At 65.9% G+C, this 56,499-nt stretch carries 56 protein-coding genes and 1 pseudogene (1 of these 57 only partly in view); 25 read left to right on the top strand and 32 right to left on the bottom strand.

Annotated elements, in window-relative coordinates:
* Positions 1–239, bottom strand: a pseudogene (locus HQ354_RS16500) (hypothetical protein); the annotation flags it as partial.
* Between the two features lie 74 nt (positions 240–313).
* The gene (locus HQ354_RS16505) at positions 314–1,579 is read right to left on the bottom strand and encodes a cytochrome P450 (RefSeq protein ID WP_254303440.1); all 1,266 of its coding nucleotides are present in this window, start codon (positions 1,577–1,579) and stop codon (positions 314–316) included.
* Between the two features lie 141 nt (positions 1,580–1,720).
* Here HQ354_RS16505 and HQ354_RS16510 point away from each other — a divergent pair, with 141 nt between their 5' ends.
* Both HQ354_RS16510 and HQ354_RS16515 read left to right on the top strand, forming a co-directional pair.
* A complete protein-coding gene (locus tag HQ354_RS16510; protein ID WP_068423017.1) occupies positions 1,721–2,860 on the top strand; it encodes a steroid 3-ketoacyl-CoA thiolase in 1,140 nt (379 codons plus the stop codon).
* Between the two features lie 117 nt (positions 2,861–2,977).
* On the top strand, positions 2,978–3,394 hold the full coding sequence (locus tag HQ354_RS16515; protein ID WP_068423019.1) for a helix-turn-helix domain-containing protein: 417 nt from the start codon (positions 2,978–2,980) through the stop codon (positions 3,392–3,394).
* On the opposite strand, the gene HQ354_RS16520 is transcribed toward HQ354_RS16515, so the two are convergent.
* Together HQ354_RS16520 and HQ354_RS16525 are read right to left on the bottom strand one after the other, a co-directional pair.
* Positions 3,391–3,669, bottom strand: a complete 279-nt coding sequence (locus HQ354_RS16520; protein WP_068423295.1) for a DUF2277 domain-containing protein — start codon at positions 3,667–3,669, stop codon at positions 3,391–3,393. The genes HQ354_RS16515 and HQ354_RS16520 overlap by 4 nt on opposite strands.
* 21 nt (positions 3,670–3,690) lie before the next feature.
* Complete coding sequence (locus HQ354_RS16525) at positions 3,691–4,263, bottom strand: TetR/AcrR family transcriptional regulator (RefSeq protein ID WP_068423020.1); 573 nt, start codon at positions 4,261–4,263, stop codon at positions 3,691–3,693.
* Positions 4,264–4,351: 88 nt separating this feature from the next.
* Here HQ354_RS16525 and HQ354_RS16530 point away from each other — a divergent pair, with 88 nt between their 5' ends.
* A complete protein-coding gene (locus HQ354_RS16530) occupies positions 4,352–5,758 on the top strand; it encodes a cytochrome P450 (protein ID WP_068423021.1) in 1,407 nt (468 codons plus the stop codon).
* Here HQ354_RS16530 and dinB read toward each other — a convergent pair.
* Positions 5,744–6,967: a DNA polymerase IV gene (gene dinB / locus HQ354_RS16535; RefSeq protein ID WP_167676439.1), complete on the bottom strand. Its 1,224-nt coding sequence runs from the start codon at positions 6,965–6,967 to the stop codon at positions 5,744–5,746. The two genes, HQ354_RS16530 and dinB, sit on opposite strands and share 15 nt — an antisense overlap.
* Positions 6,968–7,090: 123 nt before the next feature.
* Here dinB and HQ354_RS16540 point away from each other — a divergent pair, with 123 nt between their 5' ends.
* Entirely contained in the window at positions 7,091–8,623 is a 1,533-nt protein-coding gene (locus HQ354_RS16540; RefSeq protein ID WP_068423297.1) for a FadD3 family acyl-CoA ligase, read from the top strand.
* Between the two features lie 16 nt (positions 8,624–8,639).
* Here the strand turns inward: HQ354_RS16540 and HQ354_RS16545 are convergent, their stop codons facing one another.
* The 5 genes from HQ354_RS16545 to hsaA are packed head-to-tail and all read right to left on the bottom strand — an operon-like array spanning position 8,640 to position 13,148.
* Positions 8,640–9,596 carry an ABC transporter substrate-binding protein gene (locus tag HQ354_RS16545; protein ID WP_206030780.1) on the bottom strand — a complete coding sequence of 319 codons (957 nt, stop codon included), beginning with the start codon at positions 9,594–9,596 and terminating at the stop codon, positions 8,640–8,642.
* Between the two features lie 59 nt (positions 9,597–9,655).
* Positions 9,656–10,207: a 3-hydroxy-9,10-secoandrosta-1,3,5(10)-triene-9,17-dione monooxygenase reductase subunit gene (hsaB, locus tag HQ354_RS16550; RefSeq protein WP_068423028.1), complete on the bottom strand. Its 552-nt coding sequence runs from the start codon at positions 10,205–10,207 to the stop codon at positions 9,656–9,658.
* Complete coding sequence (gene hsaC, locus HQ354_RS16555; RefSeq protein WP_068423030.1) at positions 10,204–11,106, bottom strand: iron-dependent extradiol dioxygenase HsaC; 903 nt, start codon at positions 11,104–11,106, stop codon at positions 10,204–10,206. Before hsaC ends, hsaB begins: the two co-directional genes overlap by 4 nt.
* Positions 11,107–11,109: 3 nt before the next feature.
* Positions 11,110–11,988 carry a 4,5:9,10-diseco-3-hydroxy-5,9,17-trioxoandrosta-1(10),2-diene-4-oate hydrolase gene (hsaD, locus tag HQ354_RS16560; RefSeq protein WP_068423036.1) on the bottom strand — a complete coding sequence of 293 codons (879 nt, stop codon included), beginning with the start codon at positions 11,986–11,988 and terminating at the stop codon, positions 11,110–11,112.
* Positions 11,985–13,148: a 3-hydroxy-9,10-secoandrosta-1,3,5(10)-triene-9,17-dione monooxygenase oxygenase subunit gene (gene hsaA, locus HQ354_RS16565; RefSeq protein WP_068423040.1), complete on the bottom strand. Its 1,164-nt coding sequence runs from the start codon at positions 13,146–13,148 to the stop codon at positions 11,985–11,987. The genes hsaD and hsaA overlap by 4 nt, the downstream gene beginning before the upstream one ends.
* Positions 13,149–13,296: 148 nt before the next feature.
* On the opposite strand from hsaA, the gene HQ354_RS16570 reads away from it, so the two are divergent.
* Both HQ354_RS16570 and HQ354_RS16575 read left to right on the top strand, forming a co-directional pair.
* Positions 13,297–14,427, top strand: a complete 1,131-nt coding sequence (locus HQ354_RS16570) for a Rieske 2Fe-2S domain-containing protein (protein WP_068423043.1) — start codon at positions 13,297–13,299, stop codon at positions 14,425–14,427.
* Positions 14,420–14,770 carry a hypothetical protein gene (locus HQ354_RS16575; RefSeq protein ID WP_254303441.1) on the top strand — a complete coding sequence of 117 codons (351 nt, stop codon included), beginning with the start codon at positions 14,420–14,422 and terminating at the stop codon, positions 14,768–14,770. Before HQ354_RS16570 ends, HQ354_RS16575 begins: the two co-directional genes overlap by 8 nt.
* Positions 14,771–14,784: 14 nt before the next feature.
* On the opposite strand, the gene dmpG is transcribed toward HQ354_RS16575, so the two are convergent.
* Genes dmpG through HQ354_RS16595 form a run of 4 tightly spaced genes read right to left on the bottom strand, consistent with a single transcriptional unit; the run spans position 14,785 to position 19,113 of the window.
* Entirely contained in the window at positions 14,785–15,807 is a 1,023-nt protein-coding gene (dmpG, locus tag HQ354_RS16580; RefSeq protein ID WP_222635204.1) for a 4-hydroxy-2-oxovalerate aldolase, read from the bottom strand.
* Positions 15,804–16,709: an acetaldehyde dehydrogenase (acetylating) gene (locus HQ354_RS16585; RefSeq protein WP_068423051.1), complete on the bottom strand. Its 906-nt coding sequence runs from the start codon at positions 16,707–16,709 to the stop codon at positions 15,804–15,806. Before HQ354_RS16585 ends, dmpG begins: the two co-directional genes overlap by 4 nt.
* A gap of 18 nt (positions 16,710–16,727) precedes the next feature.
* Entirely contained in the window at positions 16,728–17,513 is a 786-nt protein-coding gene (locus tag HQ354_RS16590; protein ID WP_068423054.1) for a 2-keto-4-pentenoate hydratase, read from the bottom strand.
* On the bottom strand, positions 17,488–19,113 hold the full coding sequence (locus HQ354_RS16595; protein WP_254303442.1) for an FAD-binding protein: 1,626 nt from the start codon (positions 19,111–19,113) through the stop codon (positions 17,488–17,490). The genes HQ354_RS16590 and HQ354_RS16595 overlap by 26 nt, the downstream gene beginning before the upstream one ends.
* 183 nt (positions 19,114–19,296) lie before the next feature.
* On the opposite strand from HQ354_RS16595, the gene kstD reads away from it, so the two are divergent.
* From kstD to bluB, 6 genes are all read left to right on the top strand, one after another.
* On the top strand, positions 19,297–20,973 hold the full coding sequence (kstD, locus tag HQ354_RS16600) for a 3-oxosteroid 1-dehydrogenase (protein WP_084423612.1): 1,677 nt from the start codon (positions 19,297–19,299) through the stop codon (positions 20,971–20,973).
* On the top strand, positions 20,970–21,827 hold the full coding sequence (locus HQ354_RS16605) for a MaoC/PaaZ C-terminal domain-containing protein (protein WP_222635205.1): 858 nt from the start codon (positions 20,970–20,972) through the stop codon (positions 21,825–21,827). Before kstD ends, HQ354_RS16605 begins: the two co-directional genes overlap by 4 nt.
* 24 nt (positions 21,828–21,851) lie before the next feature.
* A complete protein-coding gene (locus HQ354_RS16610) occupies positions 21,852–23,570 on the top strand; it encodes a cholesterol oxidase substrate-binding domain-containing protein (RefSeq protein ID WP_068423064.1) in 1,719 nt (572 codons plus the stop codon).
* Between the two features lie 111 nt (positions 23,571–23,681).
* A complete protein-coding gene (locus HQ354_RS16615; RefSeq protein ID WP_068423066.1) occupies positions 23,682–23,942 on the top strand; it encodes a hypothetical protein in 261 nt (86 codons plus the stop codon).
* A gap of 110 nt (positions 23,943–24,052) precedes the next feature.
* Positions 24,053–26,320, top strand: coding sequence for a bifunctional diguanylate cyclase/phosphodiesterase (locus HQ354_RS16620; protein WP_222635206.1), 2,268 nt, complete (start codon positions 24,053–24,055; stop codon positions 26,318–26,320).
* Positions 26,317–26,973, top strand: a complete 657-nt coding sequence (bluB, locus tag HQ354_RS16625) for a 5,6-dimethylbenzimidazole synthase (RefSeq protein ID WP_068423075.1) — start codon at positions 26,317–26,319, stop codon at positions 26,971–26,973. Before HQ354_RS16620 ends, bluB begins: the two co-directional genes overlap by 4 nt.
* Positions 26,974–27,012: 39 nt before the next feature.
* Here bluB and HQ354_RS16630 read toward each other — a convergent pair whose 3' ends face one another.
* The 4 genes from HQ354_RS16630 to HQ354_RS26030 form a co-directional block, all read right to left on the bottom strand.
* The gene (locus tag HQ354_RS16630) at positions 27,013–27,696 is read right to left on the bottom strand and encodes a DUF2637 domain-containing protein (RefSeq protein WP_222635207.1); all 684 of its coding nucleotides are present in this window, start codon (positions 27,694–27,696) and stop codon (positions 27,013–27,015) included.
* 76 nt (positions 27,697–27,772) lie between these two features.
* Positions 27,773–28,075 (bottom strand): WhiB family transcriptional regulator, encoded by a 303-nt coding sequence (locus HQ354_RS16635; RefSeq protein WP_068423077.1) that lies wholly within the window; start codon positions 28,073–28,075, stop codon positions 27,773–27,775.
* A gap of 150 nt (positions 28,076–28,225) precedes the next feature.
* A complete protein-coding gene (locus tag HQ354_RS16640) occupies positions 28,226–28,735 on the bottom strand; it encodes a gluconokinase (protein WP_084423613.1) in 510 nt (169 codons plus the stop codon).
* Between the two features lie 36 nt (positions 28,736–28,771).
* Complete coding sequence (locus HQ354_RS26030; RefSeq protein ID WP_167674241.1) at positions 28,772–28,885, bottom strand: hypothetical protein; 114 nt, start codon at positions 28,883–28,885, stop codon at positions 28,772–28,774.
* Between the two features lie 316 nt (positions 28,886–29,201).
* On the opposite strand from HQ354_RS26030, the gene HQ354_RS16650 reads away from it, so the two are divergent.
* Positions 29,202–29,936: a FadR/GntR family transcriptional regulator gene (locus HQ354_RS16650; protein ID WP_254303444.1), complete on the top strand. Its 735-nt coding sequence runs from the start codon at positions 29,202–29,204 to the stop codon at positions 29,934–29,936.
* Here HQ354_RS16650 and HQ354_RS16655 read toward each other — a convergent pair.
* The 6 genes from HQ354_RS16655 to HQ354_RS16680 form a co-directional block, all read right to left on the bottom strand.
* Positions 29,902–31,077, bottom strand: coding sequence for a lipid-transfer protein (locus HQ354_RS16655; RefSeq protein WP_068423092.1), 1,176 nt, complete (start codon positions 31,075–31,077; stop codon positions 29,902–29,904). The two genes, HQ354_RS16650 and HQ354_RS16655, sit on opposite strands and share 35 nt — an antisense overlap.
* The gene (locus HQ354_RS16660) at positions 31,074–31,454 is read right to left on the bottom strand and encodes a MaoC family dehydratase (protein WP_068423095.1); all 381 of its coding nucleotides are present in this window, start codon (positions 31,452–31,454) and stop codon (positions 31,074–31,076) included. The genes HQ354_RS16655 and HQ354_RS16660 overlap by 4 nt, the downstream gene beginning before the upstream one ends.
* Positions 31,451–32,371: a bifunctional MaoC family dehydratase N-terminal/OB-fold nucleic acid binding domain-containing protein gene (locus HQ354_RS16665; protein WP_068423098.1), complete on the bottom strand. Its 921-nt coding sequence runs from the start codon at positions 32,369–32,371 to the stop codon at positions 31,451–31,453. The genes HQ354_RS16660 and HQ354_RS16665 overlap by 4 nt, the downstream gene beginning before the upstream one ends.
* Complete coding sequence (locus HQ354_RS16670) at positions 32,368–33,519, bottom strand: acyl-CoA dehydrogenase family protein (RefSeq protein ID WP_222635208.1); 1,152 nt, start codon at positions 33,517–33,519, stop codon at positions 32,368–32,370. Before HQ354_RS16670 ends, HQ354_RS16665 begins: the two co-directional genes overlap by 4 nt.
* Positions 33,504–34,517: an acyl-CoA dehydrogenase family protein gene (locus HQ354_RS16675; protein ID WP_167676421.1), complete on the bottom strand. Its 1,014-nt coding sequence runs from the start codon at positions 34,515–34,517 to the stop codon at positions 33,504–33,506. Before HQ354_RS16675 ends, HQ354_RS16670 begins: the two co-directional genes overlap by 16 nt.
* Positions 34,518–34,654: 137 nt before the next feature.
* Entirely contained in the window at positions 34,655–36,739 is a 2,085-nt protein-coding gene (locus HQ354_RS16680; RefSeq protein ID WP_068423109.1) for an acyl-CoA dehydrogenase family protein, read from the bottom strand.
* A 92-nt stretch (positions 36,740–36,831) separates the two neighbouring features.
* Between HQ354_RS16680 and kstR the strand changes: the two genes are divergently transcribed.
* Together kstR and otsB are read left to right on the top strand one after the other, a co-directional pair.
* Positions 36,832–37,512, top strand: a complete 681-nt coding sequence (kstR, locus tag HQ354_RS16685; RefSeq protein WP_068423112.1) for a cholesterol catabolism transcriptional regulator KstR — start codon at positions 36,832–36,834, stop codon at positions 37,510–37,512.
* Positions 37,513–37,586: 74 nt separating this feature from the next.
* Positions 37,587–40,136 (top strand): trehalose-phosphatase, encoded by a 2,550-nt coding sequence (otsB, locus tag HQ354_RS16690; protein ID WP_068423115.1) that lies wholly within the window; start codon positions 37,587–37,589, stop codon positions 40,134–40,136.
* 77 nt (positions 40,137–40,213) lie between these two features.
* Here the strand turns inward: otsB and HQ354_RS16695 are convergent, their stop codons facing one another.
* Positions 40,214–41,302 carry a LacI family DNA-binding transcriptional regulator gene (locus HQ354_RS16695; RefSeq protein WP_068423118.1) on the bottom strand — a complete coding sequence of 363 codons (1,089 nt, stop codon included), beginning with the start codon at positions 41,300–41,302 and terminating at the stop codon, positions 40,214–40,216.
* A 127-nt stretch (positions 41,303–41,429) separates the two neighbouring features.
* On the opposite strand from HQ354_RS16695, the gene HQ354_RS16700 reads away from it, so the two are divergent.
* The 6 genes from HQ354_RS16700 (at position 41,430) to HQ354_RS16725 (ending at position 46,495) form a co-directional block, all read left to right on the top strand.
* The gene (locus HQ354_RS16700; RefSeq protein WP_068423121.1) at positions 41,430–42,410 is read left to right on the top strand and encodes a metal ABC transporter solute-binding protein, Zn/Mn family; all 981 of its coding nucleotides are present in this window, start codon (positions 41,430–41,432) and stop codon (positions 42,408–42,410) included.
* Positions 42,411–42,448: 38 nt separating this feature from the next.
* Entirely contained in the window at positions 42,449–43,285 is an 837-nt protein-coding gene (locus HQ354_RS16705) for a metal ABC transporter ATP-binding protein (protein WP_068423123.1), read from the top strand.
* On the top strand, positions 43,282–44,160 hold the full coding sequence (locus HQ354_RS16710; protein ID WP_068423126.1) for a metal ABC transporter permease: 879 nt from the start codon (positions 43,282–43,284) through the stop codon (positions 44,158–44,160). Before HQ354_RS16705 ends, HQ354_RS16710 begins: the two co-directional genes overlap by 4 nt.
* 93 nt (positions 44,161–44,253) lie before the next feature.
* Positions 44,254–45,012, top strand: a complete 759-nt coding sequence (locus HQ354_RS16715) for a LamB/YcsF family protein (RefSeq protein WP_068423129.1) — start codon at positions 44,254–44,256, stop codon at positions 45,010–45,012.
* Positions 45,012–45,614: an allophanate hydrolase subunit 1 gene (locus HQ354_RS16720; protein ID WP_222635209.1), complete on the top strand. Its 603-nt coding sequence runs from the start codon at positions 45,012–45,014 to the stop codon at positions 45,612–45,614. Before HQ354_RS16715 ends, HQ354_RS16720 begins: the two co-directional genes overlap by 1 nt.
* The gene (locus HQ354_RS16725) at positions 45,611–46,495 is read left to right on the top strand and encodes a biotin-dependent carboxyltransferase family protein (protein ID WP_222635210.1); all 885 of its coding nucleotides are present in this window, start codon (positions 45,611–45,613) and stop codon (positions 46,493–46,495) included. The genes HQ354_RS16720 and HQ354_RS16725 overlap by 4 nt, the downstream gene beginning before the upstream one ends.
* 35 nt (positions 46,496–46,530) lie before the next feature.
* On the opposite strand, the gene rlmB is transcribed toward HQ354_RS16725, so the two are convergent.
* Genes rlmB through carD form a run of 5 tightly spaced genes read right to left on the bottom strand, consistent with a single transcriptional unit; the run spans position 46,531 to position 50,595 of the window.
* The gene (gene rlmB / locus HQ354_RS16730; protein WP_068423136.1) at positions 46,531–47,502 is read right to left on the bottom strand and encodes a 23S rRNA (guanosine(2251)-2'-O)-methyltransferase RlmB; all 972 of its coding nucleotides are present in this window, start codon (positions 47,500–47,502) and stop codon (positions 46,531–46,533) included.
* On the bottom strand, positions 47,502–48,917 hold the full coding sequence (gene cysS, locus HQ354_RS16735; protein WP_068423301.1) for a cysteine--tRNA ligase: 1,416 nt from the start codon (positions 48,915–48,917) through the stop codon (positions 47,502–47,504). The genes rlmB and cysS overlap by 1 nt, the downstream gene beginning before the upstream one ends.
* Positions 48,918–48,940: 23 nt before the next feature.
* Positions 48,941–49,405: a 2-C-methyl-D-erythritol 2,4-cyclodiphosphate synthase gene (gene ispF, locus HQ354_RS16740; protein ID WP_068423138.1), complete on the bottom strand. Its 465-nt coding sequence runs from the start codon at positions 49,403–49,405 to the stop codon at positions 48,941–48,943.
* Entirely contained in the window at positions 49,402–50,091 is a 690-nt protein-coding gene (ispD, locus tag HQ354_RS16745; RefSeq protein WP_068423140.1) for a 2-C-methyl-D-erythritol 4-phosphate cytidylyltransferase, read from the bottom strand. The genes ispF and ispD overlap by 4 nt, the downstream gene beginning before the upstream one ends.
* 15 nt (positions 50,092–50,106) lie before the next feature.
* Entirely contained in the window at positions 50,107–50,595 is a 489-nt protein-coding gene (gene carD / locus HQ354_RS16750; protein WP_068423143.1) for an RNA polymerase-binding transcription factor CarD, read from the bottom strand.
* 315 nt (positions 50,596–50,910) lie between these two features.
* On the opposite strand from carD, the gene HQ354_RS16755 reads away from it, so the two are divergent.
* From HQ354_RS16755 to disA, 3 genes are read left to right on the top strand one after another with little or no spacing between them, the layout of a single operon-like run.
* Positions 50,911–51,588: a hypothetical protein gene (locus HQ354_RS16755; protein WP_068423304.1), complete on the top strand. Its 678-nt coding sequence runs from the start codon at positions 50,911–50,913 to the stop codon at positions 51,586–51,588.
* A 37-nt stretch (positions 51,589–51,625) separates the two neighbouring features.
* Positions 51,626–53,035, top strand: a complete 1,410-nt coding sequence (gene radA / locus HQ354_RS16760) for a DNA repair protein RadA (protein ID WP_068423146.1) — start codon at positions 51,626–51,628, stop codon at positions 53,033–53,035.
* A gap of 55 nt (positions 53,036–53,090) precedes the next feature.
* On the top strand, positions 53,091–54,188 hold the full coding sequence (gene disA, locus HQ354_RS16765; RefSeq protein ID WP_114332007.1) for a DNA integrity scanning diadenylate cyclase DisA: 1,098 nt from the start codon (positions 53,091–53,093) through the stop codon (positions 54,186–54,188).
* A gap of 7 nt (positions 54,189–54,195) precedes the next feature.
* Here disA and HQ354_RS16770 read toward each other — a convergent pair whose 3' ends face one another.
* Together HQ354_RS16770 and HQ354_RS16775 are read right to left on the bottom strand one after the other, a co-directional pair.
* On the bottom strand, positions 54,196–54,942 hold the full coding sequence (locus HQ354_RS16770; RefSeq protein ID WP_068423151.1) for a hypothetical protein: 747 nt from the start codon (positions 54,940–54,942) through the stop codon (positions 54,196–54,198).
* Positions 54,943–55,018: 76 nt separating this feature from the next.
* Positions 55,019–55,642: a carbonic anhydrase gene (locus HQ354_RS16775; protein ID WP_068423306.1), complete on the bottom strand. Its 624-nt coding sequence runs from the start codon at positions 55,640–55,642 to the stop codon at positions 55,019–55,021.
* A gap of 69 nt (positions 55,643–55,711) precedes the next feature.
* Here HQ354_RS16775 and HQ354_RS16780 point away from each other — a divergent pair, with 69 nt between their 5' ends.
* Positions 55,712–56,499, top strand: the 5' portion of a protein-coding gene (locus tag HQ354_RS16780) for an A/G-specific adenine glycosylase (protein WP_068423154.1). Its footprint extends 88 nt past the window's final position; 788 of the gene's 876 nt are visible here — the first part of the coding sequence; the start codon lies at positions 55,712–55,714; its stop codon lies beyond the right edge, outside the window.

A 56,499-nucleotide genomic window follows, 5' to 3' on the forward strand; every position in this document is an offset into this window, starting at 1 on the left:
GTCATCGTCCACCCGTCGCCGATGTAGTCGGCGATGAACTCGCGCTCGGTCAACGACAGGAAGCGGCCCGACGGTAGCGGTGTCGCCCGGGGACGAACACCGCCACGATCCTGCACCCACCGGTGACCGGTCATCTCCGCCATACCGATCACCTCGGCGGCCTCTTTCACCGTCGAGCCCCAACCCAACAGAACCCAGAACAGCATCCGCACCTCATGGGTGTACACCGGACGTCCCATCGCAACCATCCCTCAATGATCAGGCACGTTGCGATGACTGCTTGAGACCGCCTACATTGCCACTCACAGGTGCGCTAGTGCCTGACCGGACATCCACCCGTGTAATCGACCCGAAACTCCTTGACCCCGTTGAGCCATCCGGACCTGAGCCGCCGGGGATCGGCCAACTTGGTGATGTCCGGGATGTTGTCGGCGATCGCGTTGAACATCAGTCCGATCTCCATGCGCGCAAGATTCGCTCCGATGCAGTAGTGCGCACCATGGCCGCCGAATCCGACGTGCGGATTGGGGTTTCGCGTGATGTCGAATCGGTGAGGATCCTCGAACACGTCTTCGTCGAAGTTCGCCGAGCCGTAGAACATCGCAACGCGTTGGCCTGCCTTTATCGTCGTGCCGTTCAGATCGAAGTCCTCGAGGGCGGTGCGCTGGAACGCCGTGATCGGGCTCGCGTAGCGGACGACCTCGTCGGCCGTCGTGTCCGGACGCTCCTTCTTGAACAGTTCCCACTGATCGGGGTTGTCCATGAACGCCGCCATCCCGTGCGTGATCGCATTGCGGGTGGTCTCGTTCCCCGCCACCGCCAGGATGATGACGAAGAAGCCGAATTCCTCTGGCTTCATGTGGTCACCGTCGATGTCGGCGTTGATCAGAGTGGTGATGATGTCGTCTTTCGGACACCGGCGCCGCTCGTCGGCCATCTGATACGCGTAGCCGAGGATCTGCGTCGACGCCTCCACCGGGTCTATGTCGAATTCCGGATCGTCGTACGACGTCATCTCGTTCGACCAGTCGAAGATTTTCTTGCGGTCCTCCTGTGGAATACCGATGAGATCGGCGATGGCCTGCAGAGGAAGCTCCGACGCGACCTCGGTGACGAAGTCACCTGTCGGATTCTGTGCAGCCTTCTTGACGATGACGTCGGCGCGCCGTTCGAGCTCGGCCCGGAGACCGTTGACGGCCTTCGGCGTGAACCCCTTCGACACGAGCTTGCGGGTCTTGGTGTGTTGGGGCGCATCCTGATTCAGCATGACGAAGCGCTGCAGCTCGATCTGCTCGCGCGTGATGTCGTCGTTGAAGCGCGGCAGCGCCGTGTTCTCGCGACTCGAGAAGACATCGCTGCGCTTCGAGATCTCCTTGACGTCCGCGTGCTTGGTGACGACCCAGTAGCCGTCGTCATGAAATCCGCCGATCTCCGGAGACTGCGGACACCACCAGATCGGCGCTGTCCTCCGCAATTCGGCGAATTCCTTCACCGGGATGTGGCTTTCGTAGATGCCGGGATCGGTGGGGTCGAAGTTCTCCGGCAGATCGGGACGCGTGAGGTCCGGTCGTACTGTCACTGGCTCTCCTGACATCTGCAACACGTTCTAGGTTTATTCAAACACAGAGGCATGTGGCACGGAAGAATAATGGTCGACGGCACTTGCACGTCGAAGAGAACGTGTTCTAATTTCGAGAGGCAGGAGGGAAAGGAGTTCACCGTGGGTGATCCCGTCGTCGTCGAGGCCGTCCGCACACCGATCGGCAAGAGAGGAGGCTGGTTGTCGAGCCTGCACGCCGCCGAACTACTCGGGCTCGCGCAACGCGGCGCACTCGACCGGCTCGGACTCGACCCCACGCACAGCGACACTGTCGAACAGGTCATCGGCGGGTGCGTCACCCAGGCCGGCGAGCAGTCGAACAACGTCACCCGCACCGCCTGGCTCCACGCGGGACTTCCGTGGCAGACCGGATGCATGACCGTCGACGCGCAATGCGGTTCCGCGCAGCAGGCCACTCACCTCGTCGCGGGCCTGATCGCAGCAGGCGCGATCGACAGCGGCATGGCATGCGGAGTCGAGTCGATGAGCCGAGTTCCGTTGGGCGTCAATGTCGGCGAGAACGCAGGGCCGCGTCGACCCGAGTCGTGGAACATCGACCTGCCCAATCAGTTCGAGGCCGCCGAACGGATCGCCCGACGCCGCGGCCTCGGTCGCGCCGATCTCGAGGCTCTCGGCGTGCGCTCTCAAGCGTTCGCGAGACGCGCCTGGGACGAGGGTCGGTTCGATCGTGAGGTCCTGCCGGTGGCCGTCGGCGACGAGGTCGTCACCCGCGACCAGGGCCTGCGCGACACGACGACGGAATCGCTGGCGAGGTTGACACCGGTAATGCAGGACGGCCTTCACACGGCCGGGACGTCGTCGCAGATTTCCGACGGGGCCGCGGCGGTGATCTTGATGGACTCGGCACGCGCCGTCGAACTGGGTCTCACCCCGCGGGCGCGGATCGTCGCGCAATGCTTGGTCGGGGCGGAAACCGAGTTTCACCTGGACGGTCCGGTCCAGGCCACGACACGGGTTCTGGAACAGAGTGGCATGAAGATCGGCGATCTGGATCTGTTCGAGGTGAACGAGGCGTTCGCATCGGTTCCGCTGTCCTGGGCGTCGGTTCATCGCCCGGACATGGACAAGGTGAACGTCAACGGCGGGGCGCTGGCGTTGGGCCACCCCGTCGGAAGCACCGGTGCACGACTGCTGACCACCGCGTTGCACGAACTCGAGCGTCGTGACGCGTCGACGGCACTGATCACCATGTGCGCGGGTGGCGCGCTGTCGACGGGGACGATCATCGAACGAGTGTGAAAGCGACCGAAAAGTACGTTCTACGAGCATGTTTCAGCACTGCACAGCGGTTATCCACCGGTTATCATCGAGGTGTCGCATGCACTACGCGTGCGGCCGGTCGAAAGAAGATATCCGATGTCCGCAGACTTCGCGGCCAGACTGAATACGCTGTTCAACACGGTGCACCCGCCGGGCCGCAAACCACATACCAACGCCGAGGTCGCCGACGCATTGGCCGAAGGTGGCCACCAGATCTCCAAGCCGTACATTTCGCAGCTACGCTCCGGGCAACGGACCAATCCGTCCGACGACACCGTGGCCGCGCTCGCCCGCTTCTTCAAGGTCAAGTCCGACTACTTCTTCAACGACATCTACGCGACGAAGGTCGATCGCGACCTCGAGCTCATCACACAGATCGAGGGGTACGGGTTGCGCAGGCTGTCGGCGCGCGCGTTCGACCTGTCCGAGGACTCGCAGAATCTGCTCAGCGCGGTGGCGGAGAAGCTTCGCGTCAGCGAGGGGCTGCCCGAGGTACCGCCGGACAGTACCTAGCTGCTCGCGGCTTTCGCGGCGATGCGCGCCTGCACTTCGGGTCGACGCAGCGGCGGCAGGGTGGGTGGCGGCTGACGACGGTCGGGCAGTGCGTCGAGCAGCCGGTGCGTCGTCGCGGTGACCTCGGCGACCGCCTGTTCGAACGCGTCACGCGTCGCATCGGATGTCTTCTGGACGCCGCTGATCTTGCGGACGTACTGCCTTGCCGCGGCCTCGATCTCCTCGTCGGTCGCATGCGGTTCGAGCCCACGCAGCGTGGTGATGTTTCGGCACATGCCCGCCACGATAGCCCTGCTCTAGCTCGCCAGCAGCCCTTCGAGAGCACGCATGCACAGCGTCTTCACGTCCTCTTCCGTGATTGCCCTGCGGTCCAGCCAGTCGAGGCATACAGCGCGAACGAACGACACCCATCCGCGCAACGCGGACTTCATCAGCTCGGTCTGCAGCTCCGGCGGCAGCGCGGCGAGTATTCGCTGCTGTTGCGTGTCGAACTCGGCCGTCACGATGGCCTGAATCTCGGTGTCGCCCAGTATGGATCCGCGGTTGATCGCCCGGACGCCGTGTTCGTGCTCGGAGGCGTATCGAATGTAGGCATCGAGACCGGCAGCGACCTGTTCGACGACCGGGAGCGACGTGTCCGGCGCCGTGATCTCGAGAATGCGCACGGATTCGACGCGAATGATCTCGGCGAAGAAGTCACGTTTCGACGGGAAGTAGTGATACATCAAGCCCCGCGAGACGCCGGCCAGATCGGCGACCTCCTCGATCCACACGTCGTCGTACGGCCGATCGGCGAAAAGCCGGGATCCGATGTCGAGGAGCTGAGTACGTCGTTCCGTCGGGGACAGCCGCTTACGAGAGGTGGTCATGACGAGTACCGATGCTACTTGACACCGGTTCGACAACGAGTACGTTCGTTGTTGTATCCGAGTTCAATAGGAGCGAAAGGTACTGCCCATGACCACCGACGTCGCTGTTCGTGCACCGTCGCTGCCCCATCCTCCGAAGCGAGTGCCGGTCCTCGGCGACGTTCTCGGTGTGCACGCGTCCACACCCGTCCAGGATTCGATTGCCCTCTCACGTTCGCTCGGACCGATCTTCGAACGCGTCGTCCTCGGGCAACGGTTCGTCATCGTGACCGGCTCCGACCTCGTAGAGGACCTGTGCGACGAGAGTCGGTTCGTCAAACACGTCGCACCCGCAGTCGAGGGCCTGCGTTCGATCGGCGGCGACGCGCTGTTCACGGCGTACTCACACGAGCCCAACTGGCGGAAGGCACACGACCTGCTGCGTCCGGCCTTCGCGCAGAGTGCGATGCGGAGTTACCACGACATCATGGTCGACGTCGCGTCCGATCTGACGCAGCGCTGGCGCGAGCACGGCACCGTCGACGTGTCGTCCGACATGACGAAGCTGACGCTCGACACCATCGGCCGTACCGGATTCAGCTACACGTTCGACTCGTTCACGCGCGACGAGCGGCACCCGTTCGTCGACGCGATGGTGCGTACCCTCACCCACAATCAGCGTCGCGAAATACTGAAACTGCCGATCGTCAGCGATCTGTGGTTCCGACGACGCGACCGGCAGAACGAGGCCGACAAGCAGTACATGGCCGACCTGCTCGACGACATCATCAGGACGCGGCGGGACGGCAGCGGTTCACGCGGGCAGCACGATTTGCTCGACATCATGCTCGACGCCGCCCGCGACGCGGACAACCCCAACGCGCTGAGCGAAGTGAACATCCGCCAGCAGATTCTCACGTTCCTGATCGCCGGCCACGAAACCACTTCCGGTGCATTGTCTTTCGCGCTCTACTACCTGTCCCGTCACCCCGAGATCTTCGCGGCCGCCCGCGCCGAGGTCGACGAGGTCTGGGGCCGCACCACGTCGGGTAGCGACGCCCCCTCGTTCGCGCAGGTACCGAAGCTGCGCCTCGTCCGGCGGATACTCGACGAGACATTGCGCCTGTGGCCGACGGCTCCCGCGTTCGCGCGAGAAGCGCGTCAGGACACCGTCGTCGGCGGAACGTATCCGATGAAGAAGGGCGACTGGGTTCTCGTTCTGATACCCGGACTGCATCGCGATCCGGTGTGGGGACCTAATCCCGACGCGTTCGACCCCGATCGCTTCCGGTCCGACCGTGTGCGTTCGCGGCCCGGCCACGTCTACAAACCGTTCGGCACCGGTGAACGAGCATGCATCGGAAGGCAATTCGCGATCCACGAAGCAGTGCTCGTGCTCGGAACCATCCTGCGGAACTTCGATATACATGCCGATCCGAACTACCGCCTCGTCATCGAGGAACGACTGACCCTCATGCCGAAGAACTTCGAACTGGGCATCTCAATCCGGAAGTAGCGGAACGGACATCCCGGTGTTTCGCCCCAGCAGCACTCCTCTCGTCAGCGCCGTCTTCCCGAATTTGTCGTGCACACCGTCGAGCGCGACATCGAGTGCCGACGCGCTCGGCCCGTCCTGCGGTGCGTCGAACTGAAGCTCGAGTTGCTCGGCGCCGCTGCGTTCGATGTTGGAGACGGTGACGCCGACGAGCGTGATGCCCCGGTCGGCGATGAGTGACCGCGCGTCACGCAGCAGCGTCAACGCGGCATCCTCGATGTCGCGGGTGTCGGCGGTGGCGCGCCGCAGCGTGTGCGATCGGGTGACACGCGTGAAATCGGCGAACCGGAGGCGTAGCACGACGGTGCGCCCGGTGCGGTCGGCCGCCCTCATGCGCCCGGTGACCCGGTCGATCAAGGCGATCAGCGCCGCCTCGACGTCCTGCGGTGACGTCGGGCCGCGCCCCAACGCGTGCTGCGCGCCGATGGAACTGCGCCCGCGATACGTCGTCACCTGCCGCGCATCACGATTATTGGCGAGCGCGTACAGGTGACGGCCTGTGCCCTTGCCCAGAATCGACACGATCGACGCCTCACTGTGCGCGGCCATGTCGCCGACCGTCCTGATGTCGAACGCGTGCAGTTTCTCGGCGGTGACCTTGCCGACGCCCCACAGCCGCTCGATCTTCAGCGGATGCAGGAACTCGAGCTCCCGACCGGGCTCGACGAGCAGTAGGCCGTCCGGCTTACCGACCGCGCTGGCGACCTTGGCCAGGAACTTGGTGCACGCGATACCGACGGTGATAGGGAGACCGACCTGCTCGCGCACGTCCCTGCGCAGGCGTTCGGCGATCTGGACCGGAGCACCCGCGATCTTGCCCAGGCCGCCGACCTCGAGGAATGCCTCGTCGACCGAAATGCCTTCGACCAGCGGCGTGGTGTTGCGGAAGATGTCGAAGACCGCCCGACTGGCTTCGAGATACGCGTCCATCCGAGGGGGAACGACGATGGCATGCGGGCAGAGGGCACGAGCCTGTCCCCCGCTCATCGGCGTCCGCACACCGAAGGCCTTGGCCTCGTAGCTGGCCGCGAGCACGACTCCACCACCGACGAGCACTGGCTTCCCGCGCAACCGAGGATCATCGCGCTGCTCGACGGACGCGTAGAACGAATCGAGGTCGGCATGCATGATGCTGGCCTGCTGCGGTTCGTCGGCGTCGGACACGAACATATGTTCGCACAGGCCACCGACAAGTTCGCCGCGATCGCGCCCTACGACCCGTACCACGCCGGTAACATTCACCAAGCACTTGCTTGTCGCAAGCACCGGGGGAATCTAGTGGAGACAGACGTCATGGACGACACCGAACCGACCACGAGCCCGGCCGCACTACGTCGCGCTGCCGAGAAATTCGCCGATCTCGACGCGGTCGCGGGCGACGGCGTTCGGTGGAGCTTCGGCGACCTGCATCGACAGGTCGCGATCGTCGCGCGCGCGCTCGTCGCACGCAACGTCGGCGCAGGTGACCGCGTCGCCATCTGGGCGCCCAACACCCACCACTGGGTCGCGTCGGCGCTCGCGGTGCACTACGCGGGAGCTGTTCTCGTACCGATCAACACCCGCTACAAGGCCGCGGAAGCCCACGACATCCTGACCCGCAGCCGAGCCGTCGCACTGTTCGTGGCCGGTGAATTCCTCGGTGTCGACCGGTTCGCCGAACTGAAAGCCGTCGGACTTCCCGTGTCGCTGCTGACCGTCGTTCGGCTCGGCGGCGAGGTGCCACAGAACGACACGGCCATTCCGTGGGGCGACCTGCCGTTCCTCGGCGCGGCCGCCACCGAGGAGGCCGTCGAACAGCGGGCCGACGGCGTCACCCCCGACACCGTGTCCGACATCCTGTTCACCTCGGGCACGACGGGCAGAAGCAAAGGCGTCCTCAGCGCGCATCGGCAGCTCGTCGGCGTCGCGCGCGCGTGGGCCGAGTGCGCGACACTCGACTCCGACGACCGTTACCTGGTCGTCAATCCGTTCTTCCACAGTTTCGGGTACAAAGCAGGAATCATCGCCGCTCTGCTGACCGGAGCGTGCGTCGTGCCGCAGTCGGTGTACGACGCCGAGGCCGCGATGGACACCGTGGAACGTGAGCGCATCACCGTCCTGCCCGGCGCGCCCACCATTTTCTCGACGATCCTCGACCATCCGTCTCGTGCGCAGCACGATCTATCGACGCTACGAGTCGCCGTCACCGGTGCCGCCGTCGTGCCGGTCGCGCTCGTCGAACGCATGCAGAACGACCTGAAACTGGACGTCGTCCTGACCGCGTACGGACTCACCGAGGCCGTCGTCGCCACGATGTGCCGCCCGGGCGACGACGCGGAGACCGTCGCGAGAACATCCGGCCGTCGCGTCGCGGACATGGACGTCGCGATCGCGCCGTCCGGAGAGATCCTGCTGCGAGGCCCCAACGTCATGCTCGGATATCTCGACGACGCCTCCGCCACGGCACAGGCGATCGACGAGGACGGGTGGCTGCACACCGGGGACATCGGAACCCTCGACGAGCGTGGGTATCTCACGATCACCGACCGCCTGAAGGACATGTACATTGCCGGCGGCTTCAACGTCTATCCGGCCGAGGTCGAACAGTCGCTCGCCCGGCTGCCGGGTGTCGCTGAGTCCGCGGTCGTCGGAATTCCCGACGACCGTCTCGGCGAGGTCGGCCACGCGTTCGTCGTCCGGACGCAGGGGGCGACACTCACCGCCGACGACGTCATCGCGTACTGCCGCGAGAAGATGGCGAACTTCAAGACGCCGCGCGTCGTCACGTTCCGAGATTCCCTGCCGCGCAACGCAAGCGGCAAGGTTCTCAAGACCGAGCTGCGCTGACGCACCCGAAGGCGCACTACGTGACCTTCTGGGCGCTGCCGATGGCGTCGGCGAGCTGACCGAGCCAGTCGGCGTATTCGGCGTAGGTATTGGGGCGCTTGTCGTCCCAGTCCAGGACCTGCCCGGCGGCAACGGCCGGGAGCGAACCGTAGATGGCCGACTGCGCGAGGACTTCCTTGCCCGCCGGATACTCGAGCATGATGTCCGCCGCGTACTGCGGCACGTTCTCCCAGCTGACCGTTGCCCACGGCGTCTCGCCGCCCGGGCCGGCGAGAGACACACCGAGCTCGTTCAGCAGCTTCAAGACTACGAGGTTCTGCGTTCCGATGTACACACCGGCGTCCGAGACGTTCAGCGGCATCACGGTCAAACCGGGTTTCGACGCGGCCGCGTCCCGTACCCGCTGCTTGGCGGCTTCGAAAGCCTCGCGGTCCGAGGCGATCTCGTCGGAGTCGACGTCGGCGCCCAACGACTGCGCGATGGACCGGTACTGGTTCAGCGTCTCGTCGACGGACACGCTGGTGTTCACACCGACGAACGGTGCGACCGCGGTGATCTGCTCGGCCTGCGACGCTTCCCACCACGTCCAGGACTCGGGCGCGGCAGCCTTCGAGTACCCGATGATCACGTCGGGATCGAGGGTGGCAGCCGCTTCGGTGTCGAAGACAGAGTCGGTCCCGATGAGCGTCATCTCGTCGGCCTGTGCGTTCCCGAGGCCGGACCCGTCGGTGATACCGAATCCGAAGACCCCTGCGGGCCGGACGCCGTAGTCCCACAGCGCGGCTGCGCTGTACGCGTCGACGATGATGCTGTCCGGCCGGCCGTCGGTCGTGACGGTGTTTCCGAACCCGGTCGTGTACGACCATGATTCGGAGCTGGCCGACTCGGCTTCGGCGTCGGCGTCGGATGAGCATCCCGCCGCGGCGAGGGCGAGAACGGCGATGGCAGCGCTGGCGCGCAGGGAGGTCTTCATGAGCACCTCGTAAAGATAGCTTAGGCAAAGCTATGGCGGCTACACCACCCGAAGGCGCACTACAACCACGTATCCGCAGACGTCGAGGTCAGGAATGCCTCCAGGTCGTCGCGCCACGGGGCCGGGACGGTCTTGTCCGGTTCGATTCCGGTGTACTGACCCCGATAGAACAGCAGAGGCCGCTCACCGGTGATCTCGCCGAGCGAGTGCACGCGTCCGACGACGATGACGTGATCGCCTCCGTCGTGGACGGTGTCGACCGTGCAGTCGATGTGCGCGAGCGAGCCCGCGAGAATCGGCGAACCCAACTCGGATCTGCGCCAGTCGATTCCGGCGAACTTGTCCGCCTCTCGTGATCCGAACCGGGCGCACGTCTTCTGCTGCTCTTCACCGAGTACGTTGACGGCGAACGTGCCTGTGCGCTCGATCGCCGCCCAGGACCTCGACCCTTTCGCCGGGCAGAACAGGACGAGCGGAGGGTCGAGCGACAATGCGGCGAACGACTGGCACGCGAACCCAGCGGGCGTGTCGTCGACGATGGTGGTCACGACTGTGATCCCCGTGCAGAACTGGCCGAGGACGGTTCTGAAGACACGAGGATCGATCGTCATGGTCTCGACCCCACCGTGAAGTCGTGTCCCCACAGGCTGACGGCCGTGCTTTCACGTGCCACCCATTTGTCGTCCTCGACTTGTCTTCCTTCGCAGCCGAATTCGACGTCGAACCCGCCTGGCGTCTTCATGTAGAACGACAACATCAGATCGTTGACGTGCCGACCGAGCGTCGCCGACATCGGTACCTTACGCCGCAACGCGCGGTCGAGCGCGAGGCCGACGTCGTCGGAGTTCTCCACCTCGATCATCAGATGCACGATGCCGCTCGGCGTGGGCATCGGTAGGAACGCCAGGCTGTGGTGACGCGGGTTGCACCCGAAGAAGCGCAGCCACGCAGGCGGTCCGTCGGCGGGTCGACCCATCATCTGCGGCGGAAGGCGCATCGAGTCACGCAGCTTGAAGCCCAGCACGTCGCGGTAGAAGCGCAGGGACGCCTCGTCGTCGTCCGTCGACAGCACGACGTGGCCTAGCCCCTGCTCTCCGGTGACGAAGCGATGTCCGTACGGACTGACGACTCGCCGGTGTTCGAGCGCCGCACCGTGAAACGCCTCGAGCGTGTTGCCCGACGGGTCCTCGAACACGATCAGCTCGTCGACGCGCCGGTCCTGCAGTTGCTCGGCAGTCCCCTCCTTGTACGGAACCCCTGCGTTGTCGAGCGCATCTCGGATCTCTTGCAACTCTGCGGCGTTCGCAGTCTCCCACCCGGACACGAGCAGCCGATCCTTCTCGCCGGGCACGATCACCAGTCGCGCCGGAAAGTCGTCCATCCGTAGGTACAGCGCACCGGGTGTCGCACCTTTTCCCTCGACCATCCCCAGCACCTTCAGCCCGTATTCACGCCAGGCAGCCATGTCGGTGGCTTCGACGCGCATGTACGCGAGCGAACGGATTCCCATGACTCAGCTCCCTTCCGTCAGGAACGCCGTTGTCAGACGGTTGAACTCGTCGGCCACCTCGACCTGCGCCCAGTGACCACATCGGCCGAACACGTGCAGTTGAGCACGCGGAATGGTCTTGAGTGCGACCAACGCACCGTCGATCGGGTTGACCCTGTCTTCGCGTCCCCAGATCAGCAGCACGCGCTGGCGCAGCTTGTACGCCTCACGCCACAGCATTCCCTTCTCGTAATCGGCTCCGGCGAAGGACTTTCCCATTGCTTTCATCGCCGCGATCGACTCCGGGGTGGACGCCTGTGCGTAGCGCCGGTCGAGCAGCTCGTCGGTGATCAGCGACTGGTCGTACACCATCACCTTCAGGAACGCCGCGAGCTTCTCCTTGGACGGGCCCGGTGGCGCGGCGAAGTTCCCGAGATTCTTGACCCCTTCGGTCGGATCGGGCGCGAACAGGTTGATGCTCAACCCTCCCGGACCCATGAGCACCAATCTGCCTGCGCGACTCGGAAAGTCGAGGGCGAACCGCACCGCGGTGCCGCCCCCGAGAGAGTTGCCGAGCAGATGCACGCGGTCGATGCCCAGATGGTCGAGCAGATCCTTCAGCGCGGAGCTGCTGTGTACGAAGTACTGCGGATGCTCGGTCGGCTTGTCGGACTCGCCGAACCCGGGCTGATCGACGCACAACACGTGAAACCGCTGGGCAAGAACCGGAATGTTCGTCGCGAAGTTCGACCACCCGGACGCGCCCGGTCCGCCGCCGTGCAGCAGCACGATCGTCGTATCGTTGTGGGCGCCTGCCTCGTGGTAGTGCAACGTCAGATCGTCCCGCACCCGGGCGAACTTCGACGTCGACTCGTACGTCATCTCCTGCACGGTCGCGGTCATACCATCGTGTCCTTCAAAGGAAGTCCGAATTCTCCCCCACCGAACATCTGATACGCCCGCTCCGGGTCGTTCGCCGCGTGGACGCGTCCGGCATGCGCGTCGCGCCAGAAGCGTTGCAGCGGAGCGGAGTTCTGCAATGCCGTCGCGCCGGCGCTTTCGAAGAGTAGGTCGATCGACGCAACGGACCTGCCCGTCGCACGGACCTGATCGCGTCGAGCACGCAGTCGCAGTTCGATCGGAACTTCCTTCCCTGCTTTCAGTAGCGCGTACTCGTCGGCCACATTGCCCGAGAGCTGCCGCCAGGCGGCGTCGATGTCGCTACTCGCCTCGGCGATGCGGACTTTCGCGAACGGGTCGTCCTTGCCGGTCTCGCCGACGAACGCTTTACGCACCCGCTTGCCCTGATGCTCGACGTGCGCCGCGTACGCGCCCTCGGCCATGCCGACGATCGGCGCCGAGATGGTCGTGGGATGAATGGTGCCCCAGGGCATTCGGTAGACCGGCGCGGTGTTTCGTTCGAGCCCCTCGGCAGTACCCTCGTTCATCTTCTTGAAGCTCAATACGCGATAAGACGGCACGAACTTGTCCTCGACGACGACGGTGTTGCTGCCGGTACCGCGAAGACCGACGACGTTCCAGACGTCGTCGATGCGGTAGTCCTCACGCGGGACGAGGAACGTCACGAAGTCGACCGGGCGGCCGTCCTTGATGACGGGACCGCCGAGCATCGCCCACGTCGCATGGTCACATCCGGACGACCACTGCCATGCCCCCGACAACCGGTATCCGCCGTCGGCGACGGTTCCCGCACCCATCGGCGCGTACGACGACGAGATTCGGACGTCGGTGTCCTGACCCCAGACGTCCTCCTGCGCCTGCTGGGGGAACAGTGCGAGGTGCCAGTTGTGCACACCGATGATCGAGCTGACCCAGCCGGTCGAGCCGCACGCACTCGCGATCTTCTTCACCGCCGAATAGAAGAGAACCGGATCCTCCTCGTATCCACCCCACTGCGACGGCTGCAGCAACCGGAAGAATCCCACTTCCTGGAGCGACTTGACCGTGTCGTCGGGGAGCCGTCGTAGATCCTCGGTGTCCTGCGCACGCTCGCGCAGCGTGGGCAGTAGCGCGTCGAGCCTGTCGAAAACCTCGTGAGTCACCTGAGCCGCCTTCCGTGGATTCCGAAGTCAGACTAGAACACGTTACTGCCGACTGTCGAGAACTGGTTCCACCGCTCTCACTAGCGAGTTGTTGCCCTATTCTATAACGTGTTCTACTGAGTGGGACGAGCAGAAGGAAGGCACGCACATGGCCCGAATCCGTGAGATCGACGTCGGCGAGACCCCCACCCGGTATGCCCGCGGCTGGCACTGCCTCGGCCTGACGAAGACCTTCGCCGACGGCACACCACACGCGATTCATGCCTTCGGGACCAAACTCGTGGTGTTCGCGGACTCGTCGGGAAAGATCGTGGTGCTCGACGGCTACTGCCGCCACATGGGCGGCGACCTCACCCAGGGCACGGTCAAGGGCGACGCAATCGCCTGCCCGTTCCACGATTGGCGCTGGGGAGCGAGCGGCAAGTGCACCGAGATTCCCTACGCCCGACGCGTTCCGCCACTCGCAAGAACCCGAACCTGGACGACGCTCGAGCGCAACGGGCAACTGTTCGTCTGGAACGACGCCGAGGGCAATCCGCCGCCCGACGACGTGACCATTCCGCGTATCGACGGCGCGTACAGCGACGACTGGACCGACTGGACGTGGAACTCGATGGTCATCGAGGGCGCGAACTGCCGCGAGATCATCGACAACGTCGTGGACATGGCTCACTTCTTCTACATCCATTACGCATTTCCGACGTACTTCAAGAACGTCTTCGAGGGCCACGTCGCGTCGCAGTATCTGAACACCAAGGGGCGTCCCGACATCGGCATGGCGTCGCAGTACGGGGGTGACACGCTGCTGAAGTCCGAGGCGTCGTACTTCGGGCCGTCGTACATGATCAATCCACTGATCAACATCTACGGGGGATACGAGGTCAGCAGCGTTCTGATCAACTGCCACTACCCGATCGACCAGAACTCGTTCGTGCTGCAGTGGGGAATCACGGTGAAGAAACCGGAGGGGATCGACGACGCGACCGCGACCAAGCTGGCAGAGAAGTTCACCGAAGGAATCAGCGTCGGTTTTCTGCAGGACGTCGAGATCTGGAAGAACAAGACCAAGATCGACAACCCACTGCTCTGCGAGGAGGACGGGCCGGTGTACCAGCTGCGGCGTTGGTACGACCAGTTCTACGTCGACGTCGCGGACATCACCGAGAAGATGACCGCGCGTTTCGAATTCGAGGTCGACACCACCAAGGCCAACGAGGCCTGGCAGCACGAAGTGGAGGAGAACCTGGCGCGGCAGGCGGCGGAGAAGGCAAATGCCTGATCGGCGGGCAGGAGCGGAACGACCCGGGAAGATGTTCTGGGCGAAAGCGCCTGATTTCGCCGACGATCCCAGCCGCGTCGAGGAAATTCACGCGCAGACAATTCGGGACAAGGAGAACTACCTGGACTCGAGGCTCGCACCGGTCGAATGTCGGACGTGCGGGACGTGTGTTCTGGTGCGCAAGAACAGCGTCAAGCAGACCTCGGTGCAGTGGACGTCCAGGCCGTCGGAGACGTGCCCGGTGTTTCGCGAAGCCGGTGACTCCGCGACGCAGGACTCGTGCCCGCGGATGCAGGAGTCGATCGACGCTGCAGTGCTGGTGGGGCGCATCCCATGTGAGTAGAAATGCATAGCGGTCTATGTATTTTCGTGCACGTGCGGCGCAGCCGCCCGCAACTCCAGGGCGATGTCGATCAGCTGATCTTCCTGCCCGCCGACCAACTTTCGCTCTCCGGCGCGCACGAGCAGCTCGGCCGTCGACACCCCGTACCTCTCGGCTTGACGTTCGGCGTGGCGTAGGAAGCTCGAGTAGACCCCGGCGTAGCCCATCATCAGCGCCTGCCGGTCGAGCAAGCACTCCGCGGGCATCACCGGGCGCACGACGTCCTCGGCCGCATCGCAGATCGCGAAGAAGTCGATACCCGTCTCGATTCCGAGTTTGTCGCACACACCGACGAACGCCTCGACGGGCGTATTACCCGCTCCCGCACCGAACCTCCTGGCGCTGCCGTCGATCTGCTGCGCCCCCGCCCGCACCGCACAGATCGAATTGGCCACTGCCAGATCGAGATTCTCGTGCCCGTGGAAGCCGACCTGAGCGTCGTCACCCAACTCCGCGACCAGCGCGGCGACACGATCGGTCACCTGCTCGAGCACGAGAGCCCCCGCCGAATCGACGACGTAGACGCATTGGCAGCCCGCGTCGGCCATGATGCGCGCCTGCTTCGCCAGCACTTCGGGTGGCTGCGAGTGCGCCATCATCAGAAATCCGACGGTCTCGAGTCCGCGGTCACGCGCGAGACCGAAGTGCTGGACGGCGACGTCGGCCTCCGTGCAATGCGTTGCGACGCGGCAGATCGACGCACCGTTACCCTGGGCGGCGACGATGTCGTCCTTGACGCCCAGGCCCGGCAGCATGAGGAACGCGATCTTGGCGTTCTCGGCCGTGGCCGCGGCGACCGAAATAAGTTCCTGCTCGGGTGTTTTCGAAAAACCGTAGTTGAACGACGACCCGCCGAGCCCGTCGCCGTGCGTCACCTCGATGACGGGAACGCCCGCGCCGTCGAGTGCCGAGACGATGGCGCGCGCATCGTCGGCCGTGAACATGTGCCGCTTGTGGTGGGACCCGTCGCGCAGGGACGTGTCGGTCACTCGGATCACGAAATCTTCTCCTTCACGACGTTCTTGGCCACTTCCTCGCCGACGCGCGTCGCCGCCGCCGTCATGATGTCGAGGTTGCCCGCGTACGGGGGCAGGAAGTCGCCCGCACCCTCGACCTCGACGAAGATCGTCACTTTCGCGTACCCACCCGAGATGTCCGACGCGTCGTCGAACTGCGGCTCGTTGAGCAATCGGTACCCGGGCACGTACTCGGCGATGTCGTCGGCCATCCGGTGGATCGATGCGACGATCGCGTCGGTGTCCGCGTCACCCGGAATGGCGCAGAAGATCGTGTCCCGCATGATCATCGGCGGATCAGCTGGGTTCAGGATGATGATCGCCTTCCCACGCCCGGCCCCGCCGATCAGTTCGATGCCTCGACTCGTGGTCTTGGTGAACTCGTCGATGTTCGCCCGTGTCCCGGGCCCCGCGGACAGCGACGCCACCGACGCGACGATCTCGGCATACGGCACGTCCACCACCCGCGACACCGCATGCACCATCGGGATTGTCGCCTGCCCACCGCACGTGATCATGTTGACGTTGGGTGCATCGAGATGTTCGTGCAGGTTGACCAGCGGCACCACCGCGGGCCCGACGGCTGCCGGCGTCAGATCGATCGCACGGATGCCCGCCTCGGCGTAGCGCGGCGCAGCATCGCGATGGACGTACGCCGACGTCGCCTCGAACACCAGATCGGGCTTCTCGTCCTGGGCCAACAACCAGTCGATGCCGTCGGAGCTGGTCTCGAGACCCAGGTCGGCGGCGCGTTTCACTCCTTCACTGGACGGATCGATCCCGATCATCCACCGCGGTTCGACGAATTCCGAACGCTGCAGCTTGTACAGCAAGTCCGTACCGATGTTGCCCGAACCGACGATGGCCGCTGTTGCTGTGGGCACGACGAAACCTCCTACCGATCAATCGAATTCGAGTACGACGGCGCCGAGCCCGGCGAAGTTCGCGCGGAATCGATCGCCCGCCCGCACATCGACGGCCCGCGTGCACGATCCGGGCAGCACGATGTCGCCCTTCTTCAGCCGCACACCGAACCCGTCGACCTTGCGGGCCAACCACGACACCGCGGTCACCGGATTGCCCAGCACCGCGTCGCTCCGCCCCTCCGCGACGCGAAGGTCGTTGCGCAGCAGCACCGCATCGATCGCGGTCAGATCGATGTCCGACGGCGCCACCCGCTGCTCGCCGAGCACGAACCCGGCGGACGACGCGTTGTCGGCAATCGTGTCGGAGAGCCCGATCTTCCAGTCCTTGATCCGACTGTCGATCAGCTCCATCGACGGAGCCACGAACTCGGTCGCCTCCAGCACGTCGTCCGTGGTGCACGACGCACCCGGCAGGTCGGCGCCCAGCACGAACGCCACTTCCACTTCGACGCGGGGGTAGCAGTACCGCGCGGAATCGACCGGACTGTGTTCGAACACTTCCATGTCCGCGAGCAGGTGGCCGTAGTCGGGCTCGTCGACGCCCATCATCTGCTGCATCGCACGCGACGACAGTCCGACCTTGTGCCCCACCACCGCAGCCCCGTCGTCGACGCGTCGTCGAATGTTGATCAGTTGGATCTCGTATGCGTCGACGACGTCGATGTCCGGCTCGTCGCGCGCGATCGGACCGATCGGTGTCCGATTCGTCTCGGCGGCAGCCAATCTGGCCGCGAGTTCAGTGCGCGTCTGCGTCGACAGCATGCCGCTCCCCCATCGCCACGTTGATTCCGGCCCGCCGACCGGAGAAGATGCAGTCCGCGAGCGACAGTCCGCTCACGTACGAGTTCGAACACAGCCCGACGGCCGTGCGGCCCGCGGCGTAGAGGCCTCTGATCGCCTCACCCGCGTCGTCTTTCACTTCGCCTGTGTCCTCGTCGACGACGAGACCGCCGAGCGTGATCATCGGACACGGATTCATCATTCTGCTCAGAGCTCTACCCGCCGGGATGCCCGCGTCGTACACCGTGAACGGCGGTGACGCGATGGGCCGTCGAAAATCGTCGTGCTTACCGAACGGGTCAGGGCTTCCCGACGCGATCGCCGCATTGTGTCGGTCGACCGTCTCACGCAGGCCCCGTGGGTCGATGCCCGCTGCTCGTGCGACCTGCTCGACGGTGCGACCGCGCACTGCAGTGCTGCGCAATCCCGCGTTCTGGACTCGCTGGAACCACATCGCCTGCCGTGGCAGCCGCTTCGCGGCGTCCTTCGCCAGGTCCGCGTCGACGAGCACCCACCCGCGCCCGCGCCCCGTCGTGACGATCGCATGCCCGAGCGCCGCGCCGTACCGTGACTCGTCGACCATGCGTCGACCTGCGCCGTCGATCAGCAACGAACCGAGGAACGGATCGGGTGGCACGATGAACCGCCACGCCGAGACGTTGCCCAATTTCGCAGTGGCAGCACCGATCTCGGCCCCCAGTGCGATACCGCTGCCGTCGTCGCCCGCGGTCCCGAGAGCGAGACCGCCGGTGTAATCCGGCGCGTGCTCTTTCATCATCACGCGATCGGCGACGAACCCGCCCGCACTGAGTACGACGCCGCGGCGCGCCTCGATGCGGACGGTCTCGCTGTACTTCTTCTCGATGTGCGCCAGACGCCTCTCGAGCAGGTAACGAAACTGGGGCACGTAGATTCCAGGCTTCGCGGACAGTGCCCCGAGGACTCGATGCACCCGCCGGATGCGCTCCGGCGCGTCGATCAGCGTGCGGCACTCGACACCGCGAACTCGACCGTCCTCGACGAGGAGATCACACACGCGAGTCTGTGGAAGTAACTGCACGCCCGCATCTTTCGCAGTGCGCGCAAGCGGGCCGAACAACATCTTGCCCGACGTCCCCTTGCCCCTCGCGCGATGACCACGCGGCGCGGGCGTCGCGACGGCACGAAATCGGCCCGCCGCTTCGCTGCCCGAGTAGTACAGATAGTGGCGATTGCTCGGATAGGACGTCTTGTACGGACACAGCGTCGGTGAGAACGGCACCCCGCGCGCCGACAGCCAGTCGATCGTCGCGGCGCTTCCGTCGCAGAACCGTCGAAGGGTCTCCGGCGTCACCGCGTCACCGATCTCCTCGGCGAGGTATGCGTACATGTCGTCGACGGAATCCTCGACGCCCGCCTCTCGTTGCACGGCGGTGCCGCCACCCGCGTAGACGACCCCGCCCGAGATGGCGCTCGCACCGCCGCCCGCATACCGATCGACGGCGACGACGTCGGCACCGGCTTCGGCGGCCTCGAGGGCGGCCGCAACACCGGCGGCGCCGTACCCGACGATCACGACGTCGGCGTGCAGATTCCAGGTCACCGACTCACCTCCCGATATCTGGGTCGTTCCTGCAGGCTCCACTCCCGGCATCTGGGTCGTTCCTGCAGGCTCCACTCCTGGCCTCGAAACTGTAACGTGTTTTTGTTCCGACGCCGAGAAGGACGGATTCTTCCTGGCAGAAAGCATGGACTGGCGCGTGTTCAATTCTATAACGTGTTCTACATGATCACGGAGGATTACGACATCGTCGTCGTCGGCAGCGGCGCCGGAGGTATGACGGCCGCACTGACCGCGGCACACCGCGGACTGAGCGTCGTCGTCGTGGAGAAGGCGTCGCACTTCGGCGGCTCGACAGCTCGTTCCGGCGGAGGCGTGTGGATCCCGGGCAACGAGGCGCTGGAGGCGGACGGCGTCGACGACACTCCGGAAGCCGCGCGGGAGTACCTGCACTCCATCATCGGCGACGTCGTGTCCAAGGAACGAATCGACACCTATCTGGAACGCGGGCCGGAGATGCTGAGCTTCGTCCTGAGGCATTCCCCACTGAGAATGCAGTGGGTGCCCGGTTATTCGGACTACTACCCGGAGGCGCCGGGCGGCCGCGTCGGCGGGCGTTCGGTCGAACCCACCCCGTTCGACGCGTCGTGCCTGGGCCCGATGATCGAGCAGCTCGAGCCCGACTACGGCAAGGCCCCTCTGAATGTCGTGCTCACCCAGGCCGATTACCGAACGATCAACCTTCTGCGACGCCATCCCAGCGGCATCGCGCGGGTGGGCCGCGTCGGAATGCGTTGGCTTCGAGCCAAACTCACGGGACAGCATCTCCTCGGGCGCGGCCAGGCGTTGGCCGCAGCTCTGCGAGCAGGTCTGCTCGACGCCGGCGTGCCGGTTCTGCTCGGCACCGCGATGACCGATCTCGTCGTCGAGGACGGACAGGTGCGCGGAACCGTCTGCGGCGAGCGAACTTTCATGGCTCGGAAAGGCGTCGTCCTCGCGTCGGGAGGATTCGAACACAACGAGGAGATGCGCACGAAGTACCAGCGTCAACCCATCGGAACCGAGTGGACCGTGGGCGCGAAAGCCAACACCGGCGACGGTATCCGCGCAGGGCAGAAACTCGGAGCAGCAACCGATCTGATGGACGACGCGTGGTGGGGACCGTCGATACCCCTCACCGGCGGCCCGTGGTTCTGCATCGCCGAACGCACGCTACCGGGCGGCATCATGGTGAACGCATCGGGACGCCGGTTCCTCAACGAGGCCGCCCCGTACGTCGAGGCGGTGCATCGGATGTACGGCGGCGAGTACGGCGTCGGCGACGGGCCGGGCGAGAACATTCCGACGTGGATGATCATCGACCAGCGCTACCGCGACCGCTACATATTCGCCGGACTGCAACCAAAGAAGCGTTTCCCGTCCCGCTGGCTGAAAGCCGGGGTGGTGGTCGAGGGGTCCACCATCACCGAACTCGCGGAGAAAACGGGTCTTCCAGCCGAGAACCTGACCGCAACGATCCAGCGCTTCAACGGTTTCGCGCGCACCGGCGTCGACGAGGACTTCGGACGCGGCGACAGTGGCTACGACAAGTACTACGGGGACCCGACCAACACACCGAACCCCAGCCTCGGAGCGCTCGACAAACCACCGTTCTACGCGGTGAAGATGGTGCCCGGCGATCTCGGCACCAAGGGCGGACTCGTCACCGACGCGGACGCTCGCGTTCTTCGGGACGACGGCAGCGTCATCGACGGGCTGTATGCCGTCGGCAATGCCAGCGCGCCGGTCATGGGTCACACCTACGCCGGGCCCGGCGCGACGATCGGGCCTGCGATGACGTTCGCGTACCTCGCGGTCCTCGACATGGCGGGACGGGACATGGCAGGAAGGGATCACCGGTGATCGATCCGTCGGTCGCGATCGGCGCCGAGCTGCCGGCGCAGCACTTCTCGTGGACCGCGCGCGATGTGCAGACCTATCACCTCGCACTCGGTGCGGGCAGTCGACCGACCGACGGCGACGAACTGCACTACCTCGACGACGCCGGGCCACAGGTGCTTCCGACGTTCGCGACCGTCGCGGCGACCTTCCATGCGACGGATGCGCCGCGCGTGCAGTTTCCTGGCATCGACATCGACTTGGCGAAGGTGGTGCACGGAACACAGGAGATCACCGCGCTCGGCGCGATACCGCCTGCAGGAGAGGCGTGTTCGATCACCCGGATCACCGAGGTATGGGACAAGGGCAAGGCCGCGGTGATCGTGCAGGAAACGACCACGACCACTCTCGACGGAATCGCCCTGTGGCGTGCACGGCCGTCGATCTTCGCCCGAGGAGAAGGCGGCTTCGGCGGCGAGCGAGGACCGTCGCCGTCGGTCGCCGTGCCGAATCGCGAAGCGGATGTCGTGCTCGACGTGCCGACCCTTCCCCAGCAGGCATTGATGTACCGCATGTGCGGAGACCGCAATCCGCTGCACTCCGACCCCGAGTTCGCGCTGGCCGCAGGGTTTCCCGCGCCGATACTGCACGGCCTGTGCACCTACGGCATGGTCTGCAAGGCCGTCACCGACGGCGTACTCGGTGGCGACGCCGGAGCCGTCGAGCATTTCGGGGCCAAGTTCGCCGGCGTCGTCTACCCCGGCGAGACGCTGACGTGCCGAATCTGGGACGACGACGGTCGCTACCTGGCCCATGTGACCGTCCGTGACCGCGGCGACGCACCCGCCCTGACCGATGTCGTGACGACCACCCGCTGACACCTACCGATCGGACGCCACACCATGCCCGAGCTCACCCGTCGCCAATTCATCGCCGCAGGCGCAGGCGCCGTCGCCCTCACGTCCGTGATGCGCGCGGTACCCGTCGACGCCGCCCCGTTCGGTAGCTCCGACGCGACTCTCCCTGCGCCACCGAACTTTCCTCCCGGCATTCCTCTGTACCAACAGCGGTACCAGAACTGGTCCAAGGAAATCGTGCGCGATGCCGTGTGGACGTGCTCACCGACGACGCCGGACGACGTTGTCACACTTGCCAACTGGGCGCATGCCCATGGGTATCGGATTCGGCCGCGAGGCGCGATGCACGGCTGGACCCCGTTGACGATCGTGAACGGAGAGAACCTCGACCGCATCGTCCTCGTGGACACGACGGTTCATCTGAACGGCGTCGCCGTCGACCCGTCGGCCTCGACGGTCACCGCAGGGGCGGGCGCCACGATCGAGGCGATGCTTCAGCAGCTCGAGGACAACGGACTGGGGTGGGTCAGCGTCCCTGCGCCTGGCGTGTTGACCGTCGCGGGAGCGCTGGCCGTCGACGCGCACGGTGCCGCCGTCCCGGCCGACGGTGAAACACCCACTCCCGGAACGACGTACGGGTCGCTGAGCAATCTCGTCACCTCGCTGACGGCGGTCGTGTGGGACGGAACCGCGTACGCGCTGCGGACGTTCGACCGGTCGGATCCCGAGATCACACCCCTGCTCACCCATCTCGGGCGCGCTTTCCTGACCTCGGTGACGATGCAGGCCGGAGCCAACACCCGTCTGCGATGCCAGAGCTACACCGACATTCCGTGGCGTGGGATGTTCTCTGCGCCAGCGGCTTCGGGACGTACCTTCGAAAGCTATCTGAATCGAACCGGACGCGTCGAAGCGATCTGGTACCCGTTCACCGAGAACCCGTGGCTCAAGGTGTGGTCCGTCAGCCCGACGAAGCCGCCGGAGTCGCGAGAAGTGAACGGCCCGTACAACTATCCGTTCTCCGACAACCTGCCGGAGGCTGCATCCGATCTCATCGGGCAGTTGACTGCCGGAAACACCTTCATAGCGCCGGCTTTCGGTCAGGTCTACTACGGAACGACGGTGGCGGGCTTGGCCGCAACGGGGTCGTCGGACCTGTGGGGCTGGGCGAAAGACCTCCAGTTCTACATCAAACCGAGCACACTGCTGCTCACCGAGGGTGGCGGCGCCGTCATCACGAGTCGCGGACGCGTCGCACAGGTGGTACACGACTTCGCCGAGTGGTTCCACGAACGCGTCACGTACTACCAGTCCATCGGGCAGTACCCGATCAACGGACCCGTCGAGATCCGGTGCTGCGGTATGGACGACCCGGCCGACGTCGTCGTCGACTCCGCGGGCCCGCCGACCATCTCCGCGATGCGTCCGCGTCCGGATCATCCCGAGTGGGACACCGCGGTGTGGCTCAACGTCCTGGGCGTTCCTGGCACGCCGGGTATGTTCGCGTTCTACCGGGAGATGGAACAGTGGATGCGCTCGTACTACACCGGGTGGGCCACCTTCCGCCCCGAGTGGTCCAAGGGATGGGCATTCGGTGCGGAACTGCCGTACCAGGATCGAACCGTCATCGGCACCACCCTGCCGAACACCTACCGCGAGGGCGTCCCGGCGTCGGAGAACTGGGACACCGCCCGCGCCACCTTCGACTCGCTCGATCCGCACCGGATCTACAGCAACACCTTCATCGACCAGTTGCTGCCGTAGTGCGTGTGGCAGGGTGGGCACTTCCCCACCCTTAGGTCTCTTCCGACTCGGCCGCAGAAGGTGAAACGTCGGACGTGCACCACCGAACCACCTCACGAAGGACTGTTTCCCATGCGCTCCACCATCGCCGCGGTCGCGATCGTCGCGAGTTCGCTCGCTGTCGGGTCGGGCATCGCAGGCGCGACAGAAGTCCATTCGACGTCGACGCAGGACGGCAACGCCGTCTACATCACCACCGGTCCGTCCGACCGCTGCCAGTCGTTCGCCGACGACGCCAACCGTGCCCTGTCGTCCGGTGACAGCGCGGGCGCTCGGCAGATCGCCGACTCCGCGCAGGCACAGGACTGCACGCTGATGCTCGTCGTCCCCTAGAACTGCCACCCACCCACATCGATGGACCGCCACAGCCGGTAGACGACTACCGCGCGCCATCGATGCCGGTATCTCCCCGTCGTGACTCCCGATAGGGAAGGATGCACCGGGTGAGATGGTGGTGGTACCCGGCGCTGGGAACGAGTGCGTGCGTCGGATACTTCGTTCTCCCTGCAGGCAGCGTGTCCGCGTCGATCTACCTCGTGGTCGCAGTGTCCTCGGTGATCGCGACGATCATCGGCATCAGGGTCAATCGGCCGACATCGGTTCGAGCATGGTCGTCGATCGCAGCTGGGATCGGACTGTGGGCACTCGGTGACGCCACCTACTACTGGACCTCCGAGACGACGGGAACGGTACCTGTGCCGTCGGCGGCGGATCCCGTGTATCTCGTCGGGTACGCGTTTCTCGCGGCCGGACTGTTCTGCCTGGTTCACACGGGATGGAGACGCGGCGAACTGAGCCACGTCGCGAACAGCAGCATCGTCATGATCGCTTTCGGGCTCCTGATGTGGGTGTTCGTCGTCGATTACGACGCCGTCGACGTATCCACAGCCGCCGGAATCGTCGGGGTCGTCTACCCGGCGATGAGCGTGTTCCTACTCGGCCTGCTCGTGCATTTCATCGGCGGCATCCAGTGGCGCAGCGCGTCGTTCCGGTTGCTGACCGCGGCGCTCCTCGCGACCATGCTCGCCGACATCGCGTCGAGTGTCGCGTCGGTGGCGAGTTCGCGCAACGCAAGCGCGTGGGCCGAAGCCGGATATCTGGCCTTCTACGTTCTCGCCGGCGCCGCCGCGCTACATCCGTCGATGCGCACGCTCGTACCGTATGCGCGAACCGCGGGTTCGTCGACGCGTCTCGCCGCGTCCTTCAACGCGCCCGCCGTCGCCGTATTGACGTTGGCCGCACTCGTGCCGCCGGTCGCCATGGCGCTTCTGCTGTACCGCGGCACACCCATCGTCGAATGGGGTTGGGGCATCGTGCTGTGCGCCTCCCTGCTGGTGTGCCTCGTGTTCGTTCGAGTGATCGACCTGCTGCGGTTGCTGCACCAACAGACACAGTCGCTTCGGTCCGTCGCGGAGACCGACACACTGACCGGGCTGCTCAACCGCCGTGGCCTGCAGGTGTGGATGGACACTCCACGGCACACGACGAAGCGTCTCGCGCTGCTGCTTCTCGACATCGATCGGTTCCAGGAAATCAACGACACGTTCGGACCCGAGATCAGCGACGAGGTCCTGTGCGTCGTCGCCGACCGCCTCGTGAGCGCCGTCGGGAGCCGTGGAGCGATCGGACGCGTCGGCGCCGACGAATTCGCCCTGGCCGTGCGCGCCGACGAACGTGAAGCCATGGCGATCGCGGAGTCGATGAACCGGTCGCTGAGGGAGTCCGTCGCCGTCCGCCACACCACGCTGCTCGTCGAAGCGAGCGTCGGCGTCGCGTTCGCACACGACGACCCCAGCAGCGGCGACGCAGGCTCCGACGGGTTGATCCAGCGCGCACGTTTCGCAGTCCATTCGGCCAAGACGGTCCAGCCGCGCATCGCTCGGTACGACACCTCGATGGATCGAGACAACAGCACGCAGCTGCTCTTGCTCAGCGACCTGACCGCTGCGCTCGACGCAGGACACCTCGAGCTGTACTACCAGCCGCAGGTCGACCTGCAGACCATGGTCACGACGGGCGTCGAGGCGCTCCTCCGGTGGAACGACCCCGACCGCGGCGTCATGGAACCTCACCTGTTCCTCCCGATGGCCGAACGGACCGGTCTGATTCGGCCGCTCGCCGAATTCGTTCTCACCGAGGCGCTTTCGCAGCGGCAGCAGTGGAGTAGGAGCGGTCTCGACGTCACGGTGTCGATCAACCTGTCCACCCGAAATCTGCTCGACGCCGAGCTGATCGACCAGGTCCGTCGAGCTTTGTCCGTCACAGACAGTCGCGGCGAGAACCTGACGATCGAGATCACCGAGACCGTTGCGATGGCAGATCCGCCCGTCGCGATCGAGGCGATGCACGGTCTTCGGGAACTGGGCGTCACCCTCGCGATCGACGACTACGGCACCGGATACAGCTCGCTCGCCTATCTGCAGCGCCTGCCGGTACAGCAGTTGAAGATCGACAAGACCTTCGTCCGGGACATCGATTCGACTCTCGCGCATCGCGTCATCGTGCAGTCGACGATCGACCTCGCCCGCACCCTCGGGCTCAGTGTGACGGCGGAGGGCGTCGAGAACCGTGAGACGCTGCTCGAACTACGCTCGATGCAGTGCACCACCGCACAGGGATATCACCTGGGACATCCGGTTCCCGGTAATGAGATCCCGGCACGCGTGGCCGCATTGCACGGTGAACTGAAGGAACTGGCGACACGACCATGACCGACTTGTCTTCCCCGTCCCCGATGTCTCTGTACTCGGCCATCGCCTCGCGCCGCGACGTGAGAGCCGAATTCAGCGGAGACCGCATCGACGACGGCGTCCTCCGGCGCATTCTGTCGGCGGCGCATCAGGCTCCCAGTGTCGGCAACACGCAACCATGGGACTTCGTCGTCGTCCGCTCATCCGACACGTTGTCGACGTTCGCGACACACGTGCAGGAACAGAGGTGCGCATTCGCCGACTCGCTCCCTCCGGATCGACGCGCCACGTTCGACCCGATCCGAATCGAAGGCATCGAGACGAGTGGCACCGGCATCGTCGTCACTTACGATCCGTCGCGCGGTGGTCGACACGTACTCGGGCGCGCTACCGTCGACGACACCGGATTGTTCTCGGCGGTGCTCGCCATCGAGAATCTGTGGCTCGCAGCCGTTGCCGAGTCCATCGGCGTCGGCTGGGTGTCGTTCTACGACGAGGCGTTCCTGACCGAGCTGCTCGACATCCCCGATCCCGTGAGGCCGATCGCGTGGTTGTGCGTCGGACCGGTCACCGAGCTTCAGCGCGTCCCCGATCTCGAGCGGTTCGGGTGGCGACGCGGTCGCCCGCTCGACGACGCCATACATCACGAGAAGTACCGCGGCGAGTCGCACTGAGTCGGATCGGCGCAGCGTCGCACCGGGCAGTCACCGCCGTCACGGGGCCTCGACCGGGTACAGGTCGTCGACCCGCTGCTCGTCGAGAATCCAGCGGTCGACGTCCTCCAGCGGCTCGGCAGTGAGCTCGGCAGGAGCCGCATGGGTGCGCGTGATGGGTTCGGTGCGCGCGGCGGGTTCGGTGCGCGCGATCGGTGCCGTGACTCGATCGGCGTCCGATTGTTGCGAGACAGCAGGTTTCACGGGAAACTGCTCGAATTCGTTCCACGACAACGGTTCCGCCGACTGTTCTACGTCCGTTTCCGGTGTTCGCGACGGAATTCGCACCAGTATTCCGAGCCCGTGCGTCGCCGCCAGCAGACTCACGGGCGCAACGGTCGCGATGGCTGCGGACAGCGCCGGATGCAGGACACCCGCGTGAGAGATGAACGCATGCAGCGCATTTGCGCCGATACTGACCAGCGCCGCGATGACCAGGACCCACCAGAAGAAGCGTCGACCACTGCGTTGCTCCTCGAACTGCGCCAGCGTGATGACCGAGATGGTCGCCTGCAGGATGGTGCCGTCGACGATGACGGGCCACAGCCAGGACAGACTACGCGGCACACCCGCCATGGTGGCCAGATCCCACAGCGCAGCGAAACTCAGGACGAACGACGCGATGCCGATGACCGTGGTGATGACGACCGCACTGACGAGCGTTGCACGTAGGACCTTGTTCATGGGTCGACATCTTGCAGGACCCCACCGACAAGGTCAGGCGTGAAGCCCGCGGAATGACCGCCATACCGGTCGAGACTCAGGCCGGCGTCGATTCCGTGCGGTAGTAGTCGGCGCGGTCGTGAGCAGACATGCCGCCCCACACGCCGTAGGGTTCGTTGGCCGACAACGCGTGCGACCTGCATTGTGCGAGAACGGGACAGCGTCCGCAGACAGCCTTGGCCTTTTTCTCACGCAGCGCTCGCGCTCGTCCGCGTTCGCCTTCCGGATGGAAGAAGACCGAGGAATCGTAGCCGCGGCACAAGCCGTGAAGTTGCCAATCCCATACGTCGGCACACGGAACCGGAAGTTCGACCGGCCGAGAGGGTGCACCTCTCACCATGGATGTCTCCTCATCACTCGAGCGCCGACTCGAATTCGTGATCAGCTTGCTGCACGGCCAGTGCCGTGAACCAGTTCACTATCTCCGATTCGACATACTTTTCGCAAGACAATCATTCATTTGTAATACGTAAAAACCAGCGCCGCTGCTTCATTCAGCACCGGCCTTGTCGCCGAACCGACTTTCCACTTCGGCGATGATCGTGGCCGCGACATCGGCCGGAGGCGGACCGACGTCGATGACGATTGCCTGCTCGTCGGGTTCGATCGGCTCCAGCGTCGACAATTGCGTGTCGAGAAGCGAACTCGGCATGAAGTGGTCCATGCGCGCATTGAGTCGCCCGCTGATTCGGTCCCGCGATCCGGCAAGGTGCACGAACACCACATTCCCGTTCGAACCATTTCTCAACACATCTCGGTAACTGCGTTTCAGAGCCGAACACGTGACGATTCCCGGTTCACCCGCGGCGGTGTGCGCCCTGATCCAGTCGGCGATCTTCTCGAGCCACGGCCATCGATCCTCGTCGGTCAATGGAACGCCCGACGCCATCTTCTCGACGTTCGACGCCGGATGCAGATCGTCGCCTTCTTCGAGATCCCACTTCAAAGCGCCCGCGAGAATGCCTGCGACAGTGGACTTTCCCGAGCCGGAGACGCCCATCAGAACCAGAACGGGGTATTCGGAGCTCACGTCAGATCACCACGCTCGACGCCGGCACGCCGCCAGGCCTGCCACCGAGTTCACGCATTCCACCACGCTCCATGTCTTCGGGTTCTGCTCGACGGTTGTACCCAGAAATTTTCGGGCCAACCAGAACTCGCCGTCGTTCGTGTGCCACGAATGCGCCGAGGCCGACGGCGACGATTTTCGCGGTCGGCGAGACGGGCAGGTGAAGTGTCGGCAGGGCGGCGAGCGCGACGCCCCCGAGACGATCGGCTGACGCGGCGGGATCGCCCGCAGCCTGGGCAGGTGCTGTGAACATGTTCGCTTCCGTATCGAGAGGTGGTGTAGCCCGTGCCTGCACGGTGATGCGGCTCACTATGCCTAATCATATGCCGATTGGCAAGAGCATGCTTAATTCGTACTATGAATGCGGCGGACCGTTGGTCCGTGGCACGATCGTCCGGTGGCAACCGAAACGGGGTCGGAGTTTCTGCAGTTGCACGATTCCGTCCTGGAGAAGCTAGGACTGGACATCGTGGGCGGCACCGTGCCCGCGGGCACGAGAATTTCGGCCGACGATGTCGCCGCACGTTTCGAGGTGTCACGCACCGTCGTGCGTGAGGTGGTCCGGGTACTGCAATCCCTCGGCTTGTTGACCGTGCGCCGACGCGTCGGAATCACGGTCCAGAGCTCAGACCAGTGGAACTCGCTCGATCCGCTCGTGATCCGCTGGCAGCTCGCCGGGCCCAATCGAGCCGAGCAGTTGTCGATTCTCAGCGAGGTGCGATCGGGCATCGAGCCGCTGGCGGCGCGACTGGCCGCCGAGCGAGCGACCCCCGAACAGTGCGGACAGCTGACGGCCGCGGTCATCGGAATGTCGGCCACATCGCGAGCCGCGGATTCCGACGCGTACCTGGCGCACGATTCCGACTTCCACCGCACGTTGCTGGCCGCGTCGGGAAATCCGATGCTGCGGTCGATGTCCGACATCATCGTCGAAGTGCTCGCCGGCCGGACCCGTCACGATCTGATGCCGCATCGAGCCGATCCGGAGGCCGTTCGCTTGCACGGCCTCGTCGCGTCGTCGATTCAGGCGGGCGACGCCGCGGCGGCCGAGGCAGCGATGTTCGAGATCGTGACCGAATCGTCGACCGCGATGCTGGCTAACGATGCTGGGACAGAACAAGACCCGACGTAGGTACGCCGGTTCCCGCGGTCACGAGCACGTGGTCGACGTCCGATACCTGATTGACCGACGTGCCGCGAATCTGGCGTACTGCCTCCGCGATTCCGTTCATTCCGTGGATGTAGGCCTCGCCCAGCTGCCCGCCGTGCGTGTTGAGCGGCAGTCGCCCGCCGAGTTCGATGGCCCCGTCGGCGACGAAGTCCTTCGCTTCGCCGCGTCCGCAGAACCCCAACTCCTCCAACTGCATCAGCACGTAGGGCGTGAAGTGGTCGTAGAGAACCGCGGTCTGCATGTCCGACGGCCCGAGCCCGGACTGCGCCCACAATTGATCTCCGACGAGCCCCATCTCGGGCAGACCTGTCATCGCATCCCGGTAGTAACTGGTCATGATGTACTGATCCGCGCCGCTCCCCTGCGCCGCGGCGGTGACGACCGCTGCCGGATGTGGCAGGTCCCGCGCGCGTTCGACCGACGTCACGACGAGGGCGACACCGCCGTCGGATTCCTGGCAGCAGTCGAGCAGGTGCAACGGTTCGGCGATCCATCGCGAGTTCTGATGGTCGTCCAACGTGATCGGCTTGCCGTGGAAGAAAGCAGCAGGATTGTTCGCTGCGTGTGCGCGGTCGGCGACCGCGACGCGTCCGAAGTCCTCGCTCGTCGTGCCGTAGACGTGCATGTAGCGACGCGCGATCATCGCCACCATCGACGCGGGCGTGCCGAGCCCGTGCGGATACGACCACCCGGCATCGACGCCCGACGACGTCGGGACCTGCGCGAGATGCGCTGCAACCTGGCCGAAGCGAGCGCCCGACCGTTCGTTGAACGCGCGATACGCGACGACGACGTCCGCGACACCCGTCGCAACAGCCATCGCGGCCTGCTGGATCGTTGCGCACGCGGCACCGCCGCCGTAGTGAATGCGGCTGAAGAACGTCAGATTCGGGATGCCGACGGCCCTCGCGACGGCCGTCTCCGTGTTGGTGTCCATCGTGAACGTCGTCAGGCCGTCGACGTCGTCGGGACTCAATCCCGCGTCGTCCAACGCCGCGGTCACGGCCTCTGCAGCCAGTCGAAGTTCGCTGCGCCCGGAGTTCTTGGAGAAGTCGGTCGCACCGACCCCGACGATCGCGGCTCTGCCGGACAACGCGTTCATGCCAGCCTCACCGTCGCGACGATGTGGTCCCCGAGGGAGTCCTTCCCGACGACGTCGACGGTGACCTCGCCGTCCTCGACCTTCGTGACACTCCCCGACAACGTCAGCGTGTCGTACGCATACCAGGGCACACCGAGTTTCAGAGCGATCGAACGCAGCACGACCGACGGACCGGCCCACTCGGTGACGAACCGCTGAACGAGTCCCGTATCGGTGAGGATGTTGACGAAGATGTCCTTCGATCCGCGCGCGACGGCTTTGTCGCGGTCGTGGTGAACGTCCTGAAAGTCCCTCGTGGCCAACGCAGTCGACACGACGAACGTGGGATCCGCCGTGATCTGCAGTTCCGGCAGCACGTCACCGACCGACGCGATCATCCGACTGCCCGCCAGACCGGTAGCGTGAGATCGTCGTCGATCCGAACGAATTCGACCTGTACCGCAGAACCGATTGCGACATCGGACGGTTCGACTCCCCGCAACTCTCCGAGCATTCGCACCCCTTCCTCGAGTTCGACGAGCGCGACGACGAACGGCAGTGTCCGGCCCGGCACCGCGGGCGCATGATGAACGACGTAGCTGAACACCGTCCCCTTACCGCTCGCAACAACGTAGTCGACGGGCTTGCTCTTGTCCTGCCAGATCGCCGGAATCGGCGGGTGCCGGAGCGAGCCGTCCTGCACCCGTTGCATTCTCAATTCGCCGATCTTCGTTCCCTCCCAGAAGAATTCGGTCTCCTGCGAGGCGACCGGTCGAATCCGATCGGAGGGGACCGCCGAGGCGTCGGAGGCCGCCGGCGCGAACTTGAGGACCCGAAACACCATGTCCGCGACAGGTTCTTCCCCGACGTACCACGTGTTCAGTACCGTCACGAACCACCCGAGCCCGAGGCCGGTCTTCTTCGGTCCGACGACGGTGTCGAGTCGAGACCGCAGTGAAACCTCTTCTCCCAAGCGGAGATAGCGATGGTAGGTCTGCTCGCAGTTCGTCGCGACGATCGACGTGAAGCCCGCGTCGTCGAGAATGTCCATGATCCGGCCGAGCGGGTCGTCGCCCGATCGCGGTCGGTGCAGCCCGCCCATCGTCCACACCTGCGCCATCGCGGGCGGAGCGACGACGCCGTCGTGACCGGCGGCACGTGCAGCGCCGGCGTCGACGTAGATGGGGTTGGTGTCGCCGATCGCCTCGACCCAGTTGTTGATCATCGGCTGATTGATCGGGTCGCGTCCGTGACGTGGTGACGACTCACCCTCGGCAGCAATCTTTTTCGCGGCCTCCAGAATCTCCTCGCTCATCGGATCACCCGGGGCAATCCGAGGCCCGCGGTCGCGATCAGCTCGCGCATCACTTCGTTGACGCCGCCGCCGAACGTGATGACGAGGTTGCGCTTGACCTGTTTGTCCAACCACGTCATGAGGTGCGCGGTGTCGGCGTCCGTCGGATCGCCGTACCGTCCGACCATCTCCGTCGCGAGCCTGCCCACTCGCTGGACACGTTCCGTGGCGAACACCTTCGTGGCCGACGCGTCGGCGATGTCGACGGCGTCGCCGCCGCTGGACGCGACCTGCCAGTTCAGCAGTTCGTTGATGCGAGACGTGGCGTGGATGTCGCCCAGCGCTCGTCGCACGTCGGGTTCGCCCAGCAGATCGTGCGCGTGCGCCCACTCGCGCACCCGTTCGTACAGACCTGCGATGCGACCGGCCGGTCCGAGCATGACCCGTTCGTGGTTCAGCTGCGTCGTGATCAGTCGCCAGCCCTCGTTCTCCTCGCCCACCCTCATGTTCACCGGCACACGAACATTCGAGTAGTACGTGGCGTTGACGTGATGGGCGCCGTCACACGTGATGATGGGTGTCCACGAATAGCCGGGGTCGGTCGTGTCGACGATCAGCATCGAGATTCCGCGGTGGCGCGAATCCGCAGGCCCGGTGCGCACCGCGAGCCAGATGTAGTCGGCGTCGTGGCCACCCGTGGTGAAGATCTTCTGGCCGTTCACGATGTACTCGTCACCGTTGCGCACCGCCGTCGTGCGCAGCGATGCGAGGTCGGTGCCCGCGTCCGGTTCGGTGTACCCGATCGCGAAGTGCACGTCGCCCGCGAGAATCGCCGTCAGGAACTTGTCCTTCTGGGCGTCGGTTCCGTACTTCTGCAGAGTGGGCCCGACGGTCTGCAGCGTGACCGCGGGTAACGGAACGTCTGCTCGCGCAGCCTCGTTCACGAAGATCGACTGTTCGACCTCACCGAAACCGCGGCCACCGAACTCCTTCGGCCATCCGACTCCGAGCCAGCCGTCGGAACCAAGTTGCTTGACGATGCGGCGGTAGGTCGGACCATGCCGTTCGGTCATCATGGTCTCGGCGTCGGCTTCGCTGACGAGATCGGCGAAGTAGTGCCGCGACTCGGCCTGCAGTTCGGTCTGCTCTTCGGTCAGTTCGACGAACATGCCGCCCCCACGAGGTCGAGTCGATACGAAGCTCCGCCGACGAAGCGAGCGAGATCCTGTGCAGCCGAGAAGTATCGGTGCATCGGGTACGTGGCGTCGACGCCTACCCCGCCGTGCAGGTGATGGCACATCTGCATGGCCGTCGGTAGTTCGTTCGCGATCCAGTACGCGAGCACGTCGCTGTCGTCGCCGGGGCTGTTCGTCGACGCCTGCCATGCGACCGACGCGGCCGCGACGTGCAGCGTTCGGGCGGTGACGTAGACATCGGCGATCTCGCCTGCGACCGCTTGGAACGTCGCCAACGGTTTGCCGAACTGACGACGATGCGCGAGGTGGCGCGCGGTGAGGTCCACTGCGCCTGCCGCGAGACCGTCGGCCACGGCGCCGATCGCCGCGAGTGCGCACCGGTGCAGCCCCGCAAGATCGTTCGTGACGAATTCACCTGCAGTCCTGTCGAATTCGACAGCGTACTCGGGATCGTCGCCGGACGCGGGAGTGCGCGTCACGTGGACACCGTCCGCGGCCGGGTCGACCAATACGACACCCGACGACGTCGGCACCAGAATGCGGCTCGCGTGCTCAGCGTACGGAACGGCGATCTTCTTGCCGGTGATGCGGAGGCCGTCGCCGTCCTGTTCGGCTTTCGTCGAGGGCCGCGTCGGGAAAGCACTGCCCGGTTCCATCAGTGCGGCTGTCAGGATGCAGCCCGGCGTCACGATGCGTTCGACGAGACTCGGATCGGCCAGCGTGACAAGCGGAACGATGCCGAATCCGATCGTCGCGAGCTCCGGGCCGACTGCCGCCGCCGCGGCGAGTTCGGTGAGCACGGCCGCCGCGTCGAGCACCCCGAGACCGTCACCGCCCAGCGATTCCGGGAGCAGCATCGAGAACAGACCCGCGTCCGCCATCGCGTCGTGAAGATTCGGCTCGCCGCGCGCGAGCAGCGCAGTGACCATCTCGGCCACGGTCGTCTGGGTCTCTTCTCTCGCGAAATCCACGTTCGAGTACCTGCCTACCGTCGAAGGAAACGAGTAGAACGTGTTCTATTTTTAACACCGATCGGTGTGGCTGCGCCACCCGGGCGCGGATAGTTGATCTCTGGACCGACTATCCGCGCACGGGCCGCGAAGCCGCACTACCGCGGCAGACCGAGAATCCGCTCGGCCGCGACGGTCTTCAGAATCTGGGTCGTACCACCCGCGATCGACAGGCAGCGCGTCAGCAACATCTCCTTCGCGAGCGGTCCTTCGACCGCGCCCGCACGTCCGGCGGCCTCCAGGGCGAACTCGGCCAGGTCCTGCCGGTGCACGACGCCGACGAGTTTGGCGACGCTCGATTCCGGACCCGGATCCTGACCGCCGAGGCGTCGTAACGCGGTGCGAAGTTCGAGGACCGAGCCGACCTGGCCCTCCGCGATGAGGCCGCCCAGCCGGTCGCCCAGCACCGCGTCGTCGGCGTCGTTCGTCGCGGTGATCGCGTCCTCCAGCGCCGAACCGAGGGCAGATCCGCTGCTCATCGCGACCCGCTCGTTGGCGAGCGTCGTCCGAGCGAACCGCCACCCGTCACCCGGCCGCCCGACGAGGCAGTCGTCGGGAACGACGACGTCGTCGAGGAACACCTCGTTGAAGACGGCGTCGCCGGTGATCTCCCGCAACGGTTCGATGCGAATACCGGGCGTGCGCATGTCGACGAGGAAATAGCCGATCCCCTTGTGCTTGGGTGCATCGCGATCGGTGCGGGCCAGGCAGATCGCCCAGTCCGCGTCGCGCGCGAGCGAGGTCCAGATCTTGTGCCCGCGCAACCGCCAGCCGCCGTCGACCTGCGTGGCGGTCGTGCGCAGCGACGCGAGGTCCGATCCCGCCTCAGGTTCGCTGAACAGCTGGCACCACGTGATGTCGCCGCGCAACGTCGGCCGCGCGAATCGGTCGATCTGCTCGGCGGTTCCGTGCTCGAGGATCGTCGGCACGGCCCACCACCCGATGACCAAGTCCGGAGCCGACAGACCGGCCGACGCAAGTTCCTCGGCGACGAGCAGCTGCTCGGCTGCTCCCGCATCCCGGCCGTAGGGGCTCGGCCAGTGCGGAGCCGCCAAGCCGGACTCGGCCAGCGCGACGCGTGGATCGTCGGCACGGGAGATCGCGTCGACCTCGACTCTGACTGCGTCGCGTACCTCGGCCGTGTCGCCGAGATCGACCGCGAGCTGACGTCGCACGCCGGCACGCGACAGCTCGGTCACCCGTCGGCGCCACCACGACGCGCCTCCCAGCAGCTGCCGCAGCGACAGCGCCCGACGCAGGTAGAAGTGCGCGTCGTGCTCCCACGTGAAGCCGATTCCGCCCAACACCTGAATGCAATCCTCGGCCGTCGCGACGGCCGCGTCGACACACACCGCGGCGGCGACGGCGGCAGCGAGAGCGAATTCGGCCGTGTCCGTGTCGGCCGCAACGGCGGCGTCCCACGCTGCAGCCCGTGCCTGCTCGACGCGGCACAACATGTCGGCGCACAGATGCTTGATCGCCTGGAAGCTGCCGATCGCGGCGCCGAACTGCTCGCGCGTCTTCGCGTGGTCGACGGCGGTTCGCAGACACCAGCCCGCGACGCCTGCGGCCTCGGCCGCGTACAGCGTCACAGCGAGATCGCGGACGTGATCGACATCGACGTCGCGCACCACCCGAGCCGGCGCCGCGGTGAGCGTCAACCTCCCGACCGGCGTGCTGCGGTCGACGCCAACCATCACCTCGACTTTCACGCCGGGGGCGTCCGCGGCGACGAGACACCACCGCTCCCCGGCGTCGGTCGAAGCAAGAACCAGAACGTCGACGCCGTCCGCGAGGCCGGACACGACGTCGAACTGCCCGTCCAGCACGAGCACGCCGTCCTGACTTCGGCTCGTGGCCCTCTCGGGCGGCAGCACGAGCGCACACGGGCCGTCACCCGCTCCGACGATCGCCGACACGGCCGTCGCCACGACGGGTCCCCCGACGAGGCCCGCGCCGATCTCCTCGACCATCGCGGCCAGGTCGACGACGGTACCGCCCGCCCCGCCTGCATCATCGGGCACCGCGACCGAGAACACGCCGAGCTCCTCCAGCCCACGCCATGAGGTGCGCCACGCTGCCGTTTCGTCGGCGCGTAAAGTAACTATCGGTGTTGTCCGGGACACCCACGATCGCACCGATTTCTGGGCATCACGCTGGTCCTCGGTCGTGGCAATCGTCACAGTGAAACCCCAGCTCTCGAGATGACTTGAACTGCTAGAACGTGTTCTAATACGCTAGCTGGTCAAGCTCGAGGTACGAAGGAAAACCAAAGATGACCTCATCATCTCGGCCGGGCGTCTCCGAGCCCGCCGACAAGAACGGAGCCCCGGCGTCGACACCGACGCCGCTGCGTTCCGTCGGCGTTCTCAGCGACGACGACCTGAGCTCCGCCGCACAGCGCGAGCGTCGCAAGCGCATTCTCGACGCCACCCTCGCCCTTGCGTCCAAAGGTGGCTACGAGGCCGTGCAGATGCGCGCTGTCGCGGAACGGGCCGACGTCGCCGTCGGAACTCTGTACCGCTATTTCCCGTCGAAGGTGCACCTGTTGGTGTCCGCGCTCGCACGGGAATTCGAGAAGATCGACTCCCGTCGCAAACTCCCGCCCGGTCAGACCCCGCAGGAGCGCATGCACCTGATCCTGGGGCAGATCACACGGGCGATGCAGCGTGATCCGCTCCTCACCGAGGCGATGACGCGAGCCTTCATGTTCGCCGACGCGTCCGCCGCCGCCGAGGTCGATCAGGTCGGTCGCCTGATGGACCGGCTGTTCGCGAAGGCGATGAGCGACGGCGAGCCAACGGACTTGCAGCTCAGCATCGCTCGCGTCATCAGCGACGTGTGGCTGTCGAATCTGGTGGCGTGGTTGACGCGTCGATCCTCGGCCACCGACGTCGCGGCACGGCTCGAACTGACTGTCGACCTTCTCCTCGGCAACGGCAGAGCGCTCGACTGACGCCTGGGCGACGCACCATCAGCGGGTGACGTCCGGGTGAGCCGGACTCGCCGCCATCGCCTAGGTTTGAACCCGTGACTGCACAGGATCTGCCGCTGGAACTTCGCCGCGCCCTGATCGGCGTGGCCAGAACGCCACGACTGCTCGTCACCTCGGACTACGACGGGACGATGGCGCCCATCGTGTCCGATCCGGACAAGGCGTTTCCGCACGCCGAGTCCGTCAACGCGATGCGTGGCCTCGCGACGCTCGCCGCCACGACCGCGGCCGTCATCTCCGGCCGCGCGCTGCGTGATCTGGCGACGCTGTCCCGGCTTCCGGCCGAGGTCCACCTCGTCGGAAGTCACGGAAGCGAATTCGACGTCGGCTTCATCCATGCCATCGACGACAAGGCCAAGAACCTGCTCGCGATCATCTCGGAGGAGATGAAGTCGATCGCTGCCCGCTTCCCGGGTGTGAGCGTCGAAACCAAGCCTGCAAGTGCCGCTCTGCACGTGCGCAACGCCGAAGCCGGCGACGCGGAACGAGCCCTCGCCGCGGTCCGCGAGGGCGTCGCGACACGGGAGGGTGTGCAGGTCACCGAAGGCAAGGCCGTCATCGAACTGGCCGTCATCGTCACCGACAAAGGCGCAGCGCTCGACATTCTGCGTCACCAGGAAGCTGCGACGGCGGCGGTCTTCTTCGGCGACGACGTCACCGACGAGAAGGCGTTCGCGCGGCTGCACGGCCCCGACATCGGCGTCAAGGTCGGCACCGGCGACACGGCGGCGGAGTTCCGCATCGAGAACACCGAGCAGGTGTCCCTCGCGCTCGCGTTCCTGCTCGAGCAGCGACGCCAATGGCTTTCGGGTGCCGACGCACCGCGCATCGAGCGTCTGACGATGCTCGCCAGCCCGAACGCCGTCGCACTGGTGACTCCCGACGCGACGATGACGTGGCTCTGTCATCCGGAACCGGATGCGGCAGCGATCTTCGCCCACCTCCTCGGCGGCGACGGCGCGGGCCACTTCAGCATCGGGCCGACGCGAGCCGCACTGCCGCTGAGTCAGCAGTACGTCGACAGCACGATGACGGTACAGACGAAGTGGTCGAGCCTGCAGGTCACCGACTATCTGCCACACGACGTTCCGACCGGCCAGACCGCGTTGACGCGTGTCGTCACCGGCAAGGCGACCGCCGTCGCGACGTTCGCGCCTCGTCCCGAGTTCGGAAAGGTCTGGGTCCGACTCGAACCCGAGACCGACGGTCTCCGCATCCACGGCACCGCCGACGCGATGGTGCTGCGCAGCCCCGGCGTCAAGTGGAACGTCGTCTCCGACGGCGCGCAGCAGACGGCGCATGCCGAGATCGATCCCACCGACGGTCCCGTCGTTCTCGAATTGCGCCTCGGTACAGACGATCTGGGCCCGGCACGCCTGTCCGAGCCCGAGCGCCGTGAGCTGTCCGAGAGCTACTGGCGCGACTGGGTCGGCGGTTTGTCGTTGCCACCGCTCAAGCGCGACCTGATGAAGCGTTCGGCGCTGACGCTCCGCGGGCTCGTGCACGCCGACTCCGGATCGATCATGGCCGCTGCGACGACGTCACTGCCCGAGGAGATCGGCGGCGTCCGCAATTGGGATTACCGCTACTGCTGGCTCCGCGATGCAGCCCTGACCGCGTCGGCCCTCGTGGGCGTCGGGTCGCTGAACGAAGCCGAGAACTACCTGTCCTGGATTCACGGTGTGCTGCAATCGGTTCCGGGTCCCGAGCGTCTGCACCCGCTGTACACGATCTGGGGTCTCGGACTCCCGCCGGAGGCCGTCATCGACGAGCTGCCCGGCTACGCAGGATCCCGACCGGTACGCGTCGGCAACGCGGCGAACCAGCAGGTGCAGCTCGACGTGTTCGGCCCGATCGTCGACCTCGTCTCGACGCTGTCCCACGCCCGTCAGGCCCAGGGTTTGCACGGCAAAGAGGCTCTCTCCGAAGAGGATTGGTCACTCGTGCGTGCGATGGTGGAGGCCGTCGAACGCCGGTGGTCCGAACCCGATCACGGCATCTGGGAGATCCGCGGCAACCCGCGTCACCACGTGTACTCGAAGGTGATGGGGTGGATGACACTCGACCGGGCACTCATGCTCGCGAATTCCTTCGACCGCGAGATCGAACCCGGCTGGCAGGCGTTGCGCGACGTCATCCGCGCCGAGGTTCTGGACCAGGGCTGGAACGACGAGGTCCAGTCGTTCACCGCCGCCTACGACGGCACCGACCTCGACGCGGCCACGCTGCACATCGGACTGTCCGGACTGATCGACCCATCCGACCCCCGATTCGCCGCGACGGTCACCGCGACCGAGGCCGAGCTGCGCAGCGGCTCGACCGTGTACCGGTACCACCACGACGACGGTCTCCCCGGCGGTGAGGGCGGCTTCCACCTCTGCGCGGCCTGGCTCGTCGAGGCGTACCTCCTCATCGGGCAGCGATCGGAGGCGGAGGCGTTGTTCGCTCAACTGGTCAGCGCTGCCGGGCCGACGGGTCTGCTCAGCGAGGAGTACGACCCCGTCGCCGAACGGTCCCTCGGCAATCACCCGCAGGCGTACAGCCACCTCGGGCTGCTGCGGTGTGCGGCGTTGTTGAGTGCCTGAGCGCGCCCATTTCGGCATCGATGGCCCGCGGCATCCTGTAGACGGTTGCCGCGGCGCATCGATGCGTGGGATTCTCGCTAGCTCGGCGGCGCAGCGGCCGTCCGCCCCTTGACCAGTTCGGTCGGCAGGATCTCTGTCGCCATGACGCCGGAATGCGACGTCGAGAGCAGTAGCGTGCCCGCGCGTCGACCCTTCTCCTCGGCGTCCTGCCGCACGGTGGTGACGTTGTCGCGAATCGCGTCCTCGACGCCGTCGAACCCGGTGACCGTGAGCTGTCGCGGCACGTCGATGCCCGACACCTTCGCGAAATTCAGCGCACCGAGCGCGAGGACGTCCGTGGTGCACAGCAGCGCCGTCGTGTCGCGATTCGCCTGAAGTGCTTGCGCCGCAGCCGAATGTCCCGAGCGCTTGTTGTGTTCGAATCGTTCGACGACGGTCAGCGTCTTCGGATCGAGACCTGCTTCCTCCATCGCCTCGTGCACCCCGGCGATGCGCTCGCGCTGCACGTGAAAGTGGCTGTTTTCCAGGCGCTTCGGCGGTACGACGCCGTCGCGGCGGTCGCGTCCGAGCCGCATGCACAGCACGGCGATGTGTTCGTGCCCGAGGGCGATGACCTGTTCGGCGATCAACTTCATCGCGGCACGGTCGTCGATGGCGACGAGGGCGGCCTCGGGGACACCGCGAGGCTGGTCGCAGATGACGATGGGAAGGTGCCGTTCGCGCACGGCCGCGAGGTACGGGTCGTCGTCGGCGACGGAGTAGACGACGAAACTGTCGACACCGGCCTGCTGGACGACGGCGGCAGCCCCGGTGTCGTCGCGATCGGGGCCCGCAGGGATGAGCAGCAGACCCTGGCCGGCCGCCTCGCACGACTCCGCGAGACCGGCGAGGAACGCCATCGCAGCCGGGTCGCGGAACGAGTAACTGAGCGCTTCGGTGAGCAGCAGGCCGACGGCTCCCGCCTTGCGCGTGCGCAGTGAGCGGGCGACAGGATCCGGTCCCGCGTATCCGCGTCTCTTCGCTGCCATGAGGACGCGTTCGCGCAGCTCAGGCGACAACTGATCGGGCCGGTTGTACGCGTTCGACACCGTGGTGCGGGACACCTTCAACTCGGCGGCGATCGACGCCAACGTAGCGGGGCGACGCGGCTCCCTCGACCTGGACATACGGGGACGTTAGCCGCAAAGGCGGTGGTTGTGAAAATTGACCGATTCGATCCTCGGACCGTCGGTCGCTAGAGTACAACGGAAACGGTTTCCAATTGCGTTTATAAGTAGCCTCGAGGAGCACCCCGTGCGACCGAAATTCCGTAACACCTATGCCGTGCTCGGTCTGACCTGCGCCGCGGCTCTCACGCTCGGCGCCTGCAGCTCCGACGACGCCGAGAGCTCGGGTTCGGCGCCCGCATCGCCGGTCGACGGACCGATCACGATCGTCGCGTCCACCAACGTGTGGGGCAGCGTCGCGCAGTCCGTCGCAGGCGATCTGGCGACCGTCGACTCGATCATCGCCGACCCGTCCGCCGACCCGCACTCGTACGAAGCGAGCGCAGGCGACGCCGCGAAGGTCGCCGAAGCATCGCTCGTCGTCTACAACGGCGGCGGATACGACGAGTTCATCGAGGACATCCTCGGCAGCGAAGGCAAGAACGTCCCGTCGGTGAACGCGTACGACCTGTTGGACAGCGATCATGCGCACGAGGAATCCACGCAGGCGCCCGCCGACGATCACGGCCACGACCACGGCGAGAACAACGAGCACGTCTGGTACGACGCGGAAGTCGCCGCTGCGACCGCGGAATCCATCGCGGAGAAGCTCGGCCAGCTCGACCCGGACAACGCCGCGCAGTACACCGCCAACGCCGAGACGTTCCACGACCAGGTTCACGGCATCACCGACGTCACGTCGAAGATCGCCGCGGACCATCCGGACGCACCCGTCGCGCAGACCGAGCCGATCGCGCACTACCTGATCGAGACGTCCGGGCTCGACGACGTCACCCCGGACGACTTCAAGAACGCCATCGAAGAAGGCAACGACCCGTCACCCGCGTCGATCGCCGAGACGCGTGATCTGTTCGCGTCGAACTCCGTCCGGGCGCTCGTCTACAACGTGCAGACCGTCGACTCGGTCACCGAGGACATTCGCAGGACGGCCGAGGCAGCGGGCGTCCCCGTCGTCGAGGTCACCGAAACGCTCCCCGAGGGCATGACGTACATCGAGTGGCAGACCAAGGCCGCGCAGGATCTCCAGGCTGCGCTGAGCGCATCCTGACTCGGCCGGCTCGGCCGGTTACTGGAAAGCTGTAGAACATGTCTGCTGTAGAACTGCGTGACGCCGGTCTGGCGTTCGGCGAACGCACGCTGTGGCAGAACCTCGACCTCACCGTCGAAAGCGGTGAGTTCGTGGCGATCCTCGGCCCCAACGGGTCGGGCAAGACCTCGCTTCTCAAGGTCCTGCTCGGCCAGAACCACCTGACGCACGGTACGGCCACGATCGCGGGCGAGCCCGTGCGTCGCGGGCAATCCGGCGTCGGATACGTCCCTCAGCAACGCAGCATCGACGACGGTCTCCCCCTGCGCGGAAGAGACCTCGTCGGGCTCGGCTGGGACGGCCACCAGTGGGGCGTCGGACTCCGCGGCATGCGCGAGCGCAAACGCATCGTGCAGAACGCGATCGACCAGGTCGATGCAGGCGCGTTCGCCGGTGCACCCGTCGGCACGATGTCCGGCGGCGAGCAGCAACGACTGCGGATCGCGCAGGCGCTCGTCGGCGATCCGTCCGTTCTGCTGTGCGACGAGCCCCTGCTCAGCCTCGACCTCGCGAACCAACAACTCGTGTCCGGACTGATCGATCGCCGACGCCGGGAGCACGACACCGCGGTCCTGTTCGTCACCCACGAGATCAATCCGATTTTGCCGCTCGTGGATCGGATCGTGTACATCGTCGACGGCAGATTCCGCATCGGGACACCCACGGAGGTCATGACCACCGAGGTGCTGTCGGAGTTGTACGGCACCGAGGTCGAGGTACTGCACGTGCGCGGGCGACTCGTCGTCGTCGGTACCGGAGATTCCATCGATGCGCTCGGAACCGCAGGCGCCCACCACCCGCCCACGCCAGAGACACCAGGAACGAACCCGGCATGAACGACAAGGTGACCGACGCCTTCTCCAAGATCTTCGACTTCAGCACCACCGCGAACCTGCTGAGCTACGACTTCGTCCAGAGCGCGCTGATCGCTGCCGCCATCCTCGGTCTGCTCGCGGGTGCGCTCGGGCCGCTGATCGTCAGCAGGCAGTGGGCGTTCGCCGTGCACGGGTCGTCGGAGTTGTCGCTGACGGGTGCCTCCGCGGCGCTGCTCGTCGGCATCACCGTCGGCCTCGGTGCGATCGTCGGTTCGGTCGTCGCGGCCATCATGTTCGCGCTACTGGGCTCCAAGGCCCGCGATCGCGACTCGGTCATCGGCGTCATCATGTCCTTCGGACTCGGCCTGTCGGTGTTGTTCATCTGGCTGTATCCGGGTCGAACCGGGACGAGCTTCTCGCTGCTGATCGGCCAGATCGTCGGCGTCGGGCAGAGCGGTCTGCAGCTGCTGCTGATCTGCGCTGCCGTCGTCCTCGTCGTCTTGGCCATCGTCTACCGACCGTTGCTCTTCGCCAGCACCGATCCGGAGGTCGCTCTCGCTCGTGGCGTCCCGGTTCGCGGCTTGGCTGTCGTCTTCGCCGTGCTGGTCGGCGTCGCCTGCGCTCTCGGTGTACAGATCGTCGGAGCGCTGCTCGTGCTGTCACTGCTGATCACGCCTGCCGCAGCCGCCGCTCGCGTCACCGCCAGCCCGCTGAAGGCGACGCTGCTGTCGATCGCGTTCGCGGAGACCGCAGCTGTCGGCGGCATTCTGCTGTCCCTCGCCCCCGGGGTCCCGGTCTCGACCTTCGTCACCACCATCTCGTTCGTGATCTACCTGGTCTGCCGGGCCATCGGGTCGCGTCGGAAAGCGAATTCGGGGCGGGTTCTGTCGGCCTGATCTCCCCTGTCGTGACCGAATGTCACGTTCGGTCACTCAGAGTGACCGAAGGCCGCCCTCGCTGGTAGTGCTTCCGACCTAGACTTGTCCACGATGCCTTCCATCGACTTGAACTCGGACCTCGGCGAGAGCTTCGGCACCTGGAAACTCGGCGACGACGATGCCGTGCTGTCCGTCGTCACCAGCGCCAACGTCGCCTGTGGCTTCCACGCGGGCGATCCCCGCACCATTCTCGACACATGCCGCGCGGCCACCGAGAACGCCGTGCGCATCGGGGCTCAGGTCGGCTATCGAGATCTGGCCGGGTTCGGCCGCCGCTTCATCGACATGGACCCGTCGGATCTCACCGCGGACGTTCTCTATCAGATGGGCGCGCTCGACGGCCTCGCGCAGGCGTCGGGTTCGGCGATCGCCTACGTCAAGCCGCACGGTGCGCTGTACAACGCGATCGTGACGCACCGCGAGCAAGCCCGGGCCGTCGTCGACGCCGTGAGGTCCTACGATCCGACGCTTCCCGTCCTCGGCCTACCGGGTTCCGTCTACCTCGACGAGGCCCGTGCCGTCGGATTGCGCACGGTGACCGAGGCATTCGCCGACCGCGCGTACACGCCGTCGGGCGAACTCGTGTCCCGTCGGAACGACGGTGCCGTGCTCACGGATCCGGCAGAAGTAGCACGACGCGTACTGCGGATGGTTCAGGAAGGCGTCGTCGAGGCGGTCGACGGATCGACCGTGGCCGTCGACGCCGAATCGATCTGTGTGCACGGTGATTCACCCGGCGCCGTCGAGATGGCCGTTGCCATCCAGAAGATCCTGTCCGACAACGACATCGACATCTCCGCCTTCGTCTGATGATCGAGCACGATTGCGGGGACAGGGCCCTTCTCGTCGAGTTCGAGAACCTCGCCGAGACGATGACGTGGCATCGGGCCTTGGCCGCGAGCGCAATCGACGACGTCGAAGACCTGGTCCCGGCGGCGCGAACGATTCTGGTGCGACACACAGGAAACCGAGATCGCGTCGTCTCATGGGTTCGCAGCACCGAGCCCGCCGACGTCGACGCGACGTCCGATGCCGAACCGGTAGTCGTTCCCGTCACCTACGACGGCGAGGATCTGGGCGACGTCGCCGACGCCATGGGAATGTCTGCGCAAGAGGTGATTTCGGCTCATACCGAACAGACTTGGACCGTCGCGTTCGGCGGTTTCGCACCTGGATTCGGATATCTCGTCGGCACGACCGACCGCCTGCACGTGCCCCGAAGAACAACCCCGCGTACGACGGTTCCCGCCGGAGCCGTCGGCCTGGCCGGTGAATTCTCCGGAATCTATCCGCGCAGCTCCCCTGGCGGTTGGCAACTGATCGGCAGAACCGACGCGGTTCTGTGGGACCCACAGCGCGAACCACCGGCCCTTCTGTGCCCCGGGGTGACCGTCCGGTTCGAGGCGCGATGACGGCGATCGAGATTCTCGAACCCGGGCCGTTGTGCACGATCCAGGATCGAGGTCGGGTCGGATACTCGTCGATCGGCGTCGGACGGTCGGGGGCAGCCGACATTCGTGCGCATGATGCAGCAAATCGTTTGGTGGGCAACGCCGTCGATGCCGCGACCCTCGAAGTGACCATGGGCGGATTCCGTGCGCGTGTACACGGTCACGCGTCGATCGCCGTCACGGGCGCCGAAGGCCCCATCACCGTGAACGGCACACCGGATGCTCTCTACACCACGCTCGATCTTGCCGATGGCGACGAACTGGCCGTCGGCACACCGACATTCGGGCTACGAACGTACATCGCGATACGTGGCGGATTCGATGTGGAGCCCGTGTTGGGATCGAGGTCGACCGACACGATGTCGGGGCTCGGGCCGTCGCCTCTCGAATCGGGCGACGTCGTCGCAGTCGGATGCGACGTATCGGGATGGCCTGCAATCGATTTCGCCCCGCCTCCCGAACGTGCGAAAGCAGTCGCCTCGGTCATCCTCGGCCCGCGCGCCGACTGGTTCACCGAACTCGCGGTGAACCTGCTCTATCAGCAGCACTGGTCGGTCACGTCGGACTCGAACCGCGTCGGCATACGGCTCGACGGCGATCGACCTCTGGAAAGAGCGATTGCAGGCGAATTGCCCAGCGAGGGCATGGTTCCCGGCGCGCTGCAGGTCCCTCCCGACGGCAAGCCGGTGCTGTTTCTCGCCGACCATCCGGTGACCGGAGGCTATCCCGTCATCGGTGTCGTCGCGTCCGAGGACCTGCCCGTCCTCGGACAGCTCAGGCCTGGCGACAGCCTGCGTTTCCGTCCGCGTCCGTGGGCGCCTGCGGCACCCGTGCGCGGATAGTTCGACCCTGGTGCAACCAACCACGCACGGGCGCGTCAGCGCCTACGCTGCCGCGCGATGTCCGCGAGCACGACGCCCGCAGCCACCGATGCATTGAGCGACTCGACCGGCCCTGCCATCGGGATGGACAGGATGTGATCGCAGTTCTCGCGGACGAGGCGAGACAGTCCCTTGCCCTCCGAACCGACGACGATCGCGACGGGACCGGTGCCGTCGAACTCGTCGAGCGTCGTGTCGCCGCCCGCGTCGAGACCGACGATCGTGATGCCCTTGGTCTGCCAATCCTTCAGCGTGCGAGTCAGGTTCGTGGCCCGCGCGACGGGAAGTCGCGCTGCCGCGCCGGCACTGGTACGCCACGCGACCGCCGAGACGCTCGCGCTACGACGCTGCGGAATGACGACGCCGTGCCCACCGAACGCAGCAACGGATCGCACGACGGCACCGAGGTTGCGCGGGTCGGTGATGTTGTCGAGCGCGACGAGCAATGCAGGCTCCTGATGCGCACGTGCCGCACCGACGAGGTCGTCCGGATGCGCGTACCGGTACGGCGGCACCTGCAGCGCGAGACCCTGGTGCAGACCGTTGGCGCTGAGCTTGTCGAGATCGCTGCGCGGGACCTCGAGGATCGAGATGCCCGCGTCGGCCGCGCGCTGGACGCTCTCCTTGAGTCGGTCGTCGCTGTCGGTGCCGGTGGCGACCCACAGCGCCGTCGCGGGAACGCCCGCACGCAAGCATTCGACGACGGGGTTACGTCCGAGAACGACCTCGGGTCCGTCGTCGTTCTTCCGGTTCGCGACGCGGCCCCCGCCCTGCCTGCCCTGGGACTGCGCAGCCTTCTCGGCGAGCTTGGCCCGACGCGCCGCGGGATGCTTCGTCCGTGCCTCGGCAGGAGGCGTCGCACCGCGTCCTTCGAGACCACGACGGCGGTTACCGCCGGAGCCGGCGACCTGCCCCTTCTTCGTGCCCGCTTTGCGAATTGCGCCGCGCCTACTGGAATTGCCTGCCATCACTGCCCTGCTTCGTCGGTACTGCTGGTTGCCCCGACGGACCATTCGGGCCCGTTGGGGGTGTCTGTCACGTCGATTCCCGCCTTCGCGAGGCGATCTCTGATCGCATCCGCGGTGGACCAGTCCTTGTCGACCTTCGCCTGTGCTCGGCGCTGGAGTTCTGCGTCCACGAGAACGCCGAGGGCTCCGACGACGGCATCGCTGTCGCGAGTGCCGCTGTCCCAGTGCGGATCGAGCGGATCGACGCCGAGGATCGAGAGCATCGCCCTGACTTTCGACGCCTGCTCGACGGCCCCCTGGAGGTCGCCGCTCTCCAGAGCGCTGTTGCCCGCCTTGACCGTCGCATGGACGGCGGCGAGAGCCTTGGGCACTCCGAGATCGTCGTTCAACGCGTCGGCGAAATCGTCGGTCCACGTTCCCAGCGGAACGTCGCCCGCACGTTCGACGGTACGTTTCACGAAACCTTCGATACCCCGGTACGTCACGGCTGCCGTCTGCAGCGCGTTGTCCGAGTACTCGAGCATCGACCGGTAGTGCGCGCTGCCGAGGTAGTACCGAAGTTCCTGCGGCCGAACGCTTTTCAGCACGTTCGGAACCGACAGCACGTTTCCGAGCGACTTGGACATCTTCTCGCCGCCCATCGTCACCCAGCCGTTGTGCAGCCAGTAGCGGCTGAAGCCGTCGCCGGCGGCCTTGCTCTGTGCCCGCTCGTTCTCGTGGTGCGGGAACACCAGATCCAGACCACCGCAGTGGATGTCGAAGTCGGAACCGAGATAGGCCTCGCACATCGCGGAGCATTCGAGGTGCCACCCGGGACGCCCGCGTCCCCACGGCGTCGGCCACGACGGCTCACCCGGCTTCGCGGCCTTCCACAGCGTGAAGTCCCTCGGGTCGCGCTTGCCCGCGGCCGCGCTCTCGCCCTGATGGACGTCGTCGAGCTTGTGACCGGACAGTGCACCGTAGTCCGGGAAGCTGACGACGTCGAAGTAGACGTCGCCCTCGGCGGCGTAGGCGTGGCCGGACTCGATCAGCCGCTCGATCAGCTCGACCATCTGCGTGATGTGCCCGGTTGCGCGCGGCTCGGCCGACGGCGGCAGCACACCCAGCTTGTCGTAGGCCCAGGTGAACGACCGCTCGTACGTCGCGGCCCACTCCCACCACGGGCGGCCTGCGTCGCGAGCCTTGTTCAGGATCTTGTCGTCGATGTCGGTGACGTTGCGGACGAAGGCGACGTCGTAATCGTGCGCGAGCAACCACCGCCGCAGCACGTCGAACGCGACTCCACTGCGCACGTGCCCGATGTGCGGTTCCCCCTGAACCGTTGCCCCACACAGATACACCGACGCATGGCCAGGGACCAAGGGGGTGAATTCCCGCAGGGCCCTCGTCTCGGTGTCGTACAGGTGAAGGGTCACGACCAGCAATGCTACCGGTGCATTTACTTCGTCATGACAAGTGCGGTCGCGACCGCCGCGATTCCCTCGCCACGACCGGTCAATCCCAATCCGTCGGTCGTCGTCGCCGAGACCGACACGGGCGCTCCGAGCACCGCGGACAGCGTCTCCTGGGCCTCGAGACGACGCGGGCCGATCTTCGGACGGTTTCCGATGATCTGCACTGCCGCGTTCCCGATCGTGAATCCGGCCTCGGTGAGCAGTCGACGTACCTCGGTCAGCATGGTTGCACCGCTGACGCCGTCCCACTCCGGCCGTCCGGTACCGAAGACCGAACCGAGATCGCCCAACCCGGCCGCGGACAGCAACGCGTCGCACAGCGCATGCGACGCGACGTCACCGTCGGAATGGCCGTCGAGCCCGTCGCCGTCCTCGAACAGCACACCGGCGAGCCAGCAGGGCCGACCCGGCGAAATGGGATGGACGTCGGTCCCGATACCGACCCTCATGAACGCTCCTGCCCCACCAGCGCCTCGGCCAGCAGCAGATCGTGTGGAGTGGTGACCTTGAATGCCAGCGGGTCACCGACGATGGTGTGGACGGTTTCGCCGAGTCGCTCGACGAGACCGGCGTCGTCCGTCGCGGAATCGCCTGCCTCGGCGTACGCGCGGGCCAGAAGTTCGGCGTCGAAACCCTGCGGTGTCTGAATTGCGCGAAGCCCGCTTCGATCCGGCGTGCCGACGACGGCACCCATGATGTCGACCGTCTTGACGGTGTCGGCGACCGGAATCGCCGGTACGACGGCGGCTCGTCCGGCACGCACCTCTGCGACGACGCGCGAGACGAGCGACGACGGTGTCAACGCTCGGGCCGCGTCGTGCACGAGAACGATGTCGGCGTCACCGGCCGCGGCCAAGCCGCATCGGACGGAATCCGTTCGTTCGCCTGCACCGGCGACGACCGTGATCTCGTCGAAGGAGCCCAGTAAGTCACCGGTCCGCTCGACCAGTTTCTCGGGAACCATGACGACGATGCGATCGACGGAACCCGATTCGACGAGGCCTTCGACCGAGCGCTCGAGGAGGGTCTTGCCCCCGACGGTCACGAACGCTTTGGGCTCTCCCAGACCGAGCCGAAGACCTCGGCCCGCCGCCGGAACGAGTGCGACGACGGGACCTGTGTTGGAACGAGCCACCTAAGCAGCTGTCACTCAGGAAGCCGCAGCGAGAACTTCGTCGAGAATCGTGTCGGCCTTGGCCTCGTCGGTTCCCTCGGCGAGAGCGAGCTCGCCGACCAGAATCTGACGCGCCTTGGCGAGCATGCGCTTCTCACCTGCGGAGAGACCACGATCCTGCTCACGACGCCACAGGTCACGAACGACCTCGGCAACCTTGTTGACGTCACCGGAGGCGAGCTTCTCGAGATTTGCCTTGTACCGGCGCGACCAGTTGGTCGGCTCTTCCGTGTGCGGAGCACGCAGAACCTGGAACACCTTGTCCAAGCCCTCCTGCCCGACGACGTCCCGGACGCCGACGTACTCGGCGTTGTCTGCAGGAACTCGAACGGTGAGATCGCCCTGAGCGACTTTGAGAACTAGGTACTCTTTCGGTTCACCCTTGATGGTGCGGGTTTCTATCGCTTCGATCAGCGCCGCTCCGTGATGGGGGTAAACGACGGTGTCTCCGACCTTGAAAATCATCTGTCCCGTGCCCCTTTCGATTTTCCGAGTTTACCACGCACCCAGATCAACGGCGCAGGTCAGGGGCACAGCGCGAACGTCGCAGGGGTTGACAGGACGGCCGGAACGTGTATCCGACACCCCCGCAATGGGTTCGGAAATACACGGTGTCGACGCAACAGCGACGAAACGAAACACGGGTGAACACGCCGGTCCCCGCCGGATCCGTCGACGCGATCGAAGCCCCAGCGAAGAACCTTCGGACGATGACTACTACTCTGCCTAGTGGACCTGACGTACCGGCTGGCCCGGACCGGCACAACTGGAGGACGACCCGTGACTGCGATCCAAGCTGCGACTGCGCACCGTAAGACCCGCCGACTGGTGGCGACGGCAGCCATTGCCGCCGGTGCCGCACTGACGCTGAGCGCCTGTGGCGCGGGCCAGATCTCCCAGACGGCGGATCAGGTCGCTGCCGTCAACGGCAACTCCGCCGACGTCGGAAACATCTCGGTGCGCAACGTACACGTCGTCTACCCGCAGTCCGAGGAGTACTCGATCGAGCCAGGCGGCAAGGTCGAGCTCGGCTTCATCGCCGTCAACAACAGCCCGAACAACTCCGACAAGCTGACCCGCATCGCGACGACGGCCGCGTCCTCGATCACCCTCGGCGAGGAGCCGGGCGGCACCGAGATCGAACCGCTCACCGCGCTCGGTGCAGGCGCTCCGGCCGACACGCAGCTCGACGACCCGCTGATCCCGCTGCAGCAGATCGTCGTCGAGCTCAACGGCATCGGTGAGGACGTGCGTCCCGGACTGACCGTCCCCGTCACGTTCACGTTCGAGAACGCAGGCGACGTCGAGGTTCTCGTTCCCGTCGACGCAGGCCCCGTCCTTCCGCGCAACGTCTCCGACAAGTCGCCCGTCGAGGCGGAGGCACACGGCGAGGCCGAGAGCGCCGAGCAGAGCATCGTCGAGACCGAGGTCGAAGAAGGCGCTGACGGCAACAACTGACAGTTCCTGTCGGTAGCCGCGTCTAACGTTCTCGATCGTGGCCAAGCTCAAGACGAATTACCGCTGTTCGGCCTGCCAGCACACGGTTGCCAAGTGGGTGGGTCGCTGCCCGGAGTGCGGTAGCTGGGGTTCGATGGACGAAGCCCCGATCCTCGCGCCCGTCGCCAGTCGGCCGGGTGCGTCGGGCCTCGGGGCGGGCAACACCCGGTCGGCGACGGCCGCGATGGTGCCCACCCTTCCCGCCACCGCACTCACGCAGGTCAGCAGTACCACCTCCCAGGCCAACTCCACTGGCATAGACGAGTTCGACCGCGTGCTCGGCGGCGGCCTCGTTCCCGGCTCCGTCGTGCTCCTCGCGGGCGAGCCGGGCGTCGGCAAATCCACCCTTCTGCTCGAGGTCGTGCACCGGTGGGCTCGCACCGGCGAGGACCGTCGCGCGCTGTACGTCACGGGTGAGGAGTCCGCAGGCCAGGTGCGCCTTCGCGCCGATCGCACCGGCGCCGTCCACCAGCGAGTCTTCCTCGCCGCCGAGTCCGACCTGGCGACGGTCTTCGGCCACGTCGAGCAGGTCAAGCCGAGCCTGCTGATCGTCGACTCCGTGCAGACCATGCTGGCAGCCGACGTGGACGGTGTCATCGGTGGTGTCACACAGGTCAAGGCCATCACCAGCGCGCTCACCTCGCTCGCCAAGACGACAGGCGTCGCCGTCCTGCTCATCGGACACGTCACCAAGGACGGTGCGGTCGCCGGTCCGCGGGCGCTCGAACATCTCGTCGACGTCGTCCTGCACTTCGAAGGCGACAAGCATTCGACGCTACGGATGATTCGCGGCATCAAGAACCGCTTCGGCGCCTCGGACGAGGTCGGCTGTTTCGAATTGCGCGACACCGGGATTCACGGCATATCCGATCCGTCCGGGCTGTTTCTCCACCACCGCACCGAAGCCGTTCCCGGCACCGCTGTCACGGTCACGATGGACGGCAAGCGTCCCCTGCTCGCCGAACTGCAGGCACTCGTCGTCGACACTCAGATGCCGTCGCCGCGCCGCGCCGTCAGCGGCCTCGAATCCGCCCGCGTGGCCATGATCCTCGCCGTCCTCGAACGTCGTTGCGGCATCAAGATGTCCAAGAGCGAGGTGTACGCCGCGACCGTCGGCGGCATGAAGACCACCGAGCCGGCAGCCGATCTCGCGCTCGCGGCAGCACTCGCGTCGGCCGTCACCGACAGGCCGCTGCCGTCGGGCGTCGTCATCCTGGGCGAGGTCGGACTCGCGGGAGAGGTCCGTCGCGTGTCGGGGCTGGGGCGTCGGCTCGCCGAAGCGTCGCGGCTCGGTTTTACCCGAGCCATCACGCCCGAACACGACGACACGGTGCCCGCCGGAATGAAGGTCCACGCCGTCACCAATCTCGGTGAAGCATTGAACTCGGTAACAATGCGGGCCGTATGACCCCGGCGGCGTACCCTCTACCTGCGAGACTGTGACACAACACGAGGGGATGAACATGGACGTATCCGCGCGCGACACCACGTCATCTCCGGCACTCCGGGACACCATTGCACGTCTCGCGCCCGGCACGGCCCTGCGCGACGGCCTGGAGCGCATCCTGCGCGGCCGCACGGGCGGTCTCATCGTGCTGGGCTACGACGACGAGGTCGAGGCCATCTGCGACGGCGGATTCGAGCTGGATGTCGAGTTCTCACCGACGCGGCTGCGCGAGCTGTCGAAGATGGACGGCGCGGTCGTCCTGTCCACCGACGGCCGACGGATCGTCCGGTCCAATGTGCAACTTGTTCCCGATCACAAGATCGCGACGGTCGAATCCGGCACCCGGCATCGGGCCGCCGAGCGGACCGCGATGCAGACCGGCTATCCGGTCGTCTCGGTCAGCCAGTCGATGAGCATCGTCAGCGTCTACGTCGCCGGCATACGCCACGTGGTCGAGGGTTCGGCCACGATCCTCTCCCGGGCCAATCAGGCCGTCGCGACGCTCGAACGGTACAAGGCGCGCCTCGACGAGAACACGCGTCAGCTGTCCGTCGTCGAGATCGAGGACTTCGTGACGCTACGTGACGCTCTGACCGTCGCGCAGAGGCTGGAGATGGTGCGGCGCGTGTCCGTGGAGATCGAGCAGAACGTCCTCGAACTCGGTACGGACGGTAGGCAATTGGCCCTACAACTCGAAGAACTCCTCGGCGACAACGATGCCGATCGACAGCTGATCGTTCGCGACTATCTCGCCGGTGCGGAACCGTCCGACACGGTCGCCGTCGAGAAGGCACTCGCTGCCCTCGACAAACTGACGGACGTGGACCTACTGGATCTGACGACGCTCGCGCGGGCGTTCGGCTACCCGGGCACGATCGAGGCACTCGATACCCCGATGAACCCGCGCGGCTACCGGGTGTTGACGCGTGTGCCCCGGCTGCAGTTCGGCCAGATCCACCGGCTCGTCGGCTCGTTCGGAACGCTGCAGGGTCTGCTCGCCGCGACCGCAGCCGACCTGCAATCGGTCGACGGCATCGGCGGACTGTGGGCCCGTCATATACGAGAAGGCCTCTCGCGTCTCGCGGAGGCCTCCATCGCCGGACCGTACGACTAGCGAACTCTCAGGTCATGTTGAACGGCTCGGGCGAGCTGCGCAGCTCGCCGAGCTGAGCGATCACCTTGTACGAGCCGACGCCCACCGGGATGCGCTCCTCGCCGCATCCGGGCACCGAGTTCGTGCCCGACCACTTGACCGTGAAGCCTGCCTGCTCGCCCGGCTTGAACGTCCGCAGGTCGGACTGTGCGTCGGGGAAGCAGTCGGTGTTGGACCAGATGCGCTGATCGTCGAGCGTGTAGACGAGGGCCTGCTGGAGGCCTGCGCCGACGTCGCGCTGGCATTCCGTCGAGCTGATGTTCGTGATGACGACCGTGAACCCGGGCTCTTCTCCGACGCGGTACGACGGCTTGTCGGGCGTCGCCTTGATGGCCAGGCTCTGATCCGAGCACTGGTTCGCGGGAGCAGGCGCGCCTGCAGGAGCGGCCGCGGACGAGCTAGTGCTTCCGTTGCCGGCCGCTGTATTGCCGGAACCGTTCCCCGAACCACTGTCCGAGGAGCCGCTGCCCGAACCGCCGGACCCGCCGCCCGACGAGGCCGGTTGAGACGGCGTCGCCGATGCACTCGGCGTCGTGGGCGCCGGTGTCGTCGCGACGACACCGGCGGGCTCGGCTTGCGGAGGCTCGTCGTTACCACCGCCGAGAGACGAGATGAACCACACGATCAAACCGAGCACCACGACGGCTGCGCCGATGGCGAGAGCTCGGCGACGCCAATAGATTTCGGGAGGCAAAGGCCCGGTCGGTTGCAACACAGAACAACCGTAAACGCCAGCAGCTACCTATCCCTGAAGCACACGCGGCGTGTCGCGAAGCCGATACGCCTGAACGCTAGGGCTGCTCGCCGATGTCGCCGATGACCGCGCGCAACTGCGCCTTGCCCTCCGACAACTGGTAGGTGAGACCGACGATCGCGACCTGCCCCGACTCGACCTTCTCCGCGATGATGCGAGAGCGCTCCATCAGCAGTTTGCCGGTCTCCTCGACGTGGCGACGCTCGAACTCGTCGGCAGCATTCTGACCGTCTCGACGAGCCGACAGCACCGACGGCGTGACCCGCTCGACGACGTCGCGGATGTAGCCTCCCGGTGTGTCTCCGGACTCGAGCGCGTCGACCGTCGCCCGTACCGCACCGCAGCTGTCGTGGCCGAGCACGACGATCAGCGGGACGCCGAGGACCGCGACGCCGTATTCGATGGAACCGAGGACGGCGGAGTCGATGACATGACCTGCCGTACGTACGACGAACATGTCGCCGAGGCCCTGGTCGAAGATGATCTCCGCGGCGACGCGGGAGTCGGCGCAGCCGAACAGCACGGCACCCGGGTGCTGACCTTCCGTCAGACGGGTCCGATCGTCGATTCCCTGACTGGGGTGCAACGACTCGCCGTCGACGAAGCGCTGGTTACCCTCCTTGAGAGACTTCCATGCTGAAACTGGATTGGTAGCAGGCATGGACCCCATTGTGCCCCGGCCCACCGTTACCGGCGAGTCGGGTCCGCTGCAGAAAGGTGCGCAGAGCAGGTGCCGATCGATACGGACGCATTGCTCGGATGGTTCGACACCGAGGAACGCGATCTTCCCTGGCGCCGCCCCGGCGTCACGGCCTGGCAGATCCTGATGAGCGAGATCATGCTGCAGCAGACGCCGGTGTCCCGCGTCGCGCCGATCTGGGCGGAGTGGGTGGAGCGGTGGCCGGTGCCGTCGAAGATGGCCGCGTCGAGCCAGGCCGAGGTGCTGCGCGCATGGGGCAAGCTCGGGTACCCGCGTCGCGCACTGCGATTGCACGAGTGCGCGGGCGTACTCGCCGCGGAGCACGGTGACGTCGTTCCCGACGACGTCGACACACTCCTGAGCCTCCCCGGAATCGGCGCCTACACCGCGCGCGCCGTGGCCTGTTTCGCCTACGGACAGCGAGTTCCCGTCGTGGACACCAATGTTCGACGCGTCGTCGCGCGGGCGGCTCATGGCGCCGCCGAGCCGGGCAATCCCTCGACCACGCGCGATCTGGCCGACGTCGAGGCCATACTGCCGATCGAACGAACGAGGGCTGCACGCTGTTCGGCCGCGTTGATGGAACTCGGAGCATTGATCTGCACGGCGAAGAATCCGGCATGCCTGCTGTGCCCGCTGCCGAAGTGCTCGTGGATCGAAGCAGGTCGACCCGCCTACACCGGACCGCCGAAGAAAGTGCAGAAGTTCGCCGGCACCGACCGTCAGGTGCGCGGCAAGCTGATGGCGGTGCTCCGCGAGAGCGACGGCCCCGTCGAACGCGCCGAACTCGACGTCGTCTGGCTCAGCGATCCGGGCCA

Source organism: Rhodococcus sp. BP-261, assembly GCF_019835205.1.
GTDB lineage: Bacteria > Actinomycetota > Actinomycetes > Mycobacteriales > Mycobacteriaceae > Rhodococcoides > Rhodococcoides kyotonensis_B.

What these genes read in the sequence shown, in the direction of transcription:
- HQ354_RS16515 (WP_068423019.1), top strand. Translation starts at nt 2,978, where the DNA reads ATGTCCGCAGACTTCGCGGCCAGACTGAATACGCTGTTCAACACGGTG.
- HQ354_RS16520 (WP_068423295.1), bottom strand. Translation starts at nt 3,669, where the DNA reads ATGTGCCGAAACATCACCACGCTGCGTGGGCTCGAACCGCATGCGACC.
- HQ354_RS16525 (WP_068423020.1), bottom strand. Translation starts at nt 4,263, where the DNA reads ATGACCACCTCTCGTAAGCGGCTGTCCCCGACGGAACGACGTACTCAG.
- HQ354_RS16530 (WP_068423021.1), top strand. Translation starts at nt 4,352, where the DNA reads ATGACCACCGACGTCGCTGTTCGTGCACCGTCGCTGCCCCATCCTCCG.
- dinB (WP_167676439.1), bottom strand. Translation starts at nt 6,967, where the DNA reads ATGTTCGTGTCCGACGCCGACGAACCGCAGCAGGCCAGCATCATGCAT.
- HQ354_RS16540 (WP_068423297.1), top strand. Translation starts at nt 7,091, where the DNA reads ATGGACGACACCGAACCGACCACGAGCCCGGCCGCACTACGTCGCGCT.
- HQ354_RS16545 (WP_206030780.1), bottom strand. Translation starts at nt 9,596, where the DNA reads ATGAAGACCTCCCTGCGCGCCAGCGCTGCCATCGCCGTTCTCGCCCTC.
- hsaB (WP_068423028.1), bottom strand. Translation starts at nt 10,207, where the DNA reads ATGACGATCGATCCTCGTGTCTTCAGAACCGTCCTCGGCCAGTTCTGC.
- hsaC (WP_068423030.1), bottom strand. Translation starts at nt 11,106, where the DNA reads ATGGGAATCCGTTCGCTCGCGTACATGCGCGTCGAAGCCACCGACATG.
- hsaD (WP_068423036.1), bottom strand. Translation starts at nt 11,988, where the DNA reads ATGACCGCGACCGTGCAGGAGATGACGTACGAGTCGACGTCGAAGTTC.
- HQ354_RS16570 (WP_068423043.1), top strand. Translation starts at nt 13,297, where the DNA reads ATGGCCCGAATCCGTGAGATCGACGTCGGCGAGACCCCCACCCGGTAT.
- HQ354_RS16575 (WP_254303441.1), top strand. Translation starts at nt 14,420, where the DNA reads ATGCCTGATCGGCGGGCAGGAGCGGAACGACCCGGGAAGATGTTCTGG.
- HQ354_RS16590 (WP_068423054.1), bottom strand. Translation starts at nt 17,513, where the DNA reads ATGCTGTCGACGCAGACGCGCACTGAACTCGCGGCCAGATTGGCTGCC.
- kstD (WP_084423612.1), top strand. Translation starts at nt 19,297, where the DNA reads ATGATCACGGAGGATTACGACATCGTCGTCGTCGGCAGCGGCGCCGGA.
- HQ354_RS16610 (WP_068423064.1), top strand. Translation starts at nt 21,852, where the DNA reads ATGCCCGAGCTCACCCGTCGCCAATTCATCGCCGCAGGCGCAGGCGCC.
- HQ354_RS16615 (WP_068423066.1), top strand. Translation starts at nt 23,682, where the DNA reads ATGCGCTCCACCATCGCCGCGGTCGCGATCGTCGCGAGTTCGCTCGCT.
- bluB (WP_068423075.1), top strand. Translation starts at nt 26,317, where the DNA reads ATGACCGACTTGTCTTCCCCGTCCCCGATGTCTCTGTACTCGGCCATC.
- HQ354_RS16630 (WP_222635207.1), bottom strand. Translation starts at nt 27,696, where the DNA reads ATGAACAAGGTCCTACGTGCAACGCTCGTCAGTGCGGTCGTCATCACC.
- HQ354_RS16635 (WP_068423077.1), bottom strand. Translation starts at nt 28,075, where the DNA reads ATGGTGAGAGGTGCACCCTCTCGGCCGGTCGAACTTCCGGTTCCGTGT.
- HQ354_RS16640 (WP_084423613.1), bottom strand. Translation starts at nt 28,735, where the DNA reads ATGGGCGTCTCCGGCTCGGGAAAGTCCACTGTCGCAGGCATTCTCGCG.
- HQ354_RS16655 (WP_068423092.1), bottom strand. Translation starts at nt 31,077, where the DNA reads ATGAACGCGTTGTCCGGCAGAGCCGCGATCGTCGGGGTCGGTGCGACC.
- HQ354_RS16660 (WP_068423095.1), bottom strand. Translation starts at nt 31,454, where the DNA reads ATGATCGCGTCGGTCGGTGACGTGCTGCCGGAACTGCAGATCACGGCG.
- HQ354_RS16665 (WP_068423098.1), bottom strand. Translation starts at nt 32,371, where the DNA reads ATGAGCGAGGAGATTCTGGAGGCCGCGAAAAAGATTGCTGCCGAGGGT.
- HQ354_RS16670 (WP_222635208.1), bottom strand. Translation starts at nt 33,519, where the DNA reads ATGTTCGTCGAACTGACCGAAGAGCAGACCGAACTGCAGGCCGAGTCG.
- kstR (WP_068423112.1), top strand. Translation starts at nt 36,832, where the DNA reads ATGACCTCATCATCTCGGCCGGGCGTCTCCGAGCCCGCCGACAAGAAC.
- HQ354_RS16695 (WP_068423118.1), bottom strand. Translation starts at nt 41,302, where the DNA reads ATGTCCAGGTCGAGGGAGCCGCGTCGCCCCGCTACGTTGGCGTCGATC.
- HQ354_RS16705 (WP_068423123.1), top strand. Translation starts at nt 42,449, where the DNA reads ATGTCTGCTGTAGAACTGCGTGACGCCGGTCTGGCGTTCGGCGAACGC.
- HQ354_RS16710 (WP_068423126.1), top strand. Translation starts at nt 43,282, where the DNA reads ATGAACGACAAGGTGACCGACGCCTTCTCCAAGATCTTCGACTTCAGC.
- HQ354_RS16715 (WP_068423129.1), top strand. Translation starts at nt 44,254, where the DNA reads ATGCCTTCCATCGACTTGAACTCGGACCTCGGCGAGAGCTTCGGCACC.
- HQ354_RS16720 (WP_222635209.1), top strand. Translation starts at nt 45,012, where the DNA reads ATGATCGAGCACGATTGCGGGGACAGGGCCCTTCTCGTCGAGTTCGAG.
- HQ354_RS16725 (WP_222635210.1), top strand. Translation starts at nt 45,611, where the DNA reads ATGACGGCGATCGAGATTCTCGAACCCGGGCCGTTGTGCACGATCCAG.
- rlmB (WP_068423136.1), bottom strand. Translation starts at nt 47,502, where the DNA reads ATGGCAGGCAATTCCAGTAGGCGCGGCGCAATTCGCAAAGCGGGCACG.
- ispF (WP_068423138.1), bottom strand. Translation starts at nt 49,405, where the DNA reads ATGAGGGTCGGTATCGGGACCGACGTCCATCCCATTTCGCCGGGTCGG.
- carD (WP_068423143.1), bottom strand. Translation starts at nt 50,595, where the DNA reads ATGATTTTCAAGGTCGGAGACACCGTCGTTTACCCCCATCACGGAGCG.
- disA (WP_114332007.1), top strand. Translation starts at nt 53,091, where the DNA reads ATGGACGTATCCGCGCGCGACACCACGTCATCTCCGGCACTCCGGGAC.
- HQ354_RS16775 (WP_068423306.1), bottom strand. Translation starts at nt 55,642, where the DNA reads ATGCCTGCTACCAATCCAGTTTCAGCATGGAAGTCTCTCAAGGAGGGT.